The organism is Streptomyces xingningensis, assembly GCF_054957865.1.
This window is the reverse complement of sequence record NZ_JBDJPF010000004.1, coordinates 1-56432: the sequence shown is the minus strand read 5'-3', so window position 1 is coordinate 56432 and position 56432 is coordinate 1. Positions and strand designations below refer to the sequence as shown.

Annotated in this window: 52 protein-coding genes, 1 tRNA gene and 3 pseudogenes (1 of these 56 running past the window's edge); 24 read left to right on the top strand and 32 right to left on the bottom strand. The window is 71.3% G+C overall.

What is annotated here, in order from left to right; all coding sequences use genetic code 11:
* The 3 genes from cydD to ABCR83_RS03395 form a co-directional block, all read left to right on the top strand.
* On the top strand, positions 1-158 hold the 3' portion of the coding sequence (gene cydD / locus ABCR83_RS03405; RefSeq protein WP_462693178.1) for a thiol reductant ABC exporter subunit CydD. The gene continues 3349 nt to the left of window position 1, outside the view; the window shows 158 of its 3507 coding nt (coding positions 3350-3507); its start codon lies off the left edge, out of view; the stop codon is at positions 156-158.
* Between the two features lie 132 nt (positions 159-290).
* Positions 291-1928, top strand: coding sequence for a sensor histidine kinase (locus ABCR83_RS03400; protein ID WP_462693368.1), 1638 nt, complete (start codon positions 291-293; stop codon positions 1926-1928).
* Between the two features lie 159 nt (positions 1929-2087).
* Positions 2088-3146, top strand: coding sequence for a M23 family metallopeptidase (locus ABCR83_RS03395; RefSeq protein WP_462693176.1), 1059 nt, complete (start codon positions 2088-2090; stop codon positions 3144-3146).
* 3 nt (positions 3147-3149) lie between these two features.
* On the opposite strand, the gene ABCR83_RS03390 is transcribed toward ABCR83_RS03395, so the two are convergent.
* Positions 3150-4013: a Cof-type HAD-IIB family hydrolase gene (locus ABCR83_RS03390; RefSeq protein ID WP_462693174.1), complete on the bottom strand. Its 864-nt coding sequence runs from the start codon at positions 4011-4013 to the stop codon at positions 3150-3152.
* A gap of 88 nt (positions 4014-4101) precedes the next feature.
* Positions 4102-5004 carry an LLM class flavin-dependent oxidoreductase gene (locus ABCR83_RS03385; RefSeq protein ID WP_462693172.1) on the bottom strand — a complete coding sequence of 301 codons (903 nt, stop codon included), beginning with the start codon at positions 5002-5004 and terminating at the stop codon, positions 4102-4104.
* Between the two features lie 193 nt (positions 5005-5197).
* Between ABCR83_RS03385 and htpX the strand changes: the two genes are divergently transcribed.
* Both htpX and pspAB (ABCR83_RS03375) read left to right on the top strand, forming a co-directional pair.
* Positions 5198-6100 carry a zinc metalloprotease HtpX gene (htpX, locus tag ABCR83_RS03380; protein WP_462693170.1) on the top strand — a complete coding sequence of 301 codons (903 nt, stop codon included), beginning with the start codon at positions 5198-5200 and terminating at the stop codon, positions 6098-6100.
* 25 nt (positions 6101-6125) lie between these two features.
* Complete coding sequence (pspAB, locus tag ABCR83_RS03375) at positions 6126-6719, top strand: PspA-associated protein PspAB (protein WP_462693168.1); 594 nt, start codon at positions 6126-6128, stop codon at positions 6717-6719.
* Between the two features lie 140 nt (positions 6720-6859).
* On the opposite strand, the gene fxlM is transcribed toward pspAB (ABCR83_RS03375), so the two are convergent.
* The 5 genes from fxlM to ABCR83_RS03350 all read right to left on the bottom strand — a co-directional run bounded on the left by fxlM (position 6860) and on the right by ABCR83_RS03350 (position 12967).
* Positions 6860-8050, bottom strand: coding sequence for a methyltransferase, FxLD system (gene fxlM / locus ABCR83_RS03370; RefSeq protein WP_462693166.1), 1191 nt, complete (start codon positions 8048-8050; stop codon positions 6860-6862).
* 48 nt (positions 8051-8098) lie between these two features.
* The gene (locus tag ABCR83_RS03365) at positions 8099-9271 is read right to left on the bottom strand and encodes a lanthionine synthetase C family protein (protein WP_462693164.1); all 1173 of its coding nucleotides are present in this window, start codon (positions 9269-9271) and stop codon (positions 8099-8101) included.
* Complete coding sequence (locus ABCR83_RS03360) at positions 9268-12315, bottom strand: lantibiotic dehydratase (RefSeq protein WP_462693162.1); 3048 nt, start codon at positions 12313-12315, stop codon at positions 9268-9270. Before ABCR83_RS03360 ends, ABCR83_RS03365 begins: the two co-directional genes overlap by 4 nt.
* Positions 12316-12403: 88 nt before the next feature.
* Positions 12404-12559, bottom strand: a complete 156-nt coding sequence (gene fxlA / locus ABCR83_RS03355; RefSeq protein WP_462693160.1) for an FxLD family lanthipeptide — start codon at positions 12557-12559, stop codon at positions 12404-12406.
* Between the two features lie 210 nt (positions 12560-12769).
* Positions 12770-12967, bottom strand: a complete 198-nt coding sequence (locus ABCR83_RS03350) for a hypothetical protein (RefSeq protein ID WP_462693158.1) — start codon at positions 12965-12967, stop codon at positions 12770-12772.
* A gap of 172 nt (positions 12968-13139) precedes the next feature.
* Between ABCR83_RS03350 and ABCR83_RS03345 the strand changes: the two genes are divergently transcribed.
* From ABCR83_RS03345 to ABCR83_RS03335, 3 genes are all read left to right on the top strand, one after another.
* Positions 13140-14321: a helix-turn-helix domain-containing protein gene (locus ABCR83_RS03345; protein ID WP_462693156.1), complete on the top strand. Its 1182-nt coding sequence runs from the start codon at positions 13140-13142 to the stop codon at positions 14319-14321.
* The gene (locus ABCR83_RS03340; protein ID WP_462693154.1) at positions 14318-14620 is read left to right on the top strand and encodes a hypothetical protein; all 303 of its coding nucleotides are present in this window, start codon (positions 14318-14320) and stop codon (positions 14618-14620) included. The genes ABCR83_RS03345 and ABCR83_RS03340 overlap by 4 nt, the downstream gene beginning before the upstream one ends.
* A 400-nt stretch (positions 14621-15020) precedes the next feature.
* On the top strand, positions 15021-16049 hold the full coding sequence (locus tag ABCR83_RS03335) for an aminoglycoside phosphotransferase family protein (protein ID WP_462693152.1): 1029 nt from the start codon (positions 15021-15023) through the stop codon (positions 16047-16049).
* Positions 16050-16118: 69 nt separating this feature from the next.
* On the opposite strand, the gene ABCR83_RS03330 is transcribed toward ABCR83_RS03335, so the two are convergent.
* Positions 16119-17294, bottom strand: a complete 1176-nt coding sequence (locus ABCR83_RS03330; RefSeq protein ID WP_462693367.1) for a protein-L-isoaspartate O-methyltransferase family protein — start codon at positions 17292-17294, stop codon at positions 16119-16121.
* A gap of 241 nt (positions 17295-17535) precedes the next feature.
* Between ABCR83_RS03330 and pspAB (ABCR83_RS03325) the strand changes: the two are divergent.
* Positions 17536-17622: pseudogene (gene pspAB / locus ABCR83_RS03325) on the top strand (PspA-associated protein PspAB); the annotation flags it as partial.
* A gap of 43 nt (positions 17623-17665) precedes the next feature.
* On the opposite strand, the gene ABCR83_RS03320 reads toward pspAB (ABCR83_RS03325), so the two are convergent.
* Complete coding sequence (locus tag ABCR83_RS03320; RefSeq protein ID WP_462693150.1) at positions 17666-18136, bottom strand: NUDIX domain-containing protein; 471 nt, start codon at positions 18134-18136, stop codon at positions 17666-17668.
* 4 nt (positions 18137-18140) lie between these two features.
* Positions 18141-18880: pseudogene (locus tag ABCR83_RS03315) on the bottom strand (helix-turn-helix domain-containing protein).
* A 662-nt stretch (positions 18881-19542) separates the two neighbouring features.
* On the opposite strand from ABCR83_RS03315, the pseudogene pspAB (ABCR83_RS03310) reads away from it, so the two are divergent.
* Positions 19543-19665 (top strand): annotated as a pseudogene (pspAB, locus tag ABCR83_RS03310) (PspA-associated protein PspAB); the annotation flags it as partial.
* A gap of 60 nt (positions 19666-19725) precedes the next feature.
* On the opposite strand, the gene ABCR83_RS03305 reads toward pspAB (ABCR83_RS03310), so the two are convergent.
* From ABCR83_RS03305 to ABCR83_RS03290, 4 genes are read right to left on the bottom strand one after another with little or no spacing between them, the layout of a single operon-like run.
* Complete coding sequence (locus ABCR83_RS03305) at positions 19726-20748, bottom strand: MerR family transcriptional regulator (protein WP_462693148.1); 1023 nt, start codon at positions 20746-20748, stop codon at positions 19726-19728.
* Positions 20745-21638, bottom strand: a complete 894-nt coding sequence (locus ABCR83_RS03300) for a metal-dependent hydrolase (RefSeq protein ID WP_462693146.1) — start codon at positions 21636-21638, stop codon at positions 20745-20747. The genes ABCR83_RS03305 and ABCR83_RS03300 overlap by 4 nt, the downstream gene beginning before the upstream one ends.
* Before the next feature lie 30 nt (positions 21639-21668).
* Positions 21669-23450 carry an SDR family oxidoreductase gene (locus ABCR83_RS03295; protein ID WP_462693144.1) on the bottom strand — a complete coding sequence of 594 codons (1782 nt, stop codon included), beginning with the start codon at positions 23448-23450 and terminating at the stop codon, positions 21669-21671.
* Positions 23447-24295, bottom strand: a complete 849-nt coding sequence (locus tag ABCR83_RS03290) for a M24 family metallopeptidase (RefSeq protein WP_462693142.1) — start codon at positions 24293-24295, stop codon at positions 23447-23449. Before ABCR83_RS03290 ends, ABCR83_RS03295 begins: the two co-directional genes overlap by 4 nt.
* A gap of 213 nt (positions 24296-24508) precedes the next feature.
* Between ABCR83_RS03290 and ABCR83_RS03285 the strand changes: the two genes are divergently transcribed.
* Genes ABCR83_RS03285 through ABCR83_RS03270 form a run of 4 tightly spaced genes read left to right on the top strand, consistent with a single transcriptional unit; the run spans position 24509 to position 28055 of the window.
* A complete protein-coding gene (locus ABCR83_RS03285; RefSeq protein ID WP_462693140.1) occupies positions 24509-25525 on the top strand; it encodes an ABC transporter ATP-binding protein in 1017 nt (338 codons plus the stop codon).
* Positions 25515-26414, top strand: a complete 900-nt coding sequence (locus ABCR83_RS03280; RefSeq protein ID WP_462693138.1) for an ABC transporter permease subunit — start codon at positions 25515-25517, stop codon at positions 26412-26414. Before ABCR83_RS03285 ends, ABCR83_RS03280 begins: the two co-directional genes overlap by 11 nt.
* Positions 26411-27322 (top strand): ABC transporter ATP-binding protein, encoded by a 912-nt coding sequence (locus ABCR83_RS03275; protein ID WP_462693136.1) that lies wholly within the window; start codon positions 26411-26413, stop codon positions 27320-27322. The genes ABCR83_RS03280 and ABCR83_RS03275 overlap by 4 nt, the downstream gene beginning before the upstream one ends.
* Before the next feature lie 13 nt (positions 27323-27335).
* The gene (locus ABCR83_RS03270) at positions 27336-28055 is read left to right on the top strand and encodes an ABC transporter permease subunit (protein WP_462693134.1); all 720 of its coding nucleotides are present in this window, start codon (positions 27336-27338) and stop codon (positions 28053-28055) included.
* A gap of 7 nt (positions 28056-28062) precedes the next feature.
* On the opposite strand, the gene ABCR83_RS03265 is transcribed toward ABCR83_RS03270, so the two are convergent.
* The 3 genes from ABCR83_RS03265 to ABCR83_RS03255 are packed head-to-tail and all read right to left on the bottom strand — an operon-like array spanning position 28063 to position 31062.
* Positions 28063-29004, bottom strand: a complete 942-nt coding sequence (locus ABCR83_RS03265; RefSeq protein WP_462693132.1) for an aminoglycoside phosphotransferase family protein — start codon at positions 29002-29004, stop codon at positions 28063-28065.
* Positions 29005-29059: 55 nt separating this feature from the next.
* Positions 29060-30319 (bottom strand): CynX/NimT family MFS transporter, encoded by a 1260-nt coding sequence (locus tag ABCR83_RS03260; RefSeq protein ID WP_462693130.1) that lies wholly within the window; start codon positions 30317-30319, stop codon positions 29060-29062.
* Positions 30320-30351: 32 nt separating this feature from the next.
* Positions 30352-31062 (bottom strand): FadR/GntR family transcriptional regulator, encoded by a 711-nt coding sequence (locus ABCR83_RS03255; protein ID WP_462693128.1) that lies wholly within the window; start codon positions 31060-31062, stop codon positions 30352-30354.
* Positions 31063-31203: 141 nt separating this feature from the next.
* Here ABCR83_RS03255 and ABCR83_RS03250 point away from each other — a divergent pair, with 141 nt between their 5' ends.
* Together ABCR83_RS03250 and ABCR83_RS03245 are read left to right on the top strand one after the other, a co-directional pair.
* Entirely contained in the window at positions 31204-31815 is a 612-nt protein-coding gene (locus ABCR83_RS03250; RefSeq protein WP_462693126.1) for a TetR/AcrR family transcriptional regulator, read from the top strand.
* A 26-nt stretch (positions 31816-31841) separates the two neighbouring features.
* Positions 31842-32558, top strand: coding sequence for a rhomboid-like protein (locus tag ABCR83_RS03245; RefSeq protein ID WP_462693124.1), 717 nt, complete (start codon positions 31842-31844; stop codon positions 32556-32558).
* Here the strand turns inward: ABCR83_RS03245 and ABCR83_RS03240 are convergent.
* From ABCR83_RS03240 to ABCR83_RS03200, 9 genes are all read right to left on the bottom strand, one after another.
* Positions 32500-33303, bottom strand: a complete 804-nt coding sequence (locus tag ABCR83_RS03240; protein ID WP_462693122.1) for an HAD family hydrolase — start codon at positions 33301-33303, stop codon at positions 32500-32502. The two genes, ABCR83_RS03245 and ABCR83_RS03240, sit on opposite strands and share 59 nt — an antisense overlap.
* 88 nt (positions 33304-33391) lie before the next feature.
* Positions 33392-34669 (bottom strand): serine--tRNA ligase, encoded by a 1278-nt coding sequence (gene serS / locus ABCR83_RS03235; protein ID WP_462693120.1) that lies wholly within the window; start codon positions 34667-34669, stop codon positions 33392-33394.
* Positions 34670-35344: 675 nt separating this feature from the next.
* Positions 35345-36289 carry a prephenate dehydratase gene (gene pheA, locus ABCR83_RS03230; RefSeq protein WP_462693366.1) on the bottom strand — a complete coding sequence of 315 codons (945 nt, stop codon included), beginning with the start codon at positions 36287-36289 and terminating at the stop codon, positions 35345-35347.
* Between the two features lie 64 nt (positions 36290-36353).
* Positions 36354-37601 (bottom strand): iron uptake transporter deferrochelatase/peroxidase subunit, encoded by a 1248-nt coding sequence (efeB, locus tag ABCR83_RS03225; protein ID WP_462693118.1) that lies wholly within the window; start codon positions 37599-37601, stop codon positions 36354-36356.
* Entirely contained in the window at positions 37601-39457 is a 1857-nt protein-coding gene (locus ABCR83_RS03220) for a copper resistance CopC/CopD family protein (RefSeq protein WP_462693116.1), read from the bottom strand. Before ABCR83_RS03220 ends, efeB begins: the two co-directional genes overlap by 1 nt.
* A gap of 42 nt (positions 39458-39499) precedes the next feature.
* Positions 39500-39970, bottom strand: coding sequence for a copper chaperone PCu(A)C (locus ABCR83_RS03215; RefSeq protein ID WP_462693114.1), 471 nt, complete (start codon positions 39968-39970; stop codon positions 39500-39502).
* A complete protein-coding gene (locus tag ABCR83_RS03210; protein WP_462693112.1) occupies positions 39970-40629 on the bottom strand; it encodes an SCO family protein in 660 nt (219 codons plus the stop codon). Before ABCR83_RS03210 ends, ABCR83_RS03215 begins: the two co-directional genes overlap by 1 nt.
* A gap of 33 nt (positions 40630-40662) precedes the next feature.
* Positions 40663-41421 carry a YcnI family copper-binding membrane protein gene (locus ABCR83_RS03205; protein WP_462693110.1) on the bottom strand — a complete coding sequence of 253 codons (759 nt, stop codon included), beginning with the start codon at positions 41419-41421 and terminating at the stop codon, positions 40663-40665.
* 101 nt (positions 41422-41522) lie between these two features.
* Positions 41523-42326: a hypothetical protein gene (locus ABCR83_RS03200; RefSeq protein ID WP_462693108.1), complete on the bottom strand. Its 804-nt coding sequence runs from the start codon at positions 42324-42326 to the stop codon at positions 41523-41525.
* A 178-nt stretch (positions 42327-42504) separates the two neighbouring features.
* On the opposite strand from ABCR83_RS03200, the gene ABCR83_RS03195 reads away from it, so the two are divergent.
* The gene (locus ABCR83_RS03195) at positions 42505-42975 is read left to right on the top strand and encodes an ATP-binding protein (RefSeq protein ID WP_462693106.1); all 471 of its coding nucleotides are present in this window, start codon (positions 42505-42507) and stop codon (positions 42973-42975) included.
* 101 nt (positions 42976-43076) lie between these two features.
* On the opposite strand, the gene ABCR83_RS03190 is transcribed toward ABCR83_RS03195, so the two are convergent.
* The 3 genes from ABCR83_RS03190 to ABCR83_RS03180 all read right to left on the bottom strand — a co-directional run bounded on the left by ABCR83_RS03190 (position 43077) and on the right by ABCR83_RS03180 (position 47324).
* Complete coding sequence (locus ABCR83_RS03190) at positions 43077-44153, bottom strand: polyprenyl synthetase family protein (RefSeq protein ID WP_462693104.1); 1077 nt, start codon at positions 44151-44153, stop codon at positions 43077-43079.
* A gap of 189 nt (positions 44154-44342) precedes the next feature.
* On the bottom strand, positions 44343-45797 hold the full coding sequence (locus tag ABCR83_RS03185; RefSeq protein WP_462693102.1) for an aminopeptidase P family protein: 1455 nt from the start codon (positions 45795-45797) through the stop codon (positions 44343-44345).
* Between the two features lie 102 nt (positions 45798-45899).
* Positions 45900-47324, bottom strand: a complete 1425-nt coding sequence (locus ABCR83_RS03180) for a PP2C family protein-serine/threonine phosphatase (protein ID WP_462693100.1) — start codon at positions 47322-47324, stop codon at positions 45900-45902.
* Positions 47325-48072: 748 nt separating this feature from the next.
* Between ABCR83_RS03180 and ABCR83_RS03175 the strand changes: the two genes are divergently transcribed.
* Both ABCR83_RS03175 and ABCR83_RS03170 read left to right on the top strand, forming a co-directional pair.
* Positions 48073-48768: a bifunctional DNA primase/polymerase gene (locus ABCR83_RS03175; RefSeq protein ID WP_462693098.1), complete on the top strand. Its 696-nt coding sequence runs from the start codon at positions 48073-48075 to the stop codon at positions 48766-48768.
* A gap of 277 nt (positions 48769-49045) precedes the next feature.
* A complete protein-coding gene (locus ABCR83_RS03170; protein WP_462693096.1) occupies positions 49046-49687 on the top strand; it encodes a hypothetical protein in 642 nt (213 codons plus the stop codon).
* 356 nt (positions 49688-50043) lie between these two features.
* Here the strand turns inward: ABCR83_RS03170 and ABCR83_RS03165 are convergent, their stop codons facing one another.
* The 3 genes from ABCR83_RS03165 to ABCR83_RS03155 form a co-directional block, all read right to left on the bottom strand.
* Positions 50044-51012: a DUF5926 family protein gene (locus ABCR83_RS03165; RefSeq protein WP_462693094.1), complete on the bottom strand. Its 969-nt coding sequence runs from the start codon at positions 51010-51012 to the stop codon at positions 50044-50046.
* A gap of 158 nt (positions 51013-51170) precedes the next feature.
* Entirely contained in the window at positions 51171-51692 is a 522-nt protein-coding gene (locus ABCR83_RS03160; RefSeq protein ID WP_462693092.1) for an ATP-binding protein, read from the bottom strand.
* A gap of 159 nt (positions 51693-51851) precedes the next feature.
* A complete protein-coding gene (locus ABCR83_RS03155) occupies positions 51852-52691 on the bottom strand; it encodes a glycerophosphodiester phosphodiesterase (RefSeq protein WP_462693090.1) in 840 nt (279 codons plus the stop codon).
* 189 nt (positions 52692-52880) lie between these two features.
* Between ABCR83_RS03155 and ABCR83_RS03150 the strand changes: the two genes are divergently transcribed.
* From ABCR83_RS03150 to ABCR83_RS03130, 5 genes are all read left to right on the top strand, one after another.
* Entirely contained in the window at positions 52881-54359 is a 1479-nt protein-coding gene (locus ABCR83_RS03150) for a S1C family serine protease (protein WP_462693088.1), read from the top strand.
* Between the two features lie 64 nt (positions 54360-54423).
* Entirely contained in the window at positions 54424-54882 is a 459-nt protein-coding gene (locus ABCR83_RS03145) for a hypothetical protein (RefSeq protein WP_462693086.1), read from the top strand.
* Positions 54883-54950: 68 nt separating this feature from the next.
* Positions 54951-55592, top strand: a complete 642-nt coding sequence (locus ABCR83_RS03140) for a pentapeptide repeat-containing protein (protein ID WP_462693084.1) — start codon at positions 54951-54953, stop codon at positions 55590-55592.
* Positions 55593-55706: 114 nt separating this feature from the next.
* Positions 55707-55793: transfer RNA gene (locus ABCR83_RS03135), tRNA-Ser, on the top strand.
* Positions 55794-56035: 242 nt separating this feature from the next.
* The gene (locus ABCR83_RS03130; protein WP_462693082.1) at positions 56036-56176 is read left to right on the top strand and encodes a hypothetical protein; all 141 of its coding nucleotides are present in this window, start codon (positions 56036-56038) and stop codon (positions 56174-56176) included.
* Positions 56177-56432: the final 256 nt, after the last annotated feature.

Here is a 56432-nt window from a genome sequence, read left to right as displayed (position 1 = left end):
AGGTGATCGTGCTGGCCGAGGGGCGGGTGGTGCAGCGGGGCGGCCCCGCGGAACTGGCCGGAACGGACGGGCCGTTCCGGCGGATGCTCGAGCGGGAACGGGATGCGGAGCCCGTTGACGGCCATCCGCCGCTTTCCATGGCAAAAGGTACTTATTAGGCTCTGGGTATGGCAGCCATGGCAGAACCCTCCGGCCCCCAGGACCCCACGGCACCCCGGGATCCCTCGGAGCAGCAGGAGTCACAGGATCCGCTGGCGATCGCCACCGAGGCCACCCGCAGCCTGCAGGGCATGTCCACGGAGCTGACCGCGCGCGTTCCCCAGCTGCTGGAGGCCATGCGCTCGGTCGGCACCGGCCCCGAGCTGCACACCACGCTCGACCGGATCGCCAGGACCGCCGCCGAGCTGGCCGACGCGCGCTATGCCGCCATCGGCGTCATCGACTCCACCGGCGAGGGGCTGGCCGACTTCATCACCCATGGTGTCACCGCGGAGGAGCACCGGCGCATCGGGGCCCTGCCGGACGGTCATCAAGGGCTGCTGGGGGCGCTGATCCACCAGCCCGCGCCGGTGTTGCTCGCGGATCTGACGGCCGATCCGCGGTCCTGCGGCTTTCCGCCGGGGCATCCGCCGATGCGCAGCTTCCTGGGGGTGCCCATCCGGGTCGGGGGCGAGATCTTCGGCAACCTCTATCTCACCGAGAAGCGCGGCGGCGGCGAGTTCAGCATTGCGGACCTGCACATGGTGAAGATCATCGCCACCGAGGCGGGCATCGCGATCGGCAATGCGCGGGTGTACGAGGAGGGCCGTCAGCGGATGCGCTGGATCGACGGTTCGGTGGCCGTCACCACCGCCCTGCTGGCCGGCAGCGACGCGGAGGATGCGCTCGCGGTCGTCGCCGAACAGGCGCGCAGGCTCGCGGACTCCGACGCGGGCATTGTGCTGCTGCCGGACGACGAGGGCGGGCTGGAGGCGGTGGCCGTCTCCGCCGACGACCCCGCCGGGCTGCTGGGCGCGGTGATACCGCACCACAGCCCGGTCGTCTCCCAACTCATGTCCGGCCAGCCGGTGTTCACCGATGACTCGGCCACCGATCCCCGGATGCTGGAGGTCGCGCCCCGCTTCGGCCCCAGCATGCTGCTGCCGCTCAAGAGCGGTGACCGGGTGCTCGGCTCCCTGGCGACGCCGCGGCGCCGTGGCGGCCGCAGGTTCAGCTCCGCCGAGCGGACCCTGGCCGAGCGGTTCGCCGCACAGGCCGCGCTGGCGCTGGTCCTGGCCGAGGCGCAGCGCGACCGCGAGCGGCTCGCCGTCTTCGAGGACCGCGACCGGATCGCCCGGGACCTGCACGACCTGGTCATCCAACGGCTCTTCGCCACCGGGCTGTTGCTGGAGAGCGCCCAGCGCAAGACCGTGGTGCCCGATGTGGGGCGGACGGTGAGTCAGGCCGTGGACGAGCTGGACCGGACGATCCAGGAGATCCGGACGGCGATCTTCGCTCTGCAGCAGGAGCCCGCCGAGGCGCCCGCGGGGCTGCGCACCCGGGTGCTGCGGGAGATCGGCACGGCCGCCGTGCCGCTGGGTTTCCGGCCGTGTGCGAGCTTTGTCGGGCCGGTGGACGCGAGGGTCGGCGAGCGTACCGGCAAGAACCTCATCGCGGCGCTCCGCGAGGCGCTCTCCAATGCCTTCCGGCACGCCCGGGCGACCCGGATCGAGGTCCTCGTCGATGCGACGGCCCGGCTGGCGGACGGGCGGGACGCGGTACGGCTCACGGTCGCCGACGACGGGGTCGGCATCCCGGCGGGCGGACGGCGCAGCGGGCTGCGGAACCTCGCCAAACGGGCCGAGTCGCTGGGCGGCTCCAGCTCGTACGGGCCGGGGCTCGGCGAGGACGGGCGCGGCACCCGGGTGGTGTGGGAAGCGCCCCTGTAGGCGCCCCTGTAAGCGCCCCTGTGGGCGTAGCACAGGTATCGCTTGGCGGCATCTTGTGCTCCGAACGGTCCTGTACAGGAGCAGGGTGCCGGAACGCAGGAAACGATCACGGTTATGCGGTCTTCGTATCGTCGGTCTGGTCGTTTTTCCCGGTATGGCGTGGCTCTGTGCGCGCTGGGTGTGCTGGTGGCTCCGCTGCTGGTGTCCGGGCCGTCCGCGGCCGTCCGGGCTCCGGCCCGGGTCGCGCGGATCGGTTCCGAGGTGTACCGGCTGGCCCAGGAGGCGGGGCGGGCCAGGGAGCGGTACGAGCGGGGGCTGCTGGCGGTGCAGGAGCGCCGGGAGCGGGCCGGACGGCTCACCTGGCAGCTGCGCGGGCAGCGGTTCGTCTCGGCGGTGCTGCGCGAGGACGCCGGGGCCGCGGCTCGTGCGCAGTACCGCACCGGTGGGTTCACCGCCGTGGACAGCGAGCGGTTCGCCGATGACCCCTTGGCGCTGCTGGCCGTGCAGGAACATGACGTCGAGCGCCGGGACCAGCTGGCCCGCCGGCTGGCCGAGGCCGACGACCGGGCCGGGGCGCTGGCGGTCGAGGAGCGGTCGGCGGTGGCCGCCTGGCATGCGCTGGAGGAGGACGTGTCCCGGATGCGCGAGGCGAGGGGCGCCCTGGAGAACCGGCTGGCGGCCGCCCGCGGGGAGCTGAACAGCCTGGCCGAGGCGGCCATCGGCCGCGGCCGCTGCGAGCCGGTCGACCGGGAGGCCATCGACGCGGGCGACGCGGCGCACCCGGGGGGCGAGACGCGCCACAGCTGGACCCGCCCGGTGCTGGAGTACCAGCTCTCGGCCGGTTTCGGCGGCTCCGGCGCGAACTGGTCCGGCACGCACACCGGTCAGGACTTCGCGATCCCCATCGGCACCCCGGTGCGCTCGGTCGGGGCCGGGACGGTGGTCTCGGCGGGGTGCGGGGGAGCCTTCGGCGTCAGCCTGGTGATCCGGCACCCGGACGGCTGGTACTCGCAGTACGCGCATCTGTCGGCGCCCTTTGTGGCGCCGGGGCACCGGGTGCGCCCGGGCGAATGGATCGGACTGTCCGGGACCACCGGGAATTCCACCGGCCCGCATCTGCACTTCGAGATCCGCACCAGTGAGGAGTTCGGCTCCGCCGTCGAGCCGGTGGAGTGGCTGCGCGCCCGTGGCGTGTGCCTGACGGCTTCGCGCTGCTGATCCCTAGCGGGCGCCCAGTATCCGCTCGATGACCTCGGCGACGCCGTCGTCGTTGTTGCCCGCCGTCCGGTGGGTGGTGGCGGCCAGGACCTCGGGGTGCGCGTTGGCCATGGCGTAGGAGGTGCCCGCCCAGTCCAGCATCTCCAGGTCGTTGGGCATGTCGCCGAATGCCACCACCTCTTCGGGGGCTATGCCGCGCCGGGCGCAGCACCGGGCGAGGGTGCTGGCCTTGCTGACGCCGAGGCCGCTGACCTCCAGCAGGGCGGTCGGGCTGGACCGGGTGAAGCAGCCGTGGTCGCCGGCCACCGCGCGGGCGATGGCGAGGAAGTCGTCGGGGGGCAGGTCGGGGTGGTGGGCGAGCAGCTTGAGGATGGGGGCGGCGAGGTCGGTTCCGTCGCCCAGCGCCTCCTCGGCCGAGGCGATGAAGGCGAGCGGCTCGAGCTGGAAGGGCGGGTACCGCGGCTCGTACTGGACGCCGGTGGTGCGGTCGATGGCGAAGGAGGTGCCGGGGACGGCGGCGCGCAGCGTATGGACGATGGCCAGGGCGTCGGCGTACGCCAGCGGCCGTACCTCGACGAACCGGCCGCCGTCGTGCAGGTCGACGACGGCGGCCCCGTTGGCGCAGATCGCCAGCCCATGGCCGTGCACATGGGCGCTGACCACGTCCATCCAGCGCACCGGCCGCCCGGTGACGAAGAAGACCTCGATGCCCGCCGCCTCGGCGGCGGCCAGGGCGGCGACGGTGCGGTCGGAGACCGTCTGGTCGTCGCGCAGCAGGGTGCCGTCGAGGTCGGTGGCGATCAGCCGGGGTACCGCGGCTCTCTGGCGGGCCGCCGGGGGCTGGGGCTGCTCGGTGGTTGAGGTCACGGTTCCATTCTCGGCCACGGGGTGGGTCTGGGCGCGTGCGTGTGCGGTGGCTCATACCGCTGTCCGGAAGGCGGCCATCGGACACCCCCTAGCGGAGCTGTGCCAGGCCCTCCGTGGCGATCCGGTCGAAGACCTTGCGGTCGGCCGCGAAGTCCGAGCCGGGTATGGGGGTGTGGATGACGATCTCGTCGATTCCCAGCTCGAGGTGGCTGCCCGCGAAGTCGACAAAGGCGTCGAACGAGTCCAGCGGGCGGTCCGGGGTGAAGCCGGTGACCAGGATCTTGTCCAACTCCCGTGCGTCCCGGCCGATTTCCTCGCAGACCGCGCCGAGCTTGGCGAGCTGCCCGCGGATCGCTTCGCGGGACTGCTCCGGCGTCCCCGTTTCGCTGACCTTCGGGTCGCCGGTGGTCACCCAGGCCTGTCCGTGCCGGGCGGCCAGCCGCAGCCCGCGCGGTCCGGTGGCGGCGATCGCGAAGGGGATGCGGGGGCGCTGGGCGCAGCCGGGTATGTTGCGGGCCTCTTCGGCGGAGTAGAAGCCGCCCCGGTGGGACACGGCGGGCTCGGTCAGCAGCCGGTCGAGCAGCGGTACGAACTCCGCGAACCGGTCGGCGCGCTCGCGCGGTGTCCAGGGCTCCTGGCCGAGCGCGGTCGCGTCGAAGCCATTGGTGCCGGCCCCGATGCCCAGGGTGATCCGGCCGCCGGAGATGTCGTCCAGCGAGATCAGGTCCTTGGCCAGGGTGACCGGGTGCCGGAAGTTCGGGGAGGTGACGAGTGTTCCCAGCCGGATGCGCCGGGTGGCGGTGGCCGCGGCGGTCAGGGTCGGGACGGCGCCGAACCAGGGGCCGTCGCGGAAGGTCCGCCAGGAGAGGTGATCGTAGGTGTATGCGGCGTGGAAGCCGAGCTCCTCGGCGCGCCGCCATTCATCGCCGCCGCCCTGGTGCCAGCGGTGGATGGGAAGGATCACGGTGCTGAGGCGCGGGGAATTCGTCATGGGTTCGAGCCTACGTGCGAGGGCTCGGGACCAGCTGCCGGGTCCTGGACGGGACCGGGTGCCGGGCCCTGGGCGTAACCGCTTGCGGAACCGTTCTTTACCCCGCCCTTTACCGCGCGCAGGGCGGGTGGCGAGGGAGAATCGGGGCAGAGGCATCTACGGGGGTAGGGTGCCCGGACCCTGGAGGTGTCCCATGCACGACACCCGATTCACCCCGGACCGGGGGTTGACCACCCGCATGGTGACCACCATGTTCTTCATCGGACTGCTCTATGTGGTCTTCGTGGGCGTGCTGGTGGTGCTGTTGCGGGGGGCCTGGCCGATCGTCCTGCTGCTCGCGGGCGGCATGTTCATCGCCCAGTTCTGGTTCAGCGACCGCATCGCGGCCTTCGGCATGGGTGCCCGTGAGGTCACCCCGCAGGAGGCGCCGGAGCTGCACGGGGCGGTGGACCGGCTGTGTGCGCTCGCGGACATGCCCAAGCCGCGGGTGGCGGTCGCCGACACCGATGTGCCGAATGCCTTCGCCACCGGGCGCAACCAGCGCAATTCCCTGGTGTGCGCGACGACCGGGCTGTTGCGCAGGCTGGAGCCGGAGGAGCTGGAAGGCGTGCTGGCGCATGAGCTCTCGCATGTGGCGCACCGGGACGTGGCCGTGATGACCATCGCCTCGTTCCTGGGCGTGCTGGCGGGGATCATCACCCGCGTCGGGCTGTGGGGCGGCTTCCGCAGGGTCGGCGGGCGGGACAGCAACACGGCGATCTTGATGGTGCTGATTCCGCTGGTCAGCGCCGTGGTCTATGCCATCAGCTTTCTGCTGACCCGGATGCTGTCGCGGTATCGCGAGCTGTCCGCCGACCGGGCGGCCGCCCTGCTGACCGGGCGGCCTTCGGCGCTGGCGTCCGCGCTCACCAAGGTCACCGGTCAGATGGCGCGCATCCCCACCCGTGATCTGCGGCAGGCCGAGCCGTTCAACGCCTTCTACTTCGCGCCCGCGTTCTCCAAGGACAGCATGGGCAGGCTGCTCTCCTCGCATCCGACGCTGGAGCAGCGCCTGGACCAGCTCGGCCGGATCTCCGTCCAGCTGGGCCGGCCCTGACACCGGGTGTAAGGAGTCTTCGGCCGTGGGTTTCCTGGACATCATCCTGGGGCGGACCAAGCCCGTCCGCCCGGACCTCGATCAGCTCTTCGCCCTGCCGTCCGCCGCCATCACCCTGCAGGCGGGGGCCGGGTTCGGCCCGACCGGGATGGGGTCGGTGTGCTTCGCCAGTGTGGAGGGCGGCGCCTTCGACACCCTGCAGCAGGACGTCAGGGCGCTGCTGGACGCGGATTCGCGGCAGGGCGCCGAGCACGGCGGGGTGCCGGTGGAGTTCAGCCGGGACCCCTATGGCTACACCTGGCTGCTCGCCCGGCGCCCGCCGGAGGACACGGCGGCCCTGGTCAACGATCTGCATGCGGTCAACACCCTGCTCCAGGACGGTGGGTTCGGGCCCCAGCTGCTCTGCTCGCTGATGGGCTTCCGGGATGCCGGACGGCGCTCGCTGGCGCTGGTGTATCTCTACAAGCGCGGCACGTTCTATCCGCTTTGTATGCTGCCTGGCCAGCAGAAACGTGACAATGCGCCAGAGCTACAGGTGGCTGCACTGCTCAAGGACGACCTGAGGATCGAGCCGGATCTGAGCCGCTGGTTCCCGGTCTGGGGGGCGCCCGGGCTGTAGCCGCAGGGAGCCGGGCGACGCTCTACCGCGCCCTTGCCGGTACGGAGTGATGCAGATGCCTAAGCGTGCCTGAGTGGACGGGTGCCGAACCTCGGAGGCGGCCTTGGCGGCCGCCCCCGCTCGGAGCAGGGTGACCACCGTCAGAAGGTCATGTACAGGGCGCAGTCGTGCTTGCGGATCGCGAGGCCAGGCAGTGCTGTGGTGGCAGAGGACGCCTGTACTGCGGTGATCGTCGGTACCGCCGAGCGCTCCTTGTCCCACACCGTGATCTGGGCCGACAGCCGGTCGGCGAATTCGGCCCCGCTCGGTCCGTGGCTGACGGCGCCCAGTTCCCACCGGGGGCCGTCGAGCCGCCGCTGGGTGAAGTACGCGAGGGAGTCGCCCTCTGCCAGGGCCGGGCTCCGGGAGGGGACGGCGGGCGTGCACAGGCCGGTCTCGACGGTGGCCTTGGAAGCGGCGATGCGGCAGGTGCCGGGTTCGGCGGCGGCCAGGCGCAGCCATACCCCGTCGAAGGACTCGCCGACGCCGACCGTGACCCCGGACCACGTGGTCGTCGCGGGCTGGTCGAGGATGCCGATGAGGTTGTCGGCGTGGATGTTCTGGTCGATGTCCGAGTACACGATCACTTCGGGGTGGATGTGGATGGTGCGCTCTCCCTCGTGGCCGATCATGGGCACGAAGCCGCATAGCTCCACCGACTCGGAGACAAGTCGCTCACCGTCCCGTGCGAACGCGATGCTGCGGGTCTGCCCGCGCCAGCGCAGCGGGATCACCATGCGGCCGTCCGGGGCCAGTTGCTCCCACCACGCGGGCGGAAGGTCCCAAGCTCCGACGGTGGCGATGATGCGCTCATACGGGGCGTGCTCGGCGTCGCCGAGCGCTCCGTCCCGCGTCGCCACGTTCACGCGCTCGTAGCCGGTGGCGTCCAGCCCCGTCCGGGCGCCGGTGGTGACCTCGGGGTCGATGTCCACGGTGGTCACCTGTCCGTCGGGGCCGGTGATGTGGGAGATGAGGGCGGCGTTGTAGCCGGTACCGGCGCCGATTTCCAGGATGTTCATGCCCTTGTGGACGTCGAGCTGGTCGAGCATCGTGCCGACGAGCTGGGGGAGGGATGCGCAGCTGAGAGGGGTACCGGTGCTGTCCCGTTTGGTGATGACGGCTTGGTCGGCGTAGGCGGCCTCAAGGGTGGCGTCGGGGAGGAAGCGATGGCGCGGGACCGTCCGCATCGCAGCCTCGGTGCTCTGGGTGCGGGCGCTGCCGGCCTTGATGATGCGATCGACCATGTCGGCGCGCAGGGCCTCGGGCGTCGCGGTGGGGGTGTTCGTGTTCAACGGGCTCCTTGTCGTGGTGATGCATCAGGTGCGGGATCGTGGGTGATGTCATCCGCTGATCAGTAGGCATGCGTCCCATCGGGAGACAGGCGGCTCGTCTCGTGCGATGACGTGCTGGACGAGACCGGTGCCTGCCGTGCCCTCCAACAGTCCGTCCGGCATCCGGTTACGCCCTCGGGCGATGACGCGGTTCATGCGGTCGAGCAGGCCCGGGATGTGGGCGGTGAGGTCGTCGTTGCCGCCGTCGGTGGCCGCCCGCCAGGTTGTCTGGATGAGCCCGGCCAAACCGTGGCACAGCCCGGCGTCCACCAGGAGGGACAACTGCTCGGTGTCGGTGACGCACTCCAAAAGGGAGGCTTCGGCGGCTTCCCGGCGGCGCGGGTCGCCGAGGGCGAGCGCGGCAATCTGTTGGGCCCGCGTGATGCCCGGGACGCCGTAGCACCATGTCGGCCGCTGCGGCCCCTGCTGCCGGCTGGTGTGGGTCTGCCACTCGGGCAGGGTGATGATGCCCGGCCACCATGCTCCTGCTCCGTCGCCGCCGCGCCAAGCGTCGAACACGCCGCAGATGGTGACGATGGCGTCGGCCTGGCCGTGGACGGTGACGCCATGGCGCATGGCCGTCGCGAGGAGAGCGAGGGGGCCAGCGATGCCATGGGCCATGCCGAGGTTGCCGTGCCCGTCCGGCCAGTCCGCCGACGGCCTGCCCCGAGGCCCGTCGCTGGTCCACCACCCCGGGAGCGTCTGCCCCCGCATCCGCACCGGCTCGACCAAGCGGACGAGGTAAGCCAGAACCTCACGGAGCAGGGCGCCGCCGCCGAAGCGGTACAGGAGGTACGCCGCCAGGCCGGTCAGCCCATGGATGAGGTCGTACTCCCGGAGCCGAGGAAGAAGCCCCCGCGCAGCGCGATCGTGCGCCGCGTCGAGGCGGTGACGGACGAGGGCGGTTATGTGGTCGTCCAGGGCTGCCAGCGCGGACGCGTAGGCCGGGTGGTTGGCTGAATGGAGGGCGTAGGCGACGGCGGGTGCGCCTCGGTAGAGGCCGCAGGCGTCTGGGTGCGCCGTCACGGGTGTCCGGGTCATCGCCGCTGCCCACTGGTGCACGGTGTCCCACTGGCCGGTGCCCGCGTGCGCATGGGTGATGTGGAGCAGCACGATCCCGGGGACTCCGGTGGACAGTGACTGCCCCCAGCCCGGCGCGGGATCGTCTCGGGGCGGTGTCAACGCTCGCCCTTCTCGTCGTTCCGCTGGGCGATCCAGGCGTGAGCAGCCTTCCGGGCCAAGTACCGGCAGAGATGTTCGCGGTTCAGGTCGATGCCGAGGGCCCGGTTGTGGTGCATGTGCAGAAGCGACTCCAGGACCGAGTCGGGGTCAGCGCCGTCGGGCAGTTGATCGTGGTAGATGGCGAGGGCTGTGGCCCGGGCCCGCCACGCCTCGCCGACGTTGTCCGGCACGTCTCGCAGGTCGGTTCGGTGGGCCCAGCGGACGGCTTGATCGATGATCTTCCGGTCCGGCGCTGGAACAGGTGACTTCACCAACCGGGCGTCCAGCCACCGCATCGCTCGGTCCTCCCCCAGGAACCCGCGGGCTATGTCCACCATGCCGACCACCGCCAGCGCGAGGGGATCGATCAGGCTCTCCGGGAGGGATCGCAGGGTCGCACCGACGGCTGCCGAGTCGGCTACGAACACGGCCTCGGCACACCGCATGGCCGACGCCGTGGGGCCGTAGCGGCCCACCTCCGGGTGGTACGTGTCGAGCGTCAGTCGGCCGGTGACGCCCTCGGTGCGCAGGTGCTGGGCCCAAGCCCCGAGCGCGATCGCGTAGGTCCCGGAGGAGTGCGGATCGGGGGCGTTGATACGCAGCCGCAGGTGATCGGTCTCGTTGTGGCTGCGGTAGCGGACGAACCAGTACGGCACGTCATCGCCGAGTGGTTCCAGCAACTGGGGCAGGTGCACGGCGATGAGCTCGTCGATCCGCTCGGGGTGCGTGAAGATCTTCGCGTACAGCCATGCGGCGGTCGGCCCGCTCGGCACGTGCCCGTGCGTGCTGTTGACCACGACCGCCTGCGTGCCGGTGCGCGGGGAAGGCGTCGTCGGGCGCGTCGTGACCAGGGGGAGGGCGATTTCGTGGGCGTGTCCGTCCAGCCAGCCGAGGGCGTTGGCGGCGGGCGCCTCGGTGAGAACCGCTTCGGCGTGCCGCTTGAGGTGCGTACGGAGGATCGCCGCGTGCACCGGTACGTCGAGCCGGAGACGGAGCGTACGGTCGGCGTCCCGTAGCTCTGTCACCTCGGGGACCGTCCAGCGGCGCCGCCACTCGTCCAGGGCGCACCGCCACGTGTCGAGGTCGGCACTCCGGTCGGGGAGGTCGTCACGGGTCAGGCGCCACCGTGCGGGCGCCAGGACGCAGCGCTCGTAGCGGACCCGTGGCAGGTAAGGCAGATGACGCGCCTCGGTGCCCCAGTCGAACTCGTGCCACACGGCGGCGAAGCCCCGGGTGAGATGGGCGAGGAACCGCGCCATGAGGGGTTGCCGCTCCGGCGCCAGCGCGTGGAAGAGCTGAGGCTCGACGATCCGGCGTCGGGAAAGGCTGACGAGGTGGAGGCGGTCACGGGTCGCTGTGATCGCCAGGTCGTCGACCGGGATGACGGTCCTGTCGTCCGGGGTGCGGTGTTCCCCCAGAGACAGGACGTGCGGCAGGTACGCCGGGATGCGGCAGACGTTCTCGGCGTGGTGGTTGACGGAGGGGAACGACAACTGCGCGGGGATGGCCTCGGCGGTGGCGACCGGCACCGCCTTGTACACGTCTTCGAGGCCGAAGCCTCCGGCGAGTGGGGTGAACCGGGAGGTGAGCGTCCCGGCGGACCGGGCCGGCGCCAGGGTCAGGGTGTAGTCGCCCCGCTCAAGGGCGTGCTCGTCGGCGGCGTGGAGACGAACGGACACCTCGACGTGCGGCGGGACGTTCCCCGTGGGCACCTCGTCGACCAGAGCCTTGATGGTGTCTTCGGTGATATCGACCTCGCGGCTGCCGTCGGCGAGGGCCTGCCACGCCAGAGCAAGAAGCCGTCCGTCCCGCTCGGCCGTTCCCTCCAACGGTGCGGCCAGCACGCTGCCGGGGTATCCGGCCGGGAACCCGATTCCGGAATCCGGGTCGATGACCTCGGTGACCAGCACCAGCGCGCCGGTGCCGTACCGGTCGATGAAGGCCGCGTGAAAGGCACGCCAGACGGCATGGCCAGAGGGCTGTCGGGTCAGCCGCAGCAGAGCGCCCGCGGCGTGCTCCATCTCGCGCACGACCTGTGTGGGTATCCGCACCTCGCAGTCGAGGCGCAGGTCCACGGCGAGCGGCGTGCGCCCGGCGCTGGAGATCGGCCTCATACGGTGGGAGACCTTGTCGCGAAGACGAACCTGCGCCTCGGGGTCGGCGTTCCGGTTGTGCTCGCGTACGGCGTCGCGGACGGACTCGAGGTCCCGCAGCAGCGGGGCGACGGAGACGAGGTCGTCGGCGGCCACCTCGTCCAGCGTGGCGAGCAGGTGGCCGAGAGGATCGGTGACCGTGAGCGGCGCCCGCAGGGAGGTGATCAGGAAGCCTTGCCGGACAAGTTCCCCGAGCATGCCGCGGATGGTGTCCTCGGATGCGTCGGGGAAGAGGCCGGCCAGCTTGCTGGCCAAGACGTCGAAGCCGACGGGTAACGCGGCGGCGTCGCGGACGGCGCGCACGGCGTCGCTCAACCGGACGCTCACCTTGTCCGTACCGCGTGGGGCCTCAAGGCGTCCACCACGTCGGGCGGCGAGGTTGGTGAACACCACGTCGAGGCGGTCCAGGAGAACGGGGTCGTCCTCCAGCCGGTCGATCACGTCGGCCAGCCACTCGGTATCAGCGCGGACGAGCGCCCGGTGCCGGGTTCCCCAGCGCACCCGGGGCGTCTCGCCGACTGTCACAGGGCACACCCCGGCGAACAGGCCGAAGGGGGTCGGACGGCCGGTGGAGCGCAGGAGGTACCGGGCGGCACTCACCGTGGCCCGGAGCACCTGCCGGGGCCGCAGCGCATCGAGGCGGTCCAGGCTTTCGGCAAGGTCGGGGCTCGCCTGCCGCATGGCCTCGGCGAAGCCGGGCCTGGCCCACGTTCGTGCCAGCCATGTACGGCACCCGGGCACGTCCGTGAGGTCGGGCCAGTGGTCAAGGCAGTCGCTCACGGACGTCGCGGCGGCCCGTAAGAGCGCTGCGCCGCTGCTGGTGTAGAGCGGAGTCCGGTCTGGAGTACCCATCGTCTTCCTCCGGTCGTTCGAACCGCCAGGGACAAGCCGGTGGGACCGGGGGGATGGACCCCCGGTCCCTGTGGTCACCGCCGTTGGCTCAGGCGATGCTGTTGCACGAGGACTGGCAGGTGGGAGGGCACCCGTCGCTGGTGTCGCAGTCGTCGTCGGAGCCGTTGCCACCGCTCATGGTGGTGACGATCTGCACGTCGAGAGCGAACGGGTCGCTCTTCGTCTCGGTGAAGTGGGACGGCATGGTCTGTTGTCCTTCCGAACGTGACGGATAGGGAATTGCCGTGAACGGGCCACGATGGCGCTCATGGCATCCTCGCGGCCGACCTCGACACCTTCTGCGGCTTCCGGTACTCATCCGCGAGAGGGACGAGGAGATCTGGAGCTCCAGCCGTCGGCGTCTGCGGTCCGACGGTCGAAGCGATCACCGGGGTGGCGGCATGCTCGGAGGCCGCTATGTCAGCGCCGCTCTGCGCTGGTCGATCATCCGCTCGAACTGGATGGCGTACACGTGCAGTTCGTCGGGGGTGATGACCAGGATCGTCTCCTCGGCGGTGCCATTGCGGTGGTGCACCCGGATGGGCAGAGCAACCTGCTGTGCCCGGTGGTCGTACGTGGCGTCGCGCTTCTGGGGAGTAGCGTGGGAGATCACGAATCAGGCTCCCTCTCGTCAGGGGTGTCGCGCCGGGGGAAGCGGTGCGTGACCACTGAGCATCGGCCAGAGCCAAGGCTGGGTCCACGGCGTTCTGGTAGCCGTTTCACTAGGCAGTTCACTAGGCTCTTCGCCTCAACTCCCAATCGCCCGGCGCATATTGGGGTAATCCGTGGAGAATCAGGTCATTGCGCGGCTCAGGCAGAACCGGGAATGGACACAAAGCCAGGCAGCGGAACACGTATGCGATGCCGTCGAGGCGGCAACCGGCAGACGGCCAGGCGTTGACGGCAACTGGATCAGCCGCTTAGAACGAGGCGAGGTCACCTGGCCCAACAAGGACTACCGGTACGGCTTGCGCACGGTCTATGGCGTGACCACCGATGCGCAGCTCGGCCTCTACTCGAAGCGGACCAGGCGCGACCGCACGCAGAAGGAGGTGGGGAAGTCGCAGCGACGAACGTTCCTTTCACTACCGCTGGCGGGGATCTTCCCCGAGGCCCCGGCCAGGCTCAGGAAGGGCGACCTGACCGCGCTGGGGGAACGGACCCTCGCCCTTCAGGAATGGGACCGCCGTACCGGCGGGGTCCACACCCGGCACCTGGTGATGTCGGAGCTACGCCACGCCATCGACATGACGGACGCGTCCACGACGCCCACCGTGCGCGCTGGTCTGTGCTCGACCATCGGCAACCTCGGTGACCTCGCGGGGTGGACTCACTTCGACGCCGGCAGCGAGGCGCAGGCGCGTCGAGTGTTCGATCTCGCCCTCCGGGCGGCGACGGAAAGCGGCGACCCGGCGATGGTCTGCCACGTCGCCTCCGGCCTGGCCCGTGTCGAGCTCGCGGCCCACCAGGGGGCGGCCACGCTCGCGCTCCTCGAAATCGGCGAGGACAAGGTGCCGACCTCCGCGCTCTCCATGCTCGCGGCGCTCCGGGCGCAGGCGTACGCCTTGACCGGTGACGAGCGGCAGGTGATGAAGAACATCAGCCTCGCCGAAACGATCTACAGCCGCGTGACTGACCTCCACGACGACCCGCAGCAGTTCTGGTACCTCACCGAACACAAGCTCCATGGTGACATCGGCGACGCGTTGTTCATGCTGTCGCAGGCGACGGGGAAGGTTCCCGTTGAGCTGGTCGCCCGGCTGCGCCGAGCGGTGGACTCGCAGACCTCGAACCGGGCGCGGGCGAAGGCGATCGCGGCCGGGAGGCTGGCCACGGTGTTGTACCGGCAGCGGGCCCGGGACGAAGCAGATCACTACGCGGGCACCGCGCTCGGCCTGGCGCAGGTCGTGAAGTCCGCCCGGCTGGATTCAGTGCTTTCCGACATGAAGAGGAGCAGGGCGCAGTGACCATCGACGAAGTGATCCGGGAAGCGGCTGCCCGCGGGATCAAGGACCTTCCCGAGCCGTCGCGTCTCACGCACGTGCGGGTGTGGCCCGCCCACGCCGACAAGTGGGTGGCCGAGGTGGGCGAGCCGCCGCACAACCTGACCGTCGGCGAGCTGCACGCCACGAAGGATGGGGGGCGCGCGGCCGGCGTCGCGAACCTCGAGGAAGCGCGCGCGGCATTCGTAAGCGTTCTGCCCGACGACCTCGTGGCTCAGGCGGAGGCATGGCCAGAGCCTGTCATCAGCGAGTGGGACCAGTGAGCGCGCCCGCTATGGGGCACAGGGGAAGTCAACGGGCACGGGCGCCAACGAGACGATCCAGCCCGCCGACCCGCCCCAGGACACCAGCAGCGACGAGGACACCAACGGAGATGACAAGTGGCAATCCCCCGGCTGGTGACGGCGTGCGCGCCACGCTGCGGCAGTTCCTCAAGCACGACCTACCGGAGGACTCTGAGCTGTCCTGGCTCTGCCCCGTACACCAGGACCCGCAAGCCATGCGGCTCGTACTCCGCTCCCGGTACGTCTGCACCAAGTGCACCCGCGAGACGGTCCGACCTCGCTGAAGGGGGTGTCCGCTCCCCTGCGGTCACTTCAAGTGCTCACCCGGGCCAACTCGCTTCACAGTCAGCAGTGTCCACACCCATGCAAGGATGAAGCCATGTGGTCAGGACCGCCATTCGGGGAGAAGCTGCGGGCCGAGCTCGGCGCGCCTCGTCGGCGCCGCCGACTGCGCAGCAGCCCGCGGTCACGGGTGTGGCGGGCCGAGCTGCCCGGCGGACCAGTGGTGGTCAAGCAACTGATCGACGGGCCGGGAGCCGCCGAAAGGTATGCGCGCGAGGTGGCCGCGCTGAAGCTCGCGGCCCGGGTCGATCCGCCGGTGGTGCCGATGCTCCTCGGCACCGATCCGGGGGAACGGGTCCTGGTCCTTGAGCACTTGGATCACCAGCAGCCCCGCGAGGACTGGGTGGTCGACTACGCCTCGGCGCTGGCCCGACTCCACGCAGCCACCGGCGCCGACGACGCAGGCATACTCCCCGCCTGGTCCGGCCCGACCCAAGACGATGTCGACTCCTTCCTCGGGCTCGCCAGGACGCTCGGCATCGCGGTGTCGTCCCGCGTACGGACCGAGCTGGACGGCCTTGTGAACCGCCTGCTCGGCGCACCGGGCCATGCCCTGCTGCACGGCGACCCCTGCCCCGGCAACGACATGCACACGAGCAGTGGCGTCCGGTTCATCGACTTCGAACAGGCCGCGCTGGGCAACGGGCCCGTGGAGCTTGCCTACTTGCGCATCGGCTTCCCGACCTGCTGGTGCGTCACCGCCCCGGCTCCGCCCCTGCTGCACGCAGCAGAGACCGCGTACCGCGCGACATGGCGCAACGCGACAGGCGCCGAGATCCAAGGCGATCTCACCGATGCATGCGCCGGCTGGCTGTTGCAAGGCGACGCGCTGGTCCAGCGGGCCTACCGCCGAACCACCGACCATTTTGCCAAGATCCCGAATCGGGACTGGAAGTGGGGCACGGCAACGGCCCGGCAGCGACTCGTTCACCGTCTCGGAATCGTCAGCCGGATGACCGCAGACAGCTATGAGCTCAAGGGCCTGGGCCAACTCGCCGCGGTCATGCGGCACGGCATGCTCACCCGATGGCCCACGCTTCAACCGCTGCCCCTGCAACGGCCGTAGCGGAACCTTTCACCCCCACAACCCGGGTGGTGACGCCCCGAAGCGACGAGGCCACTCAAGGCGCAGAGGTCACACGGCCCAGGATTCCGCCGGATCGTCCAGCCATACCCGTTGCCCCTCCGGGGTGACGGTGAGACCGAACCGGGTGTGGTCCGGCGCGCCACGGCTGACCCACCACCGGAAGGCCGTCTCCACTTCGTTCCACAGCCGACGCGGCCCCGACTGCCAGACGCGCGCGTCCTTCTCGCCCTCGTGGAACATCACGCATGCCCAGGAACGGTCGTTCAGCCCGTAGAACCACACCGGTCGCGCGCCGTCGCGCTTGTCGGCAACGGCCTGGGCGCAGTCCCGTACGCGGAGCCCGAGAGCGAACGGGACAGCGGTGTACCGACCGGTGACGAACTCCGCTTCCGTAACAGCCGTGGTGGACGTATCGGCACTGTCCATCCCTTCCGCCGGGACGTACGCACCGTGCTCAATCGGAGTCAGCCGCTGGGCACGCATCTTCATGAACTCCACGGGACGCGCGAAGTACCCGGACGCTACTCCGTCCCTCACGACCAGGCGCGCCACAGCATCCGCGTTGGAGTAGTGCGTGCCCCACGGCGCGACGATGAGGCCACCGCGACGGGTCTGTTCAATCCACGCGCCGGGGATTTCCCGGAGACCGACGGTGGCCAGGATGCGGTCATATGGCGCGGCATCGGCGTAGCCCTCGAACCCGTCGCCCGCGACCACCTCCGGGTACAGTCCGGCGGCGCAGAGGCGTTCGCGGGCCTGTCGTGAAACGGAGCGGTCTACCTCAACAGTGGTGACGTGCCCGTGTCGGCAACGGTGGAACAGCGCTCCGGCCGTCTCGCCCGTACCCGTCCCGACATCGAGTACGCGCATACTCTCCTCCAGGGCCAGGGTCTGAAGCATCGCGTACACGACCGAAGGCATGGACGAAGAGCTGGTGGCCACCCGTCCGGGCTCGGTACCGGAATGGTGACCGTCGTCCCACTGGGTCACGATGGGGATGTTGCTGTCAGCTGCCGAATACCACGCGTCGGGATCGGCGCTCCGGTTCACCGCGACGCTTGTGCCGGCGTTCATGTCGAACGGCCACATCACATCCGGCAGGAAGGCGGCCCTGTCCACGGCCGTGAACGTAGGAACCCAGTCCGAAGTCATCGAGTGCGTCTCGAGGAGGAACCGCCCCAGCTCCTTCCGGCGGGGGCGGCCCACCTGCGCGGAGTTGAACATCACTTGCGGTGCGTCCCATCGCCGGGCGGAGTGTCACCGTCAGGAGACGGGGGCTCCTGCGGCGGTGTCCAAGGGGTGCCCGGGTGCCCGTCGCCCCCGTCTCCTCCACCTCCGCCGTGCCCGCCGTCAGCAGCAATGACGACCTGCAAGTTACGCATCCGCTGTCTCCTTCCATCGGTCACATGGTGCTCTGAACTTGCCGACCAGGGCGGAATCGGGGGATCAGCGCCCGACGAGGCCGCAGGTGGCTGCGCTGCTCAAGGACGACCTGAGGATTGAGTCCGACCTGAGCCGGTGGTTCCCGGTGTGGGGCGCGCCCGGGTTGTGACCGCACGGGCTGTATACCGAGACAAGCGATCTTTCCGGCACCGTTATCCCAGGTAGGGCACGGGGCGGTGCTCCAGGAAGTGCCGGAGGCGCAGCCGCTGGGTGTGGTGCATGGGGAGTGAGTCGATCTCTCCGGCCGCTACGAAGCGGAGTTCTGTGCTCTCGTCCGAGATGGCCAGCGTGCCGCCGACGACCCGGGCCGTGAAGCATACGTTGAACTGTCGGCGTACCTCTCCGTCGCTGTACGCGATGATGTGCCGGGGATCGGTGTACGTGCCGACGAGCCCCGTGATCTCGACATTGAGCCCCGTCTCTTCCTTAACCTCTCGTATGGCCGTGCCGGGCAGTGAGTCCGCCATGTCCATCGCCCCGCCCGGCAATGCCCATAGGCCGTTGTCCCGCCGCCGTTGAAGCAGGATGCGCCCCTTGTCGTCAGTGACGACGGCCGAGGCTGCCACAACCAAGCTGTTGGGCTTGGGGGCATTCGGATCGTCGTAGTACTCGGTCCGTGCCATGTGCTCACCTCTCCACTGGTCGCGCCGTTTCCCATACGGCATTGAGGCTCTCCGCGTAGGTGTCGAATATGCCGCCGTCGTTGCTGCGTCGTAGGTGCCACACGGGCGCTCGGTAGGCGTTGACGCCCCATACGTGAGCGTTCACCAACATCTGGTCGTCGGCACGGTACAGGCTGTTGTAGAGGTCGTCCCATGCGTGCGCAGCTCGACCTCTGGGACGCCGAGAAGCGACCGGTAGTGCATGAGGGCGAGGTGACAGCGGGACTCAATCCCGTGACCGAACTTCTCTTCCTGACCACGCTGTTGGACATTGACGCTGCCCGCGTCGCCCACCGTGATCCGAACCGTGCACCCTTCGGCGGCACGCTCTCTCAGCAGATCGTTCAGACGGGGGTACGCCTCATGCAGGAAGACGGCCGCATACACCAGCACGTCGATCCGTCGTCGTGCCTGCGCGAGGAGTTGCACGAAGACCGACACGGGGAGATCGGCCCGCTGGTCGTACAGCGCGACGAGTTCAGGGCTTACCGCTCGCGCGGACCGTGCTTGCCGGAGCGCAGGCCAGAGCGCGTGAAGATCTTCCCCCAGCATCTCAGCGGCTTTGAGCGCTGTTGCCCGCCGTGGCGTCCGTCCAAGATTGACCCAACGTTCAACGGACTTGGGGTCAACGTGCGTGGCTTTGGCCAGGTCAGCGTAGGTCCACCCTCCGGAGGCCATAGCGGTCCGTAAGCGCTCGTTCGGCATGATCGCTGCCTTCCCCAATGCCGGGACGTTCCCAGGGACGTTCTACCTGGCGTGGGACGTCCTGAAGTGGGAAACGTACGAAGTTCCCCCGTCCCAATGGTCAGCGTGACGATCAACGCATGAACAACGTGACGAAGATGACGCTGCGTGTGTCTCGGAACAGTGGGCGTACCTGGGCGCCGCCGGTACACGTGTCAGTGACCAAAGAGGCCGCGAGCAGCGAGAGCGGAGCCTTCCCGGCCTGTGGGTGCCCCCGCTGCTCGCAGGTCGGCGCACGGAGCACCGGGCGCCGGGTCGGGCGCTCGCTGCCCTTGTCTGGGGGCTTTAGTGGCCGCTGAGAATGAGCGTTGCGCGGAGTGCGTCCGGATCAAGGTTGAACACACCGCAGCGATCAAGCAGGGTGACCAGAGTAAGGCGAGTGACTGCATCGTACTCATGGGCAGGCACCTTCGGGAGGCTCACGGATGACACCTGCGGACGACCGAGCCGAAGCGTCGAACTTGCCGCCAAACACAGTGCGTTGTCGGTCGTGCACCATGCTGGCTGCCGCGAAGATGGCTGCGGCAATCCGGGGAAACCCGGAGGCGGCTACGAAGGTAGGGCAGTCGCTCGTGGAGCATCAAAGGCATCACCACGGCGCCGAATAAGCCCCGTAGAGGGCGGGCGGGGGAGACAAGCGGGACAACGAGCTGGAGATCCAGGTACGGGCGCTGCTGGGCAACGATCTGCAGATCGAGTCCGATCTGAGCCGCTGGTTCCCGATCTGGGGCGCGCCCGGGCTGTGATCCGTGCCGTGCCGCTCAGCCGGTAGTCTTCCTGCTGTATTGCTCGCCGCAGCGCATGCCCTACGGCTTCCACGGCAATGGGGCAGCCGACTGCTGCCGGCGCGCGGCGAGGGCGTCCATGGTGCGGGCCCGGACCTCCCGCTCGGCGGCCGCGGCGATGAACTCCTCGGCGTGTTCGGGGCCGACCAGCGCGGCGACGGCCCGGACGGTCTCCAGGGGCAGCCGGATGTGCGGCACCGACGCGGAAGCGGCACCGGCATCGGTATCGGGACCTGCGTCGGCGGCGCCTTCGGCCTGGCCGCTCGCCGCCCCCGCCCCCGCGGACACGGACTCCGGGGCGACAAGGGCGCCGCCTCCGCCGAGGTGGTCGCGGAGCTGGCGGGTGGCCAGCATCCGCATGGCGCGGCCGAGTTCGGCGTCCATGGTCCGCTGGGCGAGCGGGCGCAGCTTCCGCACCAGCGAGGCGGCCTCCGCGGCCTCCTCGTCGGTGGGCGGGTGATCGAGATAGGGGCGGAAGACATGCTCGGTGGTGAAGTCCAGGAAGCGGCCGGCGATGTGCTCGACCCGGGCGCGCAGCTCCCGCAGATGGCCGGAGATGGCCGGCAGCGGCACCCCGGCCGTGTGCAGTTCGACGGCGACGGCCAGCAACTGCGGGCTGGGCACCAGGAATTCGTCCGGCGAGCCCGGCAGCCGCTCCAGGACGCCGAGTTCGAGGGCTTCTCCGACGGCCGTCCCGTCCGGGATGCCGCCGAACCGCTCCGTCAGCTCCTCCCGGGTGATCCGGCCGGCCTGCTCATCGGTCCACGGCCCATCCACCTCGGCGACCAGCCCGAGGACCCCGCCGAGCCCGCGGCCCGCGTCCCAGGCCTCCAGCAACTCCTTGATGCTGGCCAGGGTGTAGCCGCGGTCGAGCAGGCCGGCGATCTGCCGGAGCCGTGCCAGATGGGTGTCCTGGTAGACGTTGGCCCGGCCCCGTCGCTCCGGCTTCGGCAGCAGCCCCCGGTCCTGATAGGCGCGGATCGTGCGGACGGTGGCACCGCTGTGGCGGGCGAGGTCCTCGATCCGGTACTCGGCCACCGTCATGAGGCCGCCGCACGGCTTCCGCCCGTGGCGGCCCGGGCGGCGGGCGAGGCCGCCAGATAGGCGACGGCGGCGCGCAGCGACCCCTCCTGCGAAGGGTGGTAGTCGCGGCGCAGGAAGCGGGGGATGGCCGCGCCCAGCTCCTGCCAGGTGGGCAACAGCCCCTTGGCGACGGCCCTGTTGTGGGCGCGCAGCGTATAGCGCAGCCGCCCGGCCAGCCGTGGATCGTGCCGGATCAGATAGGAGGTGCCGTACCGCCACAGATACGCCAGCGCCGGAGCCGTGATCACCATGCTCAGCACCCGGCGGGCATGGCGCCCCGGGTCGTCCCCGCCGCAGTGCTGGTACATGTCGAAGGCCACCGCCCGGTGTTCGACCTCCTCGGCGCCGTGCCAGCGCAGCAGATCCAGCATCACCGGGTCGGGCTCGGCCCGGTCGAGCCCCTCGGCACGCAGCACCCAGTCACCCAGCACCGCGGTGAACTGCTCGGTCGCGGCGATCACTGCCAGCCGGAAGCGCAGCCACTCCCGGGCCGGGACCGGCATCCCGAACGGCGGCTTCTCGCCCAGCAGCACATCGAAGATGAAGTCGACATGCCGGGTGTAGACGGTGGTGTCCAGCTTCTGCTCGGCGAGGTGGTCCAGCACATAGGAGTGCTGCACGCTGTGCGTGGCCTCCTGGCCCATGAAGCCCTTGACGTCCTTGAGCAGTTCGGGGTCCCGCACCAGCGGCAGGGCCTCCTTGAAGACCTTGACGAACCACCGCTCCCCGGCGGGCAGCAGCAGATGCAGGACGTTGATGACATGGGTGGCGGTGGGCTCGTCCGGTATCCAGTGCAGCGGGGTCCGCCGCCAGTCGAACGACACCCGTCTAGGGGCTATCCGGTAGTTCATCGGTTCTCCTCGGTGGATGCAGGGCGTGCCCTACAGCGGGGGCTCGATCCGCGCGATCGCCCGCTGCACCCGGGGGGCGAAGCGGGACAGCAGGCGGGTGGCGTGCGCCTCCGGGGTCACCGGGACCACGGCCCGGTTGTGCAGCACGGCCCGCAGAATGGCGTCGGCTACCTTCTCCGGCGGATAGCCGCGCAGCCCGTACGCCCGGGCGGCCTTGGCCCGGCGGCGCTGCTGCTCCTCCGCCGAGACGCCGGCGAACCGCGCCGTGCCCGTGATGTTGGTGTTCACCAGGCCGGGGCAGATCACCGAGACCCCGATTCCCCGGCCCGCCAGTTCGGCGCGCAGGCACTCGCCCAGCATCAGCACCGCCGCCTTCGACGTGGCGTAGGCGGCGAGGGTCCGCATGGGTGAATAGGCCGCCGCGGAGGCGACATTGACGATGTGGCCGCCCTGCCCGCGCTCCGCCATCTGCCCGCCGAACACCCGGCAGCCATGGATGACGCCCCACAGATTGACGTCCAGCACCCGCCGCCAGTCCTCCGTCGAGGTGTCCAGGAAGTCACCGGCCAGCCCGATCCCGGCGTTGTTCACCAGCACGTCCGGCACGCCGTACTCGGCGGCGACCTTGGCGGCCAGCTTCTCCATCGCCTGCTCGTCCGAGACGTCGGCACACTCCGCCCAGGCCTCGGCCGCCCCGGTCAGCCTCGCCAGCTCGGCCGTCCGGGCCGCCCCTTCGGCATCCCGGTCGACCGCCACCACCCGCGCCCCGGCCTCCGCGAAGGCGAATGCGGTGGCCCGCCCGATGCCGCTCGCCGCCCCGGTGACCAGCACCAGCCGTCCGCCGAACCGCTGCGCGCAGGGCCCCGCCGCCACCGGCTCCCGGGCCGGCCCGCCCGCGTGCCGTGCCGTGACGAACTCGTCGATCCACCGGGCCAGTTGGTCGGGCCGGTGCCGTGGCACCCAGTGCTTGGCGCGCAGCGTGTGCCGCACCAGGCCGGCCGGGGTCCAGCGCGCCAGGTCGTCGTAGAGCCGCTCGGAGAGAAAGGCGTCGTCGACCGGAGTGATCAGCTGGACCGGCACCTGGGCGTAGGCGTCGGGGCGCGGACGGCGCAGCCTGGCCCGGACGTTGTCGCGGTACAGCCAGGCGCCGTGCGCCGCGTCGGAGGGCAGCGAGGAGGTCGGATAGGAGTCCGCCGGAACGTGCTCCAGCCGCTCCAGCCGCTTCAGCAGGGCCGGCCAGCGCTTGCCCAGCGGCCCGCGCCAGGCGGCCTCCGGCAGTACCGGCAGGTGCAGCGCACCGACGTACCAGGACCTGCCGCCCTGGCCCAGCAGTTGGGCCACCCGGCGCGGGGTGGGGCGGGCGGCACGCTCCCTGAACCAGTGCGCCAGATGGTCCAGGGACGGCCCCGAGATGGTGGTGAAGGAGGCGATGCGCCCCTCGGTGCGGGGCACGGTGACGAACTCCCAGCCCTGCACCGATCCCCAGTCATGGCCGACGAGATGGACCGGTGCGTCCGGGCTCACCGCGTCCGCCACGGCCAGGAAGTCGTCCGTCAGCTTCTCCAGGGTGAATCCGCCGCGCAGCGGCCGGGGAGCGGTGGACCGGCCGCAGCCGCGCACGTCGTACGCCACCACATGGAAGCGGTCCCGCAGCCGCCGGGCGACCTCGGACCACACCTCCTTGCTGTCCGGATAGCCGTGCACCAGCACCACCGTCGGCCGCGAGGCGTCGCCCACCTCCGCGACGCACAGCTCGATCCCGCCCGACCGCACCCGGCGCTCGCGCGCCCCCTCGATCCCCGCCCCGGTCATCCGGCCAACCTCTCCTGTCGGCGCCGCACATGCGGCAGATCGTCGTCCAGCCAGAACGCGCTCTCCTCGGGATCCCGGGAGTCGGTGACCACCAGCAGTTCCTCGAACTTGGCGCCGGTGCCGCGGAATCCGAGGTGCGGTTCCACCGCCCACAGCCCGGCCCTGGGCGGATGGTCGGAAATGCGGTACGGGCTCCACAGCGGCGACCAGCCCTCCCGGTGCCCGTGCAGGGCGTCGGCGGCCAGCCCCTTGAGCGACTGGACGCCGAACCCGAACAGCTGGGGCGACCAGCGGCGCTCCGGCACCCGGCCGACCTTGTGCGCGATCACCCCGAACGGGTAGGCGCGGTGCCGGTTGGCGTACCCCTGGCGGACCATCAGCCGGTCGACGTCCTGGTAGATCTCGCGCAGCGGATGCCGCTCCCGCACCTCGCGCAGGATCAGCTCCCGATGCTCCTGCAGGTCGGCGAGCAGCCGGGCGTGCAGCGGGTTGGGGCCCAGGCAGCCGGAGTAGCCGATGTCGGCGGTGAACCCCCGGTGCACCGGCGCCAGATCGAGAATGAAGGGCATCCCCGGCTCCAGCGGGCGGCCGGTCGGGAAGAACTGGTGCGGCAGCCGGAAGCCGGTAAAGGCGGTGCGGTCGCCGAACCAGGCGAAGGGCAGATGGAACCAGTCCCGTACGCCGCGGTCGCGCAGCCACTCCCGCAGCATGCGGGCCGCCTCCCGCTCGGTCACGCCCGGCTTCAGCCGGGCGGCGACCGCCTCCGCGCAGTCGTATGCCAGACGCTGCACTTCGCGGAATCCCCGCAGGTCATCGGTGATTCGCCGGGCCGTGTCGGCCGTCATGTCCACCCGCCCGTCCCGCGCCCGCGGGGGTGAACCCCGCGGCCGCATCGGTAAGTTGGCATCGCCATAAGTTGACACTGATGAATGTGACAATGTGCGGAGGCTGAGTCAAGGGGATGGGAGCGGCGAAATGCCCCTTCTTTTGGCGGACCCCCTACGGGTAGGTCAGACCGGAGGACTACCCGCATTCCACGCTTTGGGCTGACGACCGCCGTGACCCGCGCCACTACCGTCGAAGACGTGACTGTGATCGCCACCGAAAGCCTCAGCAAGCGGTACCCCCGGGTGACCGCGCTGGACGGGCTCTCCCTCGACATCACCCCGGGCGTGACCGGTCTGGTGGGTGCCAACGGCGCCGGCAAGTCCACGCTGATCAAGATCCTGCTCGGGCTCTCCCCGGCCACCGAGGGCCGGGCACAGGTGCTCGGCCTCGATGTCGCGTCCCGGGGGGAGACCATCCGCGAGCGGGTCGGCTATATGCCGGAGCACGACTGCCTGCCGCCCGATGTGTCGGCGACCGAATTCGTCGTCCATATGGCGCGGATGTCCGGTCTGCCGCCGTCCGCCGCGCGCGAGCGCACCGCGGACACCCTGCGCCACGTCGGGCTGCACGAGGAGCGCTACCGCGCCGTCGGTGGCTATTCGACGGGCATGAAGCAGCGGGTCAAGCTGGCCCAGGCGCTGGTCCACGACCCCCAGTTGGTGCTCCTGGACGAGCCCACCAACGGCCTCGACCCCGTCGGCCGGGACGAGATGCTGGGCCTGATCCGGCGGGTGCACACCGACTTCGGGATCTCGGTGCTGGTCACCTCGCACCTGCTCGGCGAGCTCGAGCGCACCTGTGACCATGTGGTGGTCATCGACGGCGGCAAGCTGCTGCGCTCCTCCGCCACCAGCGAGTTCACCCAGGCCACGGGTTCGCTCGCGGTGGAGGTGACGGACAGCGACACCCACCCGGACGGCACCGCCGCGCTGGGCGCGGCCCTGGCCGCCGCCGGTCTCACCGCCCGGCCCGCCGGGGAGTCCGGGGCCGCGGGCTCCGGCCCCGTCCTGCTGGTCGATGTCACCGGCGAGGAGACCTATGACGCGGTGCGTGACGCGGTCGCCGGGCTCGGCCTGGGGCTGGTCCGGATGGAACAGCGCCGGCACCGCATCGCGGAGCTCTTCCGGGCCGACGCCGGACCGCACCACGACCCCGCACAGAAATGGGGCAGCTCCGATGCCGCCTGAGACCGTGACCGCGCCCGCCCCGGATGTCATCCACAACATCGGCTACCGCAACTACGCCGGGCCGCGCCTCGGCCGTGCGTACATCCGCCGCTCGCTCTACACCCAGGGCCTGCGCGGTGCGTACGGTCTGGGCCGCTCGGCGAAGTCCAAGGTCCTGCCGATGGTGCTGTTCGCCGCGATGTGCCTGCCGGCCGCGATCACCGTGGCCGTGGCGGTGGCCACCAAGATGACCAAGTTGCCGATCGAATACACCCATTACGCGATCTGGCTGCAGCCCGTCATCGGTCTCTACCTGGCCGCCCAGGCGCCCCAGTCGGTCTCCCGGGACCTGCGGTTCAAGACCGTGCCGCTGTATTTCTCCCGCCCCATCGAGCGCGTCGACTATGTGGTGGCCAAGTTCGCCGCCCTGGCCTCCGCCCTGTTCATCCTCACCGCCACGCCCCTGCTGATCCTCTACGCCGGTGCCCTGCTCGCCAAGCTGGGCTTCGCGGATCAGACCCGGGGCCTCGCCGAAGGGCTGCTCTCCGTGGCACTGCTCTCCCTCCTGTTCGCGGGCATCGGCCTGGTGGTCGCCGCGCTCACCCCGCGCCGCGGCTTCGGGGTGGCCGCCGTCATCGCCGTGCTGACCATCTCCTATGGGGCCGTCAGCACCATCCAGGGCATCGCCGAGGTCCGCGGCACCACCCAAGTCATCAGCTGGCTGGGCCTGTTCTCCCCGGTCACCCTCATCGACGGCATCCAGACGGCGTTCCTGTCGGCCGGCTCCGGCTTCCCCGGCGGCCACGGTCCGGGCACGGGCCTGGGGCTGGTCTATCTCCTTGTCGTCCTCGGCGCGATCGTCTGCTGCTACGCACTGCTGATGGGCCGCTACCGGAGGGCCGGGCTGTGACCACGCTGCGCATCGACAAGGTCTCCCGCTGGTTCGGGAATGTGGTGGCCGTGAATGACGTCTCGATGGTCGTCGGCCCCGGCGTCACCGGCCTGCTCGGCCCCAATGGCGCCGGAAAGTCCACCCTGATCAACATGATGGGCGGCTTCCTCGCCCCCTCCAGCGGCACGGTCACCCTCGACGGGGCGACGATCTGGGGCAATGAGCAGATCTACCGCCATATCGGGATCGTCCCCGAGCGGGAGGCGATGTATGACTTCCTCACCGGCCTGGAGTTCGTCCGGGCCAATGCGGAGCTGCACGGCCTGCCCGCCTCCACCGCCCGGCAGGCGCTCGCCACGGTCGAGATGGAGTATGCACAGGACCGCCGGATCGCCACCTACAGCAAGGGCATGCGGCAGCGCGTGAAGATGGCCTCCGCGCTGGTCCATGAGCCCTCCGTGCTGCTGCTCGACGAGCCCTTCAACGGCATGGACCCCCGCCAGCGCATGCAACTGATGGATCTGCTGCGGCAGATGGGGACCGAGGGCCGTACCGTGCTGTTCTCCTCCCATATCCTCGAGGAGGTCGAACAGCTCGCCGCCCATATCGAGGTCGTCGTCGCCGGACGGCATGCGGCATCGGGCGACTTCCGCAAGATCCGCCGGCTGATGACCAACCGCCCGCACCGCTACCTCGTGCGCTCCAGCGACGACCGCGCCCTCGCCGCGGCCCTGATCGCCGACCCGTCGACCTCGGGCATCGAAGTGGACGTCCAGGAGGGCGCGTTGCGGGTACAGGCCGTCGACTTCGGCCGTTTCACCACCCTGCTGCCCAGCGTCGCCCGCGCGCAGGGCATCCGGCTCCTGATGGTCTCGCCGTCCGACGAGTCCCTGGAATCGGTCTTCTCCTACCTCGTCGCGGCCTGAAGGGAGCCCCGCCATGTTCAACACCACCGTCGCACGGCTCACCTACCGGGGGCTCCTCGGCCGCCGCCGGGCCGCGATCCTCTTCGCCCTGCCCGCCCTGCTGTTGCTGATCGCGGCCGCCGTCCGCGCCCTGACCGGTGCCGACGACGAAACCGCGACCCGTGTCCTGGGCGGCTTCGCGCTGGCCACCATGGTCCCGCTCATCGGGGTCATCGCGGGTACCGGCGCGATCGGCCCGGAGATCGACGACGGCTCGGTGGTCTATCTCCTGGCCAAACCCATCAAACGACCGGTCATCATCCTCACCAAGCTGGTGGTCGCGGTCGGCGTCACCGTCGCCTTCTCGGCGATACCCACCCTGATCGCGGGCCTGGTGCTCAATGGCAACAGCCAGCAGATCGCCGTGGCCTACGCCATTGCCGCGGCGGTCGCCTCCATCGCCTATAGCGCGATCTTCCTGCTGCTGGGCACGGTCACCCGCCATGCGGTGGTCGCCGGGCTGGTCTACGCCCTGATCTGGGAGACGCTCTTCGGCAGCCTCATTCCGGGCGCCCGCACGCTCAGCGTCCAGCAGTGGGCGCTGGCGCTGGCGCAGCGGATCGGTGCGGAGGGGGCGATCACTTCGGATGTGGGGCTGCCGGTGGCGCTGGCCCTGCTGGCCGGTGTGACGGTGGGTGCGACCTGGTTCGCGGGCGAGAAGCTGCGCAAGCTGACGCTGGCGGGAGAGGAGTAGGAGCTCCTCAGCCGGCCGGCAACAGCGCTTCCGCGATGGTCACTTGATCCGGCTGGAGAGCCCTTTCCCCGTCCTCGATGTCCCACAGCGAGTTCTGCAGCACCCGCGCCAGCGTCCAGCGCGCCGCTCGCGGCCGCTCCAGCCCCAGCACCTCGGTCATCAGGTCGAACCGGCGGCGCACCGCCCGTGCCGGGTCGCCGGTGGCGGTCACGTCCTCCCACCGGTTGTCGAGGGCGGGCATCAGGTCGAAGCCCGGGTCGCCGACCAGCGGTTTGGGGTCGATCGCCAGCCAGGGCTCGCGCGGTGAACCGGGCAGCGGGGCAAGGACGTTCTCATAGTGCAGGTCCCAGTGCAGCAGCCGGTCGCCGGGCTCGTCCGCCACTTCCCGTACCGCCGCCGCGTAGGACATCAGCAGCCGGCGCTCGGCCGGGTCGGCCAGGGACGCTGCGGCCCGGGGTGCGTCGTCCAGCATCTTGCCCGCCACATCGGCGAGTTGGCGCAGCCCGGTGGGGACGGGGGTCCGGTGCAGCCGGGCCATCAGCTCCACGAGGGATTGAAGCGCGGCCTCGCCGTCCGGTACCGACGCCAGCGAGCGCTCGCCGTCGAGGCGTTCCAGCAGCATGATCTCGGACTCCGGCTCCTGCTCGAGGAGTCGTACGGCGCCCGCGCCGTTCCAGGCCCGCAGGGCGATCGGCTCGCCCCTGCTCTCCTCGTCCAGTGGCTGGAGCTTCAGTGCGGCCGCAGTGCCGTCCTGCCGGAGGACCGGCAGGACGAGCGCCACCATGCCGTGTGCCGGCGGGCCGTCGAGCCGCAGCCCCCAGCGGTCGAGGAACTCCGCCGCCAGCTCGGGCAGTGCGGCGATCCACTCCTTCCCCGACTCGGGGTTGAACCGCTCGTGGAATGCGGCCAGTTCGGCGGGGACGGTGATCCGTGCGGCGGTGGCGGACAAGGTGGGCTCTCCTCGTGTACCAGGGGCATCGTGGGGCATCGTCCGTTACAACGTTTCAGATCTTGCGATTTCTCCCCGCGCCCAGGCCCAGGAACAGCAGTGCCGCACAGGCGACCAGCAGCAGCCCGATCGGAAGCGTCCAGCCGTCCGTCACCTGGTGCACCGCGCCGATCGCGAACGGGCCGACGGAGGCGAGCAGATAGCCCCAGGTCTGGGCCATGCCGGAGAGCCGGGCGGCGGTATGGGCGTCACGGGTGCGCAGCACCATCAGGGTCAGTGCCAGTCCGAGCATGCCGCCCTGGGCCACGCCCATCAGGGTCGCCCAGATCCATGCGCCCGCGACGGGCGCGGTGAGCAGGCCGGTGATGCCCGCCGCCATGAGGACCACCACGCCGGCCGCGGGCAGCCGCTGGTCGCGCAGCCGCCCGGCGAGCAGCGGCACCACAAAGGAGCCGGCCATCTGCACCAGGGTGTAGAAGGCGTAGACGAGGCCGGCCTCGCTCTTGCTCATGCCGTGGTCGGTGAAGATCGTCGGCAGCCAGGCGATGCAGACATAGGCGATCAGCGACTGGGTGCCCATCAGCAGGGTCACCTGCCAGGCGAGGGACGAGCGCAGCAGGTTCGGTCCCTGGCCGGCCGGGGCCTGCCGGTGGGCCGGTGCGGCGCCGTGCCGGACGCCGCGCCGGGCGAGGACCGCCTGCGGGATCCACACCAGCACGCCGACCAGGGCGAGCAGTGCCCAGGAGGCGAGCGAGCCCCGCCAGCCGCCGAGGGCGTTCTCCAGCGGTACCGAGGAGGCGGCGGCGCCCGTGGCGCCGAGGATCAGGGTGGTCGAGTAGAGGGCGGTCATGCTTGCCGCCCGCTCCGGGAAGTCCCGCTTGACCAGGCCCGGCATCAGCACATTGAGCAGGGCTATCGCGGTGCCGACGAGCGCACAGCCGAGGAACAGGGCCGCCACCGGGGGTGCTGTGCGCAGCAGGATGCCGGCGCCCAGCAGTACCAGTGCGCCGCACAGCACGGTTTCGGTGCCCCAGCGCCGGGCGAGCCGGGGGGCGATGATCGAGCCCAGGCCCATGAAGACCAGCGGAATGGTGGTCACCAGGCTGCCGGCGGCGGCCGCCAGGTGGAAGTGGTCGCCGATCTCGTCCATCAGCGGCGATACCCCGGCCAGCGCGGCGCGCATATTGAGCGAGGCGAGGACGATGCCGAGCATCAGGAGGGCGGGGCGGGCGCGCGGGGGCTGTGCGGAGGGTGCTGCCGTGGCAGGTGGTTCCTCGGCGGTCAGGAGGGGAGGCTGGGGCCTCGGTTGTGGCATGGGGGTGCCTTTCGGGGGAGCGGTGGGGCCGGTCAGTGCTCGCCGAGCAGGGATTCGACCGCCTGCTTGGGGCGTTCGAGCAGCACCCGGGCTGCGTGGGCCGCCATCTCCGGATCGCCGGAGGCGATGGCGGTCAGCAGGTCGTGGTGGTCGCCGTGCAGGATGCGCGGCATGTCGTGGTCGCCGAGGGCGGTGATCAGCGCTTCCCGCACGGAGCTGCTGAACCAGGCGTAGGTGGCGGTCAGTGCGGTGTTGTGCGCGGCTGCCACGACGGCCTGGTGGAATTCGATGTCGTGGTGTGCGTACAGCTCGAGGCTGCCGGAGTCGGGCTGGCCCTCGTTGTCCTCGAACGCCGTCTGGGCGTCCAGGGCGGCTCGCATCCGTTCGAGGTCGGCCGGGTCATGGCGCAGGGCGGCCAGGCGGGCGGCCTCCACTTCGAGGGCGATGCGGAGTTCCAGTACATCGCGTACTCCGGCGCGGCGCACCCCGCGCATGATCTCGGCGGGGTCGGCGGTGGAGACCACAAAGGTGCCTTCGCCCTGCCGTGAGCGCAGCATCCCGGCGTGCACCAGGACGCGTACGGCCTCGCGGACCGTGTTGCGTCCGACGCCCAGCTGTTCGGCGAGGGCGTGCTCGGTGGGGATGCGCTCGCCGACCCGCCAGTCGCCGGCGGTGACCTGGGCGCGGAGCTGTTCCACGACGGTGTCCACCAGGGACTGCCGTCCCGCCGCTTGCAGTGCCATGGGTCCTCCGAGGTTACGGGGTCAGCCGATTGCCCGGTCATCCTACAACCTCTTTCGAGGGTTAATGGTCTCCTGGTTTCCTTAGGATGGGGCGACCGCAGTGCGACCGAGAGCTGCGACCGAGGGGACTGGAGAACCGTTGTGGCCGAGGAAGTTCCGGAGCCCGGCACGGTCCGGCCCGGCGGGCGGACGGCCCGGGTGCGGGCCGCCGTGCTGCGGGCGGTGGGAGACCTGCTGGTCGAGAAGGGCTTTGCCGACTTCGACCTCGCCGAGGTGGCGCAGCGCGCCGAGGTCGGCAAGACGACGGTGTACCGCCGCTGGGGCAGCGTGGCCGGCCTTGTCGCGGACATGCTGGTGGAGATGGCCGAGCAGTCCCTGCCGCGTACCGACACCGGCAGCCTGCTCGGCGACCTCAAGGCCAACGCCCGGCTGGTCCGGCGGACCCTGTCCGACCCACGGCAGGGCCGGCTGTTCGCGGCGGTCATCGCGGCGGCCACCACCGACCCCAGGACGGCCGAGGCCCTGCACCGCTTCTATGAGGTGCGCATCCTGGAGTGGTCGGTGTGCGTGGAGGAGGCGGTGCGGCGTGGAGAACTGCCTGCGGGCACCGATGCCTGTGAGGTCATCCGGGCCGTCTCGGCCCCGCTCTACTACCGGCTGCTGGCCAGTGGCGATCCCCTCGACGAGGCCACCGCCGAGCGGGCGGCCGAGGCCGCCGCGGCGGCCGCCCGGGCCGGGGTCTATATGCGCTGAGCTGCGGCGCGGGCTACCGTCGAAGGGTGGCTGAGCGAGACTCCGACCTGGCGGCAGTCGGCTCCCGGCTGGGCTCCGCCGTCCGTTCCTGGGTCCGTACCTCCCCCGGTACGCATATCTGGCTGCTCATCATCGGCGTCACCAGCCTGGTCATCGCCGCGGCCAGCGAGGGGCTGGAGCTCTTCCTCCTGCACCGCACCAGCAGCAATATCCACGAGCTCAACCAGCATCCGCTCCAGTCGCTGCTGATCAGCGGCTTCTGGATCGAGAGCCCCTCCTCGTTCCTGCTCTACGCGGTGCTGTTCGAGCTGATCAATGCCAATGTGGAGCGCTGGGTCGGCACCCTGCGCTGGCTGGTCACGGTCGCCGTCGCCCATATCGCGGCCACGCTGATCAGCCAGCGGATGCTGCAGCTGGCGATCGAGCACCATGCGGCGCCGCGGGCCATGAAGCATGTCGTCGACATCGGCGTCTCCTATGGACTGGCCGCGGCCGCCGCCCTGCTCACCTACCGGGTGCCGCGCCCCTGGCGCTGGCTCTACCTCACCGGCCTGGTGCTCTTCTTCGCGCTGCCGCTGCTGACCGGCGGCACCTATACCGACTTCGGCCATGCGATCGCGGTGGCGATCGGCCTGGCCTGCTGGCCGCTCACCCGGGGGCGGCCGCCCTGGGACTTCGCGGCGATCAGCCGAAGAGCCGCTCGAGTACGGTCGCGATCCCGTCCTCCTCATGGGAACCGGTGACCTCATCGGCCACGGCCTTCAACTCCGGGTGGGCATTGGCCATGGCGACGCCGTATGCCGCCCAGCCGAACATCGGGACGTCATTGGGCATGTCGCCGAAGGCGATGGTGTCGGCGGCCCGCAGGCCCAGGCGGCGGGCGGCCAGCGAGAGGCCGGTCGCCTTGCTCAGGCCGAGCGGGAGCAGCTCGACGATGCCGGGGCCCGCCATGGTCACGCCCACCAGGGCACCCGCGGTCGAGCGCGCCACCTCGGCCAGGGCGTCGTCGTCGAGCCCCGGGTGCTGGAGGTAGAGCTTGTTGAGGGGGGCCGTCCACAGCTCGGCCGGGTCGGTGACGCGGATGACCGGGAGCGGACCCTCCTGGACGCGGTAGCCCGGCCCGGTCAGCACCGCGCCGTCCAGTCCGTCCCGGCCGGCGGCGAGGGCCAGCGGGCCGACCTCCGCCTCGATCTTGGCGACGGCCAGCCCGGCCAGCTGCCGGTCCAGCGTCACCGACGTCAACAGCCGGTGCTCACCGGCGTGGTAGACCTGCGCGCCCTGCCCGCACACCGCGAGGCCGCGGTAGTCCAGCGCCTGAAGGATGTGCTTCGTCCAGGCCACCGACCGCCCGGTGACGACGATGTGCGCGGCACCCGCCGCGGTGGCCAGGCCGAGGGCGGCGCGGGTGCGCTCCGAGACGGTCTCGTCGGAGCGCAGCAGGGTGCCGTCGAGATCGGTGGCGACCAGACGGAAGGGCGGCTCGCTCACTGTGCCCCCTGGTTCGCTTCTCCGCCTGCGTGGCGCAGGGGTGCGGGCATCGTGTTTTTCTGCGGTCCGGTGGCCACGCAGGCGACGCTCACTTGGCGACCGGCTCCAGGACCTCGCGCCCGCCCAGGTACGGGCGGAGCACCTCGGGCACCCGCACCGTGCCGTCGGCCTGCTGGTGGTTTTCCAGCAGCGCCACGATGGTGCGCGGCACCGCGCACAGCGTGCCGTTGAGGGTGGCCAGCGGACGGACGTTCTTGCCGTCGCGCATCCGGATGGACAGCCGTCGCGACTGGAACTCGTCGCAGTTGGAGGTGGAGGTCAGCTCGCGGTACTTGCCCTGGGTGGGGATCCACGCCTCGCAGTCGAACTTGCGGGAGGCGGAGGCGCCCAGATCACCGGTGGCCACATCGATCACCTGGTAGGGCAGCTCCAGGCCGGTCAGCCACTGCTTCTCCCACTCCAGCAGCCGCGCGTGCTCGGCCTCGGCGTCCTCCGGGGCGACATAGGAGAACATCTCCACCTTGTCGAACTGGTGGACCCGGAAGATGCCCCGGGTGTCCTTGCCGTAGGTGCCGGCCTCGCGGCGGAAGCACGGCGAGAAGCCCGCGTAGCGCAGCGGCAGTTGCGCGGCCTCGAGGATCTCGTCCATGTGGTAGCCGGCCAGCGCCACCTCGGACGTGCCGACCAGGTAGAGGTCGTCCTTCTCCAGGTGGTAGACGTCCTGCGCGGCCTGGCCCAGGAAGCCGGTGCCCTCCATGGCGCGCGGTTTGACCAGCGCGGGGGTGAGGACGGGGGTGAAACCGGCGGCCGTGGCCTGGGCGATGGCGGCGTTGACCAGGGCGAGCTCCAGCAGTGCGCCGACGCCCGTCAGGTAGTAGAAGCGCGAGCCGGAGACCTTGGCGCCGCGCTCGACATCGATGGCGCCGAGAGCCTGGCCCAGCTCGAGGTGGTCCTTGGGGGCGAAGCCCTCGCTCGCGAAGTCGCGCGGGGTGCCGACCGTCTCCAGGACGGTGAAGTCGTCCTCGCCGCCGCGCGGGACGTCGGGGTGGACGATGTTGCCGATCTGCAGCAGCAGGCGCTGGGCCTCGGCCGCGGCCTCGTCCTGCTCGGCGTCGGCGGCCTTCACCGCGGCGGACAGCTCACCGGCCCGCTTCAGCAGCTCGGCCTTCTCGTCACCGGAGGCCTTGGGGATGAGCTTGCCGAGCGCCTTCTGCTCGGAGCGGAGTTCATCGAAGCGGACACCGGACGACCTGCGCCGCTCGTCGGCGGAGAGCAGCGCGTCGACGAGCTCGACGTCCTCTCCACGGGCGCGCTGGGAGGCGCGCACACGGTCGGGGTCCTCACGAAGCAGGCGAAGGTCAATCACCCCTCAAGGCTACCGTTGTGTGCTGCGATCACTCGACGTGATATTCCTCTTCATTGCTATTTGTCCTGATTTGGGGGCTTGAGGAAAAGGGCCGATGGGGAATCGAGGCGTGTGCCCGGCGGGAAATTCCGGCGTGATCGCCGGAAAGTGTCGGAGGGGTTGCGGGGGAACTATCGGGGCGTTACCGGAAAATGGCGAACAGGCGGGCAAAGGGTGCATGTCTGCCGAGGTCGCTCCCGAGTGGCCTTGTGCGGAACGGGAGTTGAGGACGATCGTTGTCCACAGGAGCCTGATCCTCCGCTTCTTTGTCCACAGGCTGTGCGTGAAATCTGTGGATTCCGGAAGCGGACCTTCCACCCGCTTTCGTTCTCGTCTCTCCTTCGACGGGGTTCTGTCGGGTAAACCTTTCCCGGGCACTCTTTCGGGTGGTGATTACTCGCTCTAAGGGGTTGTTCGAGGCTTTTCGGCTGACGAATACCCCTGGGGTGATGGCTGTTGACGGTGGATTGGGCTGTGGATGACCCGGGGGATGGCTAGAGAGATTTGTCGACGTTGACCGATTTGTGACCCACCTTCATCGTCTCGTTCTATCGACTTATCCCCAGATCGAGAACGCCCTGTGGATAACTCTGCAACTTATCCACAGGCGCGCTGATGGGCGCCCTCGGACCCGCCTCAGGCCCGGCCGTCCTGGCACCGCGCCAGCCACTCCGCCGCCACGACAAAGTCGCCGTCCGACGTTCCCGGCCGTCCGGCCGGGCCGTCCGGCCGGTTGCCCGGGTTCTCACCCGCACGCGGATACGAGCCCAGGAACCGCACCTTCGGGCAGATCCGCTTCAGCCCCATCAGCGCCTCGCCCACCCGGCGATCGGTGATGTGCCCCTCGCAGTCGATGGAGAAGCAGTAGCGGCCCATCCCCTCACCCGTCGGCCGCGACTCGATCCAGGTCAGGTTCACCCCGCGCACGGTGAACTCCTGCAGCAGCTCCATCAGTGCGCCCGGGTGGTCGTCCCGGAGCCAGACGACCATGGACGTCCGGTCCGCTCCCGTCCGGGCCGCGGGCCGCGCGGGCAGTCCGGCCAGCACAAAGCGGGTCTGTGCGTTGCGCACATCGTGGATGTCGGTGACCAGCGGCTCCAGGCCGTAGGTCGCCGCCGCGAACTCCCCGGCGAACGCCGCGTCATAGCGGCCCTCCTGCACCAGCCGGGCGCCGTCCGCATTGGAGGCCGCCGACTCCCACTGGGCCCCGGGCAAGTTGGCCGCCAGCCACTTGCGCACCTGCGGCTGGGCGACGGGGTGACCGGTCACCGTCTTGATGTCGGCCAGCCCGGTGCCGGGCCGCACCAGCAGCGCGAAGGTGATCCGCAACAGCACCTCGCGGTGGATCGTCAGCGGCGCCCCGGTGGCGAGCTCGTCCAGGGTCGCGCTGACGCCGCCCTCCACGGAGTTCTCGATGGGCACCAGCGCCGCCGCGGCCTCCCCGTTCCGCACCGCGTCCAGCGCCGCCGGAACGGAGACCATGGGCACCAGCTCCCGGGTCGCCGCCTCCGGCAGCGTGCGCAACGCGGCCTCGGTGAAGGTGCCTTCCGGGCCGAGATAGGTGTAGCGGCTCGCTGACATCACGCTGGCTCCTCGGGGTCGGGTGGCTGATCCGCCAGCCTACCCAGGGCCGCCCTGGGGCAGGTCACCCCTCCAGCAGCCGCTGCCCCACGTACTCGCCGGGCGCACAGCCGCCCGGAACCGCGAACAGGGCGCTCGCCTCGTGGCGCAGGAAGCGCGACAGCCCGTCGCCCCGGTCCAGCTTCCGCTGCACCGGTACAAAACCCTTCAGCGGGTCCGCCTGCCAGGCGATGAACAGCAGCCCCGCGTCGGGAGCGCCGTCCTCCCGGAAGCCGTCGTGGTAGGAGAAGGTCCGCCGCAGCATCGCCGCCCCCCGGTTGGACGCGGGCGCCGCGACCCGGATGTGCGCATCACCCGCGATCGCCAGCGAACCGTCCGTGTTCACCTTGTCGAGGTCGACCGGGGTGGTCTCGGCGCCGCCGGACAGCGGTGCGCCATCGGACTTGCGGCGGCCTATCACCTTCTCCTGGCGCTCCAGCGACAGGTTGTCCCAGCTGTCCAGCAGCATCCGGATGCGCCGGACGACCGCATACGAGCCGCCGGCCATCCAGCCGTCGGCACCCTGCCGGCCCTCCGGCACGAACACCCGGGTGGCGAAGGTGTCGTCGGCCGGCTTGGGGTTGTTGGTGCCGTCGATCTGGCCCATCAGATTGCGGGCGGTCATCGGCCGCTCGGTGGCGCCCGGGGTGCGGTTGAACCCGGTCATCTGCCAGCGCAGCCGGGCCGCGTCCCCGGCCTGTCTCTGCAGCAGCCGCAGTGCGTGGAAGGCGACCAGCGCGTCGTCGGAACCGATCTGCACCCAGAGATCGCCGTCGCTGCGCTTGGCGTCCAGGGCGTCCTGGGTGAAGGCGGGCAGCGGCTCCAGTGCGGCGGGCCGGCGGGCCGTCAGCCCCGTACGGTCGAAGAAGCTCCGCCCGAAGCCGAAGGTGACGGTCAGTGAGGAGGGTCCCGCGTCCAGCGCGATGCCGGTGTCGTCGCCCTTGGGCACCCGGCCCGCCGTCAGCTCCGCCGCCGTCGCCGACCAGCGGCGCAGCAGCGCGGCCGCGGCCTTGCGGTCGGCGCCCGGGGCGAGGTCGAAGGCGAGCAGCCGCCCATGCGCCTGCGCGGGGTCGGCGATGCCCGCCTGGCGGGTGCCGTGGAAGGGAACCGAGGCGGAGCCGACGCCGGACAGCCGGGCCGGCTCGTCCTGCGCCGCCCGGGCCCCGAACGCGCCCGCCGTGCCGCCCGCGACCAGCCCGGCCGCGCCGGTGGCGCCCGCCGTGCCGAGCAGGCGGCGCCGGGAGAGGTGTGGTTTCTCTGGTGTGTCAGCCATCAGTTGATTTTCACGTTCTCGATCTCGGTGACCGCGTCGGTCTCTGAGGTGCGTATGTACAGGGTGAGCTGCCACTGCCCGCCCATGGGCAGCTGGAAGCCGGTGGCCTGCCACTTTCCGGCGGACAGGCGCTTGAGCGGGGCGCGCACCGGGCCGATCCGCTGCTCCTTCTCGGTGAACGACACTTCCAGTCCGGGTACGTCCATGGGCCGCCCGGCGGGGTCCGTCAGCCGGACGCCCAGCGTGTTGGCGCCGGAGCGCGCCGGGTCGACGGCGATCCGGGCCGTGCCGCGCCCGTTCGTCCCGCCGGTGTCATAGCCGATCGTCACCTCGGCCGGGCCGCTCCTGGCGGCCGCGCCGGCTCCGGCCGCCGCCTGCCGCTGCTCGGTCTCGGCCCGGCCGGGCTGAGTGCCCGTCAGCAGTGTGGTGACCGACAGCAGCACCACGGCGACCGCCGTCTCGGCGAGCACCGAGCGGCGCAGACCGGTGCGGTCGGCATCCGCGTCGCGCTGCCGCTGCCCGGTGGCCCTGGCGACGGCGGCCCGCTGCCGGGCGAGCTGGGCGGTGCGCTCCGGGGACCGCCGCGCCGAGCTGCCGGCCGGCCCCTTGGCGGGCACCGGCTTCGGCCGGGCCCGGTCGGTGAGCCGGTCCGTCCAGCGCCGGGAGCCGAAGGCGAGGCCGGTCATGACCGTCACCAGGCCCACCTTGACCAGCAGCAGCCGGCCGTACTCCGTGCCGGTCAGCGCGGACCAGGAACCGACCTGGCGCCAGGCCTGGTACAGCCCGGTGGCCACCAGGACGCACACCGCCGTGAACGCCAGCCGGGAGAACCGCCGCACCGCCGCGCGCGGCATCGGCTCGCCGGACCACAGGACGGCCAGCAGCGCGGCCAGCCCGCCCAGCCATATGGCGACGCCCAGCAGATGGATGATGTCGACCGGCATCGCCAGCCACGGCTGGAGGCCGGCCGACGCGTGTTCGGCCATCGCCCAGGTCGCCGCCAGCCCGCCGGCGACCAGCGCACCGCCGGCCCCCAGGCCGTAGGCGATGGCGCGGCGTGCCCCGGGCACCGGCTCGTCGTCCCGGGCGTACGAGCCGAAGAGCACGGCCAGGAACACCGCCGCCGCGCTCAGCAGCACCAGCCGCGACAGCATGGCCGCGCCCGGCTTGGTGGACAGCGCGTCGCCGAGCAGCGCGAGATCCAGGACGGACCCCATCCCCTTGCCGCCGGTGTACGCGCCCCGCAGCAGCAACAGCGCGCCGGTGGAGACGAACAGCGTGACCCAGCCGCCGACCGCGACCTTCTGCACGGGCCGCGAGGAGCGGCAGACGCCCGCGAAGACAGCGCCGCCGACCAGCAGGGCGAAACCGGCGTACGCGGCATAGCGGCCGATGCCATAGAAGGTGTCGACCACCGGGTCCAGCTCGGTGGCGGTGGCCTTCACGGTGGTCTTCGACGGTGCGCCGATCGAGAAGGTGAAGGCCCCGGCCACCGGGTGACTGTCCGCCGAAACCGCCTGCCAGGCCACGGTGTAGGTGCCCTGGGCGATTCCGGTGCGCAGCGCGACCGCCGCGGTGTCGGACTTGCCGTCCACATGCGCGGGCCTGCCGTCGTCCACCCGCTTGCCCTGCGGGTCCAGGACGCGCAGTGAACCGGCGTTCAGCAGCACCCCCTCGGAGAAGGTGAGCTTGACCTGCCGGGGCGCGCTCGGCACCACCGACCCGCTCGCCGGGTCGGTGGCGGTGAGCGCCGCGTGCGCCGAGGCGGTGCCCGCGCCGAGGGTCAGTGTGCACAGCAGCGCGGCGAGCAGGGTGCCGAGCAGGGACAGCACCCTCCCCCATGGCCTGAACGGCATGGGCGGCGCCCCCGGGTCGGCGGCCCTGGTCCTCATCCGGCGTCAGCCCTTGGGCCGGAAGGTGGTGCTCTCGACCGGCACCTGGACCTTCACCGGCCCGGAGGCCGCGAAGTGCAGCGTGAACTCGACCTTCTCACCGGTTTTGGGCCGGTGGGCGAGCTTGCCCAGCATGACGTGGGTGCCGCCGCGGGCGAGCGTCAGCTCGCCCCTCGCCGGGACCTCCAGCTGCTCGGCGTGCTTCATCTGCGAGCTCTCGGTGGTGTGCATGGTGATGTCGCGCGAGAGGGGGCTGGTGACCTTGGTGAGCCGGTCCGCCTTGCCGCCGTCGTTCTTGACGGTGAAATAGGCCGCGGCCATGTCGGCCATCGCGGGCTGGGGCATATAGGCCCCGCTGACGGACAGTTCCGCGGTGTCCTTGCCCTTCGTACCGGAACCGCAGCCGGTGACGAGCAGCAGCGAACCGGCGAGCAGCAGCGGCAGGGCCGCGGCGGCGGCGACGGTGGTCTTGCGCATCACGGGTTCTCCCCCTTGACGATCTTCGGGAGATCCTTGGTGTACTGCTCGGCGGGGGTCTCGGCGGTGTAGATCCAGTGGCCCTCGTCGTCCTTCGGCGAGAACCCGACGACCTGGGCGCCATGGCTGACGGTGATGGAGCCGTCCTTCTCCTTCTTGGGCTTCTCCACCAGGATCCCCAGCGACCTGGCCGCGGCCTGGATGGTGCTGAAGTCACCGGTCAGGCCGGCGATGTCCTGCCCGCCCTGGGCGTCCAGCCACTTGCGCATCCGCTGCGGGGTATCCCGCTCGGGGTCCGTGGTGACAAAGACGACCCGGAGCTTCTCCCGCTCGGCCGCGGGCAGCTTCTTCTCGGCGGTGGCCAGGTCGGAGACCACGGTCGAGCAGACATCGGGGCAGTAGGTGTAGCCGAAGTACAACAGGACGGGACGGCCCTTGGTCTCCTTGACCAGCTCGTACTTCTTGCTCGAGGTGTCGGTCAGGACCAGGTCCGGCTTGGCCTTCGGGGTGTCCAGGGCGATCGCGCCCTTCTTCTGGGACCCGCCCGAGACCTCGGCCACCGGCTTGTCACCGTCGGCCTTGTCGTCGGAGCCGCCGCAGGCCGTCAGGGCGAGTGCGGCGGCCATGGCCAGCGCCGCTCCCAGGAACTTGGTGCGCATGGAGCTTTTCTCCAGAGGGTTCGGTGGTGAGGGTCAGGCGTTGGTGCGGCGGCGCCCGGCGAGGACGCCGAAGGCGACGCCGGCCGCGCCGACGACGATGCCCACGATGCCGAGGATCCGGGCGGTGTCGTCGGAGCCCTTGCCCCCGGAGTCCCCGGAGGCCTCGCTCTTGCCGCCCTTGTCATCCGGCTTGTCGGCGGCCTTGCCGTCCGCTTTGCCGTCCGCCTTTGCGACGAGCTTCAGGGTGGGCGCCGGGTGGTCGGGCTCCTCGCCGCCCGGCTTGGACGGGTCGATCCAGCGGACCACATCCTTGTCCGAGTACGTCTGCAGGGCCTTGAACACCAGTTCGTCCGCGTCGGTGGGCAGCTGGCCGACCGACAGCGGGAACTGCTGGAACTGGCCCGGCTTGATCTCGCCGCCGGTCCAGGTGACCTTGGTGACGGCCTCGTTGACCATCCCGTCGTCCGTCTTCACCGGCTTGTCGAGCTTGGTCTTCTCGACCTTCACCTCCCAGCCCGGCACCGCCTGCGGCATCACCGAGGCGAGCGGGTGTTTGGGGTCGAGCGAGAGCTCCAGCTTCACGGTGGAGGCGTTGTCCTTCTCGTTCGGCACCTTGAGGGCGATGGTGCTGTAGCCGCCCTTCTCGGCGGTGCCCGGCTGCACGCTCACATGCGCGAAGGCGGGACCGGCCAGCAGCAGCACCCCGGCGGTGGCGGCGGCGCCGGCCACGGGCAGACGACGGAGCAGGGACCTACGGGTACGCGATGGATTCATGGCGGTCATGGCGGTCATGCGAAAACACTCCATGGGACAGGAGGGGACGAAAGGGGTGGCGCGCGTGCGGCCACGCCACGACCGCCCTCCCGCCGTAGTGCGAGGAACACGTCGCGTCGTCAGGCCGCGAGGTCGAAGCGCGGCGGACCCCGCCTGATCACGGAGTGCTGGAGCTCCGGCTCCCGGGCCGGCCGCTCCCGATGCCCCGGGGCGCACCACACGGCCCGGACCGGCCCCTCGGCCGGGCTGCCGATGAAGGCCCGCACCCAGGCCAGCGCGGTGCGCAGGGCCCCTGCCAGTGCGGCCGCCACGACCCCGCGCGCCGACTGCGCCGAGAGCCCCACCGCCCGCCACAGCGCCACCTCGCCGCGCCGCAGCAGCCAGCCCACGGCCAGCGCCGCGAGCAGATGGCCGAGCAGCATCGGCGGCGAGAGCGGCAGGAAGTGCGACAGGGAGCCCGGGGTGCCCTCCATGGGCATGGCCATCCCCGCCGGATGCCCGGCGGGGTCCAGCCCGGCGTCGGCGATCACCCGGCGGGCGTCGGCCGCCGACATCGGGGGCCGCTGATTGCAGAGCAGCCTGCCCGCGAAGGCGATCAGCGGACTGTCGGCCCCCGCCCGCGGCGGGGCCGCCGCCGCGCCGGGCCCGCCGGGGCCCTGCTGCCCCAGCCCGAACAGCGCATGCAGGCCCAGCTGTCCCACGGCCAGACAGGCCGCGATCCCCGGCAGCGAGCGCTCTCGCCCGGCCAGCGGCGCGGCCACCGCGAACACGGCCAGGAACCCGGCGCCCAGTGTCCACAGCGGCACACTCGCGCAGGAGGCCAGCGCATGCCCGCCCGCGGACAGCAGAACACAGACCGCGGTGAACACCGCGGCCCGGAGCAGTCGCAGATCCGCGCCGGCGCGGACGACGGGGTGAGGCATGGCTGCGACATCATCCCACCGGACCTGCTCCCTTCCTACGGCAGGGTCGGCCCCAATACCCCAATACGCCTGCTTCCCGCATCCGCCGAATGAGCGGTCTCACACACCCGGCAGGCTTACCGGTCATCCCCCGTGGCTATAGGTATCGATATGTCGAGCCGCAGCCAGGAGGCCGAGCATGAGCATTTGGTGGTCACTCCACTTGCGGCGCGAGGCCGCGAGCGTTCCGCTCGCCAGGCGGCTCCTGGTCGGTGCGATGGAGACGGCCGGGGTCGACCCCGAGACCGCCTATGACCTGGCCGTGGCCCTCAGCGAAGCCTGTGCGAACGCCGTGGAGCACGGCGGTGACTCCTCCGTCGGCTACCGCGTCACCGCCTGCATCGACGGCGACACCTGCCGGATCGAGGTCATCGACTCCGGCCCCGGCTTCGACGAACGCCCCCGCCCCCGCGAGCGCCGCCCCGAGTGCCGCCCGCGGACCCAGACCCCGGCCCCCGTCCATGACGAACACGGCCGGGGTCTCTTCCTGATCGAATCCCTGACGGACAACGTCCGCGTCCACAACCGCCCGGGCAGACGGGGCGCGGTGGTCAGCTTCGACAAGATCCTCAAGTGGCGGGAAGGCGCCGCCCTCCCCATGGCTTCGTAGGGGGAGCAAGGCAAGGGGGCGCGCCGGGCTTTGACACCGCCGTGCTTCGACGCCTGGGGGTGGGGGCGCTTGTCAACCCGCAGTGGTGCGCGCTCCGGCCGTCATCGCCGTAAGTCCGGCGGCGGTGCCGTCGGCGGCGTGGTGGCCGCGGAGGCGCCACCGAGCCCCTCCGTGGCGGCGGTCAGCACATGGGTGAGCTGCCGCAGTTGCTCCCGGTGTGCGGTGGCGGGCAGCGCGGCCAGCTGGGCCCGGGCGGCCGCGGCGTACTCATGGAGCATCGCCGTCGCGGCATCGAGAGCCCGCAGTTCGCGCAGCAGGGCGGTCAGTTGGCCGAATGTGCGCGGCCCCCGGCCCGCGCGCCGGAACAGGCGTCGTAGCCGTCGCCCCTGGCGAGGGGTGGCCCGCTCCATGGCCAGCAGCAGCGGCAGGGTGGGGCGGCGGTTGCGCAGGTCGCTCCGGACGGGCTTGCCGGCCGCCCGCCGCGCGCCTTCGTCCAGGTAGGGCAGCAGGTCGTCGCGCAGCTGGAAGACGATGCCCAGCGCCTCGCCATAGCTGCTCAAGGCCTCGGTGACCTCGGGCCCGACGCCGGTGAGCAGGGCGGCGGACCGGCAGGTGGTGCGCAGCAGGGCGGCGGTCTTCATGGTCACCATGGCGAGATAGGCGTCCGTACCGCAGGACAGGTCGTTGCGCAGCCGGTCCTCCAGCAGTTGCCCACGGCAGATCTCGACCCCGGTGGTGCCCGCCAGGGCGATGAAGTCGAGCAGCCGCCCCGGCGGAACGCCCTGCGCCCGGTGCCCGGCCATGTCCGCGAAGCCGCGGCACAGCAGGGCGTCGCCGACCAGCAGCGCCCGGTCGGTGCCGAACCCGGCGTGCACGGAGGGACGGCCGCGGCGCTCGGTGTCACCGTCGATCAGGTCGTCGTGGACCAGGCTGGCGGTGTGCTGGGTCTCCAGCGCGACCGCCAGGGCATCGGCCTGGGCGCGGTCGCCGCCGAGCGCCGACACGCACAGCAGGAAGAGCCCGGGGCGCAGCAACTTCCCCTGCGGCAGCAGGGCGTAGCGGGCGATGGTGTCCAGCGCGTCGTCGTCCGCGGGCCACAGCTCATGGGTGCGACGGGCGTAGTAGTGGGCGAACTCCTCTTCGGGGGACTGCTGGTGGGGTGGCGTGCGGAGGTCCAATGCTCCTCGCGGGGGTGCGTCCGGGAACGGGTGTACGTCGTTGGACGGTATCGGAGCAGGGGTCCGCGCGGCCGGTTTTCCACCGATCGTTGCCTGCCCGGGGGGTGCCGGAAACCGGGCCGGGATGACGAAGAGCCGCGTCCGGCCGGGCGCCGGACGCGGCTCCCGGGGCGTTCCCCGGGAAGGGCTTCAGCCCTTCAGTCTCGCCATCCACGCTTCGACATCGGAGGACGTACGGGGCAGGGCGGCGGAGAGATTGCGGTTGCCGTCCGCCGTGACGAGGATGTCGTCCTCGATGCGGACGCCGATGCCGCGGTACTCCTCGGGTACGGACAGGTCGTCGGCCTGGAAGTAGAGGCCGGGCTCGACGGTCAGCACCATGCCGGGCTCCAGGACGCCGTCGACATAGGTCTCGGTGCGGGCGACCGCGCAGTCGTGGACGTCCAGGCCGAGCATGTGGCCGGTGCCGTGCAGGGTCCAGCGGCGTTGGAGGCCGAGCTCCAGGACGCGCTCGGCGGGGCCCGTTATCAGGCCCCACTCGACGAGCTTGGTGGCGAGCACCCGCTGGGCGGCGTCGTGGAAGTCGCGGTACTTGGCGCCCGGCCCGACCGCCGCGATGCCCGCCTCCTGGGCCTCGTACACCGCGTCGTAGATCTTGCGCTGGAGGTCGGTGTAGGTGCCGTTGACGGGCAGCGTGCGGGTGACGTCCGCGGTGTAGAGGGTGTGCGTCTCCACGCCCGCGTCCAGGAGCAGCAGTTCGCCGGAGCGGACCGGGCCGTCGTTGCGCACCCAGTGCAGGGTGGTGGCGTGCGGGCCGGCGGCGCAGATGGAGCCGTAGCCGATGTCATTGCCCTCGACGCGGGCGCGCAGGAAGAACGTGCCTTCGATGTAGCGCTCCGAGGTGGCCTCGGCCTTGTCGAGGACCTTCACCACGTCCTCGAAGCCGCGGACCGTGGAGTCGACGGCCTTCTGCAGCTCGGCGATCTCGAAGTCGTCCTTCACCAGGCGCTGTTCGCTGATGAAGACCCGCAGCTCCTCGTCGCGCTCGGCGGTGACCTTGTCGGTGAGGGCGGCCTCGGTCTCCGCGTCGTGGCCGCGGACGGCGCGGACCGGGCCGGTGGCCCGCGCGAGGGTGTCGGTGAGCTTGCGCACGTCCCGGCAGGGCAGGCCCAGCAACTGCTCGGCCTCGGCGAGGCCGGCCCGGCGGCCGACCCACAGCTCGCCCATGCCGTCGAGCCAGAACTCGCCGTTCTCGCGGCTGGAGCGCGGCAGCAGATGCAGTGTCGCCTGATGGCCGTCGGCCACCGGCTCCAGGACGAGGACGCCGTCCTGGGTCTGGTCGCCGGTGAGGTAGACATACTCGGTCGAGGCGCGGAAGGCGTACTCGGTGTCGTTGGAGCGGGTCTTGAGCCGGCCCGCGGGGATCACCAGGCGCTCGCCGGGGAACCGGGCGGAGAGCTCCGCGCGACGCCGCGCGGTCTCCTGCGCCTGGGCGATGGGCCGCAGGGCGCGCTGCTCGGTGTCGGCCCAGCCGCTCTGCATGTTCTCGGCAAGCTCATCGGAGACGGCCGGGTAGAGGCCGTTCTTCCGCTGCTTTATCGGCTCGTCGCCTTCGGGGTTCTCGGGCGCGGGCTGTTCGGTCACTGCTCTCCTCCTCGAACGGGGCCGCCTTCCATCGTAGGTGTGGCCGAAAGTTATGGAGAAGGCTGCAGAGAGGGTGACGAAATATGGAGTGAAAGCAATAAATCAGTCGAAGTGCGCCACAAGGAGGACGACATCGTCCTCGAGGTCCTCCAGGGTCTCCACGCCGGTGTCCTCCGGCAGCACCGCCCGCAGCACATGGTCGGCGATCGCGTCCGGGTCGCGCCGGGCGCCCTTGGGCACGCTGGCCGCCGCGGTGTGCAGCCGGGCGAAGGCCCGGTCCATCGCATGCCCGGTGCGCTGCAGCAGCCCGTCGCTGTAGAAGAGGAGCGTTTCTCCCGGCTCCGGTTCGATCTCCACGCTGGGCGCCTCCCAGCAGGCGAGCATGCCGAGCGGCGCCGACAGCGAGGTCTCCACATACTCGGTGCGGTGCTCGCCGATGATCAGCGGCGAGCAGTGCCCGGCCCCCGCGACCACGACCTTTCTGACGGCGGGCTCGCAGTAGGCGAAGAGCGCCGTGGCGGCCCGGGCGGGTTCGGTCAGCCGCAGCAGCAGTTCCAGATCGGAGAGGACGGCGACCGGATCCTCGCCCTCCATCACCGCGTACGCCCGCAGCGAGGCGCGCAGCCGGCCCATCGCGGCGATGGCACCGGGGCCGGAACCAGTGGTTCCGCCCACCGCCAGGCCGAGCGCGCCCTCGGGCAGCGGCAGCGCGTCGTACCAGCTGCCGCCGCCGTGCGGCCCGGTGTGGTGCCGGACCGCCAGCCGGACGCCGGGGATGCGGGGCAGCCGGCTGGGGAGCAGCTCCTCGCGGAGGGTGGCCAGGGCGTCCCGGGTGTGGGTGAGCTCGAGCAGCCGGGCGAGGTGCTCGGCGGCGAGGCCGCAGTAGAGGCCGGCCAGGTGGCGGCGGCGTTCGGTGGGCTCGGCCGGTTCCTCGTACAGCCAGACGGCCGCACCGAGCCGGCGCGGTCCGCCGGGCGTCGCCGCGTCCAGCGGCACGGCGTAGCTGGCGGCATAGCCGAGCCGGGCGGCGACCTCGCGGTGGCGGGGGTCGAGGCCGTCCTCGCCCGCGATGTCGGGGCGGCTGGTGCCGGAACGGCTGCCGACCGGGGGAAGGTCGTCGAGGAGCCGTACATACGGGTGGGACGACGGAGGGGCGGTGCGGTCGTGCGGGATGGTCTCGAGATGGCCGAGATCCGCCCGGCCCAGCCCGAGGCCGACGGTCACCGGATGGCCGAAGCCGTCGGCGGGTCGCAGGGTGACCAGGCCGCGGACGGCGCCGACGAGTGCGGCTCCGGCGCGCAGCAGTTCCTGGAGGGCGTCGTCGAGGTTGGTGGTGCGGGCGAGCCGCTCGATCAGTTCCTGGAGCGTGGTGAGGTCGGAGATCCAGCGCGCGAGGTGGTCCTGGACCAGGGCGCCGGCCGAGGGGGCGGCGGCGGGGGAGAGGTGCGGATCGGAGGCAGAAGACGGGGCTGGGGCGGGCACCGGAGGGTCGATTCCGGCCACTTTCGGGAGGTGGGGGGCGTTCATGGTCGGCTGCCCCGGCCGGCCCGTGCGCAACCGGCCGCGCCAGAGGTTCCGGGGAGTGCCTGCGGCATTCCGCCGGACCTTTTCGATCGGCCCGCTGGCCTGCGTTTTCCATGGAATAGCACCGCAAACCCCCTGTCGTGGTGCGCGCTATCGGAGACTCCACATGTACACGCCCCGGTGAGCGGATGTCCAGCATTGGACCAGTGGGAATGATGGTGTCTGAGGGGTTTTGAAGTTGGCCGGAAAATAGTGCCGTCGTTGTCGAATTGCGGTCGACTGGCGTTGTTCGGCAGCGCGTCACCATCACTGCGGTGGGTACGTACTGGAGGACGGGCAAGGGGAGTTGGCGCGGTCCGGAACCCGGCGGCGGGCCCCGGCGTCTTACCCGGCAACGGCCACGCCCGTCCCGAGCGGTGTGGGGCAACCCATGCCGTGGGCGAGGGGCGCACCGGCCCAGCACAAAGCGCCAGGCGCGCGCCACCCTCCGCCAGGTTTCACGCCCGGCCCCCGGCGTGATGCGCTGCGTTGTATGCGCAGTGGCTTGTGATCCATGTGGTGCGTCGGTCCCGGAGGACCACGGCGCGTTGAGTGCCGCGCCAGGCAATGCCCGTAGTGCCATGTAGTCCATGCAGTCCACGCAACGCGTCACGCGGTGCGACACGCGGTGCGAGCTCGACCCGCAGTGCTAGACGGCCCTCGTCTCCGACCAGGGCACACCTTCGGCGTTCACGGAAGGGAACGAGCGCTCATGCGCGAGATCCTCGGCAGGCGACGCAGGCTGTCGCTTCGGCGAACCGGCCGTTCCGCGGTGCTCACCGCGGCCTTGACCTACGCCACCGAATGGCAGTGGCCCGTACTCCCGGGGGCGGGCCTGCGGCCCGGCATCGGCCGGGTGCGCGAGTGCGGCTGTGCCCACCCGGACTGCGCGACCCCCGGTGCCCACCCCTTCGACCCCGGGCTGCTGGCGGCCACCACGGACGCCCGGATGGTCCGCTGGTGGTGGACCAACCGGCCCGAGGCGCCCATCGTGCTCGCCACCGGGGCGCGCGCGGCGTGCGCGGTGAGCCTGCCGGCGGTTGCCGGGGTGCGCGCGCTGACGGCCCTCGAGCGCGCGGGCGTACGCCTCGGCCCGGTGGTCGCGACCCCCACCCGCTGGGCGCTGCTGGTGGCCCCGTACTCGCTGGAGGTCCTCGGGGAGCTGCTGCACCGTCAGGAGTGGGTGCCCGGCTCGCTGCGCTTCCACGGGGAGGGCGGCTATGTGGTGCTGCCGCCGTCGGTGACGGGCTCCGGACGGGCGCGCTGGGAGCGCGCGCCGCAGCCGCGGGCGGGCGCCGTGCCCGGCACGCGGCCCTGGCTGCCCGATGTGGCCACCGTGGTCGACGTCCTGGTCGAGCAGAGCGCGGCCTCGGGCACGCCGGACGGCGGCAGCAGGCTCGCGTACTGACCCCGCCGCACGGCCTCCGCGCGGCCGCCCGAACGAGGGAAGCTGAGAGCGCGTACGGACGGGAGACGCACGCGCTCTCACTCGTACGGGTGTAAGTCGCGCCGAGAACTACGGGAATCGGGCGTACAACGGCCGGATGGGAGCCGTCGCGCCCGTATCTTTCCGGCGAGGGCCCGTGTCGGGTGCCGTGTCCGAGGCACCGGCGGTCCGGTGGGGCGCGCCCTGGAGCCGCCCCGCGATCCCGTGTCCTTCGGCGAACTTGCAGCAGGTGGTCCCCATGGAGCGTGTGCCCGGCGTGTGCCAGCAGCGTGCGGCGAATCTCCGCATGGTCGCCCTCGCGAGCGCGGTGGCGCTCGCCATCGTGCTGCCGCTGGCGGCGGCGACCGCCGGCCCGGCGGGCCTGTCCGGCCGCGCCAAGACCGGGCCGGACAAACGGCAGGGCAAGCAGGACCCGGCGCGCGGCAGGCAACGGGCCCGGGCGGCGGGCGCCGCCTCCCCCGCCGCCGAAGGGGAGTCCGACGCCCGGCCCGACGGCGGCCCGGGCAGTCCGCTCGCCGCCCCGGCGGACGGCTCCCGCGGCTCCGCCGCCCAGTGCGGCCCCGAACTCGACTCCCCCGAGGGCCTGGAGGCCCAGACCTGCGTCCTGGCGGACGGGGACGGGACCTGGGCGCGCACCTACTACCGCAATGGCACCGGCGGCCGGCCGACGGGCGTGCTGACCCTGATGGCCCCGGACGGGCGGACGCTGGAGGTGCGCTGTCCGATGTCCGCCACCGGGACCTCGGAGGTGTGCGAGACACCGCACCGGGCGTCCCTGCGCGGACATGGCGCGTATACGGCGGTTGCGGAGATCGTTTCGGAGCAGGGGAAGCTGTTGCTCCGCTCCGGGAGCAACTCGCCGGTGCCCACGGCGGATTAGCGAACCGCCGCCGGGCGGTCGTCCCGGGCGGGGGCGTACGCGGGGGGCGTGCAGGCCGCGCAGCTGGGCGGCGACGGGGAAGCACCGGGTGGGACCGCGGTTGGCGGGCGGGGCCCGGCAGCGTCCGGACATGGAAGTGCCCGATCGCTGGCGACGGGGGATGCACCAGCGACCGGGCTCCTAGAACGGTAACAAGAGATCGGCGGTTCGCAAATTCGATCGTGGATTTCCGGACGCGGATTTCCGGTCTGACAGCGGGAGTTGTGACCCGAGTCACGGGAAGGGACGGGTCCGGGGCCCCGGAAGAGCGGCCTCCGCGGCCTCCGCGTCTTCCGGGTCTTCCGGGGCGAAGGCCGTCAGTTCAATGTGATCTGACGGCTTGTGAGCCCGTTGCGCGCCCGCCGCTCGTCCGCCGTCAGCGGCATCCCGTCGGCGAGCGCCGCGGCGAACCGCTCCGCGAAGGCCGCGGCGGGCTTCTCCACCTCCGCCGCGCCCATCGCCCCCGGCAGGTCCCACACCGGCACGGTCAGGCCGTGCGCGCGGAACGAGCCGACCAGGCGGGTGCCTTCGCCGAGCGAGGACGCGCCGGCCGCGTGCAGGCGGGCGAGCGCGTCCAGCAGCTGCTCCTCGGGGTGGGTCATCACCCAGCGCAGGTGGTTCTTCTCGGGCGTCCGGCACCAGTACGCGGCCTCGGCGGCGGCCAGCCGGACGGTCGGGATCGCGGCGGCGTTGGCGCGCTCCAGGGAGGCGGTGACCTCGCTGGAGGCGTTCTCGGCGTTCTCGATCCAGAACTCGAACCCGGTGTGCACCACCGGCTCGAAGGGGCCCGCCGGGTCCAGCAGGTCCTGCAGCCGCGGCCCGTCGGCCCCGGTGCGGGCGGCGGCCACCGGGGTGCCCGGCTCGGCGACCAGCGCGCGCTGGAGGGTGTCGGCGAGGTCGCGGCTGAGGTCGCCGGAGGGCGTGTCGTTCTGCAGGCCCAGCAGCACGGCGCCGTTGTCGCGGCGCAGGGCGGGCCAGGCCATCGGCAGCACGGTGGCGAGGGTCACCGAGGGCACGCCCTCGGGGAGCCCGCCCTTGAGGCCGAGCTCGACGGTGGCCGCGGGCACCAGCTCGCGCAGCGCGACCCAGTCGGCCTCGCCGGGCAGCCCCTCGAAGGGCCTCTGCACCAGCTCGGTCACGGCGTGTGAGGCCTGCTGCCCGTGGCAGGCCTTGTAGCGCCGTCCCGAGCCACAGGGGCAGGGTTCGCGGGCGCCGACGACGGGGATCGGACCGTTGCCGGGCGGCGGTGTGGCGGCCTTGGTCTGGGGGCGGCGCTTCTTGGCCATGGCGTGCGTGTCTCCCGATCGTGCGTTCGGCTCGTGTGCCCCTGGCACATGTTGACGGGCGCGAGCCTAGCGCTCGGTCGGGTCCGGTCCGCGGCACGCTCGGACATCGTTGTCGGTGCTGACTCCTCGGTACTCCCTGCGCGGATCTACGCGCGTTGTCACGACAGCTCGTCCAGATCGGCGAATTCCAGTTCGGGGTCCAGCCCGGGGGTGAGTTCAACGCGCGTAGCGAAACCGGCGCGCGCCGACAGCGCGGCCCATACGGTCACCTCGCCGGAGGCGTCCCGCACCCCCCAGTCCTGGGAGAGCGCGCTGATGATGTTGAGGCCGCGACCGCCGCGGGCGGTGACCGAGGGGGTGGCCGGAAACGGCCTGGTCGGTCCGCCGCCGTCGGTGACCTCGACGGTGAGCCGGCCGCGCTCGTCCACCCGCCAGGCGGCGAGCACTCCGCCGCCGCCCGCTCTCGCACCGTTCTCCCGGCTCAGCGGGCGTCCGTGGCGGTACGCGTTGCTGAGCAACTCCGAAAGGATCAGTACGGCATCGTCGATGACCGGATCCGGAACCCCGCTGGTACGCAACTCCTCGCGCATCCGGTGTCTTGCCTCGCCCACACCGGCGGGACCATGGGGTACGGCCATGATCGACGACGTGGGCACCTCCTGTGCCACCACCAACGCCACCCCCGAGACCTCCTTTGCCCCACGTCACGGGATGGATGCCCCAATGGCCTGGACCGGAAACCGGCCACCCCGGGCCCGGTGGGGCACTCACCCCGGCCGAACACGCACCGAACGCGCCGGTGCACTCCAGGTCACGGAAACGGGAGCGCACGAACACCGCTAGCGGCGCCCGAGTTGAGTGAGAACCGCCTTGGGGCGGTTGGTGATGACCGCGTCCACGCCGAGGCGCAGACAGAGCTCGATGTCCTCCGGCTCGTTCACGGTCCAGACGTGCACCCGGTGTCCCGAGCGGTGCAGCCGGGCCACATAACCCGGGTGGTTGCGGACGATCCGGATGCTCGGCCCCGCGATGCGCACGCCCGGCGGCAGCCGCCCGTCGCGCAGCCGCGGCGAGACGAACTGCATCAGATAGACAGTCGGGATGGCGGGCGCGGCCGCCTGCACCCGGTGCAGTGAACGGGCGGAGAAGCTCATCACCCTTACGGGCGAGGGCTCGCCCCGGGGCGGCCGGGCGAGGCCGAAGCGGCCGAGCTGGGCGAGGAGTTTCTCCTCGACCTGTCCGGCCCAGCGGGTGGGGTGCTTGGTCTCGATGGCCAGCTCCACCCGGCGGTCCGCGTCGGCGACGAGTTCGAGCAGCCGCTCCAGGGTGAGGACGGCGGTGCTGTCCGGGTCGGGAGTCTCCTGGTCGGGGGCCTCCTTGTCGCCGGCCTGGCCCTTCCAGGATCCGAAGTCCAGCGTCGCGAGGTCGGCCAGCTCCAGGGTGGAGACCGCGCCCCGGCCGTTGGACGTGCGGTTCACCCGGCGGTCGTGGACGCAGACCAGATGCCCGTCGGCTGTCAGCCGCACATCGCATTCCAGGGCGTCGGCGCCGTCCTCGATCGCCTTGCGGTACGCGGCCAGTGTGTGCTCGGGCGCGTCCTCGGACGCTCCGCGGTGGGCGACGACGGCGAGGGGATGGCGCTCGGGTCGGATGTCCCGGGCCGGGTGCGCATAGGTCACCGCGTTATGGTGCCACCGCCTGGCACAATCGCGCATGGACCCTTTGTCCGGTTGTACGGGCGGGGAGCCGGCGAGGGAGGGGCGCACAGCCTCCGCTTATGGCGGTCTGATGCGCCATGGGAAAAGCTGTCCGGCAGGCGTGGCCCGAAGTCATTGAACTACTGACGTGTACCTGATGAGGAGACAACTGTGAGCACCGAGAACGAGGGCGCCGCCGTTCCGTCCACGGCCGGGCCGCAGCCGGCGTCTTCCGCCTCCTCTTCCGCCTCTTCCGCCTCCTCCGCTCCGGAGCCCGGGCCCGCACCCGCGGAACACCCCGCTCCGCCGGCCGCCCCGCCCGCCCCGCCCGCTCCGCCGTCGCCCGAGCAGACCGCCGCGCCCGCGGACGCCGCCGGGCCGGCGCCGGGCGCTCCCCCCGCCCCGCCCACCGGCACCTGGTACAACGCGGCCGGCGCGGCCTCGCAGCCGTATGGCGCCCCCTTCGGCGGCGGCCCCGTGGGCCCGCCCGGGCCCTGGGGCGCTCCGGCCCCGCAGCCGCGCAGGCGGGCCGGCGGGCTGGTGGCCGCGGTGCTGGCGGCGGCGCTGGTCGCGGGCGCGATCGGCGGCGGCGTCGGCTACTGGGCGGCGGACCGCAACGACAGCGGCTCGACGACCGTCTCCTCCGCCGGCGATCCCAAGCTGCAGAGCCGCACCCCGGGCTCCGTCGCGGACATCGCGAGCAAGGCCCTGCCGAGCGTGGTCACCATCGAGGCGCAGAGCAGCAGCGGCGACGGCGGCACCGGCACCGGCTTCGTCTACGACCGGCAGGGCCACATCCTCACCAACAACCATGTGGTCGCCTCGGCCGCCGACGGCGGCAAGCTCTCGGTGACGTTCTCCAACGGCAAGCAGTACGACGCCGAGGTCATCGGCCGTGCCCAGGGCTATGACGTCGCGGTCATCAAGCTGAAGAACCCTTCCGGCGCCACCCTCAACCCGCTGCCGCTCGGCGACTCCGAGAAGACCGCGGTCGGCGATGCGACGGTCGCGATCGGCGCGCCCTTCGGCCTGTCCGGCACCGTCACCACGGGCATCGTGAGCGCCAAGAAGCGCCCGGTCGCCTCCAGCGACGGCGGCGGCCGGGGCAATGCCTCGTATATGAGCGCCCTGCAGACGGACGCGTCGATCAACCCCGGCAACTCCGGCGGTCCGCTGCTCAACGCCCAGGGCGCGGTCATCGGCATCAACTCCGCCATCCAGTCCGCGGGCAGCGGCGGTGGTTTCGGCGGCGGTCAGGGTCAGTCCGGCAGCATCGGCCTGGGCTTCGCGATCCCGATCAACCAGGCGAAGAACGTCGCCGACCAGCTGATCAAGACCGGCAAGCCGGTCTACCCGGTCATCTCGGCCACGGTGAACATGAAGGACTCCGGAGGCGGGGCCAAGATCGCCGCCAATGACACCAACGGCGACCCGGCCGTCACCCCCGGCGGCCCGGCCGACAAGGCCGGTCTCAAGCCGGGCGATGTGATCACCAAGCTCGACGACACCAAGATCGACAGCGGCCCCACCCTGATCAGCGAGATCTGGACCCATCAGCCGGGCACCAAGGTCACGGTGACCTATGTCCGCGGCGGCAAGCAGTCGACCACGGAGATCACCCTGGGCGAGCGCACGGGCGACAACAAGTAGTACGGATCGGGCGCGAACTCTCCCCCGTCCGGCGAGAGTTCGCGCCCGCCGACCGGACCGGCACATGAAGAGCAAGCCCCGCCCCATGGCGAAGCGCACCCCCATGGCGAAGCGCACCCCGCCGAAGAAGCGCCGCCCTCCGGCGAAGCGCAGGCCCGCGAAGAATCGCCGCCCCCCGCGCTTCGCCTGGGTGGCGACGCTCACCGTGAACACCCTGCTCGGCTATTTCGGCGCACTGCCGCTCAGCTACATTTGGATCTTCCTCGTCAACTACCCGCTCGCCGCACTGGGTCTGACCGAGCGCGAACCCCTCCGGAGCGACGGCCTGCCGCTCTGGCTCGTTCTCCTCGTCGGCGTGGTCGGCATGTTCGCCCTCGGCTGGGTGGGCATCAATCTGATCGTCCGCAAGCTCGTCCGGCTCCCCGCCCGCCGCTACTGGCAGGTCAGCGTGGCCACCGTGCTCCTGCCGTCCGCCGTCCTCACCGCCGTCCCGGACGCCTGGCAGACGCCGAGCCTGCTGTGATCCAACAGCCCGGGCTGCGGAGACCGGGCGAGCGGGACGTCCCCCGGCTGCGGTGTTGAATGAGCGGCATGACGATCCGACCGGCCCGCGCGAACATCGACCCCGTCTCCGCCGAGCCCCCGATTCCCGACACCGAGCGTGTGGTCCGGGACGAGGACTGGTACGGACAGGACCTGTCGGGCCGGGTCTACACGCGTTACTCCTTCCTCGACACCGACTGGACCGAGGTCGTGAACGAGGGCGCGGTCTTCGACACCTGCACCTTCTCCGGGGTGCGTTTCAACGCCTCCCGGCACATGGGCGCGGCGTTCACCAACTGCACCTTTCGCCGCTGCACCTTCTTCGACACCTCCTTCACCGACTGCAAGTTCGTCGGAAGCCTCTTCCAGCAGTCGGACTTCACTCTCTTCCAGGTGACCGGAGGTGACTGGTCCTTCGTCGGCCTGCCCGGCGCGGACCTGCGCAAAGCCACTTTCGACGGAGTGCGGATGAGGGAGGCCGACCTCACCGCCGCGCGGCTGGAACAAGCGACCCTGACGGCCACGGACCTGTCCGGGGCGATGCTCCACAGCGCCCGGCTCACGGCCGCCGACTTGCGGGGCAGCGACCTGTCCGCCCTGGACCCGCTGACCGTGCAGTTGTCGGGGGCCACCATCAGCCTGGAACAGGCCGCGGTCATTGCCACGGCCCTCGGCCTGAACGTCGTGTAGGCCCCCGTCGGCAAGGCCGGGTGCGGCGCTGTGGCCAACCTGTGGCCGGCCCGCTCGCCCCGAACGGCGCACCCGGTAGGCTGTACCCGCTCCGCAGCAGGTAGGGCGGGGTGAGGAGGCTTGCCCGAGCGGCCTAAGGGAACGGTCTTGAAAACCGTCGTGGCAGCGATGTCACCGTGGGTTCAAATCCCACAGCCTCCGCAGAGGCCAGCGTAGGCGCTGGTCAGAAGGGGTGCCCCTGGTTGGGGGCGCCCCTTTCGCATGGGGCCTGTCTCACTTTGGATCACCGGTATCCCGGTGTTGACCAGTGCGTGTGGCCCATTTGTGGCCCGGGCCAGAGCGGCCCAGGGCACCTTTGGATGGGCATAGTTGGCGACTGGTTCCTGACAGCGCGGGCGACGGCCGTTACGGTTCCACGCAGGGCGGCGTATGGAGGGGGACTGATGCGGATAGGGACGAAGATCGGGCCGGTCGGCGTGGGAGTGAGCACCCGCCGGAGACGCAGGCTGAAGATGACCGGAGGCCAGATCCTGTTTGTCATCGTCGCCGTGCTGGTGCTCCGCGCTTTCGGCGTGCTGCCCTGAACGCTTCTCGTCCTGAGCGCCAGGCGATCTCGATTGAAGGTCTGTGAAGGTGCAGGTCAGGCGGAACGTACTGGCACCTTAGGGCTGGCCTAAGCCCGTGCCCTCCACCGTGGCGGAACGCGAAGAGGAGTGGGGGGGGGGGCGGGGGGGGGGGGGGGGGCCGGCCGGCGGGGGGGGGGGCGGGAGGGGGGGGGCGGGGGGGGGGGGGGCGGCGGCGCGGGGGGGGGGGGGCTGGTGTTGTGGGTCGGGGGGGGGG

Bases quoted from the DNA above. Each gene is read 5' to 3' on its own strand.
- ABCR83_RS03400 (WP_462693368.1), top strand. From the start codon at position 291: ATGTCCACGGAGCTGACCGCGCGCGTTCCCCAGCTGCTGGAGGCCATG.
- ABCR83_RS03385 (WP_462693172.1), bottom strand. From the start codon at position 5,004: ATGACGAATTCCCCGCGCCTCAGCACCGTGATCCTTCCCATCCACCGC.
- htpX (WP_462693170.1), top strand. From the start codon at position 5,198: ATGCACGACACCCGATTCACCCCGGACCGGGGGTTGACCACCCGCATG.
- ABCR83_RS03360 (WP_462693162.1), bottom strand. From the start codon at position 12,315: ATGGGTACTCCAGACCGGACTCCGCTCTACACCAGCAGCGGCGCAGCG.
- fxlA (WP_462693160.1), bottom strand. From the start codon at position 12,559: ATGCCGTCCCACTTCACCGAGACGAAGAGCGACCCGTTCGCTCTCGAC.
- ABCR83_RS03335 (WP_462693152.1), top strand. From the start codon at position 15,021: ATGTGGTCAGGACCGCCATTCGGGGAGAAGCTGCGGGCCGAGCTCGGC.
- ABCR83_RS03330 (WP_462693367.1), bottom strand. From the start codon at position 17,294: ATGTTCAACTCCGCGCAGGTGGGCCGCCCCCGCCGGAAGGAGCTGGGG.
- ABCR83_RS03320 (WP_462693150.1), bottom strand. From the start codon at position 18,136: ATGGCACGGACCGAGTACTACGACGATCCGAATGCCCCCAAGCCCAAC.
- ABCR83_RS03305 (WP_462693148.1), bottom strand. From the start codon at position 20,748: ATGACGGTGGCCGAGTACCGGATCGAGGACCTCGCCCGCCACAGCGGT.
- ABCR83_RS03300 (WP_462693146.1), bottom strand. From the start codon at position 21,638: ATGAACTACCGGATAGCCCCTAGACGGGTGTCGTTCGACTGGCGGCGG.
- ABCR83_RS03295 (WP_462693144.1), bottom strand. From the start codon at position 23,450: ATGACCGGGGCGGGGATCGAGGGGGCGCGCGAGCGCCGGGTGCGGTCG.
- ABCR83_RS03290 (WP_462693142.1), bottom strand. From the start codon at position 24,295: ATGACGGCCGACACGGCCCGGCGAATCACCGATGACCTGCGGGGATTC.
- ABCR83_RS03280 (WP_462693138.1), top strand. From the start codon at position 25,515: ATGCCGCCTGAGACCGTGACCGCGCCCGCCCCGGATGTCATCCACAAC.
- ABCR83_RS03270 (WP_462693134.1), top strand. From the start codon at position 27,336: ATGTTCAACACCACCGTCGCACGGCTCACCTACCGGGGGCTCCTCGGC.
- ABCR83_RS03260 (WP_462693130.1), bottom strand. From the start codon at position 30,319: ATGCCACAACCGAGGCCCCAGCCTCCCCTCCTGACCGCCGAGGAACCA.
- ABCR83_RS03255 (WP_462693128.1), bottom strand. From the start codon at position 31,062: ATGGCACTGCAAGCGGCGGGACGGCAGTCCCTGGTGGACACCGTCGTG.
- pheA (WP_462693366.1), bottom strand. From the start codon at position 36,289: ATGTCAGCGAGCCGCTACACCTATCTCGGCCCGGAAGGCACCTTCACC.
- efeB (WP_462693118.1), bottom strand. From the start codon at position 37,601: ATGGCTGACACACCAGAGAAACCACACCTCTCCCGGCGCCGCCTGCTC.
- ABCR83_RS03220 (WP_462693116.1), bottom strand. From the start codon at position 39,457: ATGCCGTTCAGGCCATGGGGGAGGGTGCTGTCCCTGCTCGGCACCCTG.
- ABCR83_RS03215 (WP_462693114.1), bottom strand. From the start codon at position 39,970: ATGCGCAAGACCACCGTCGCCGCCGCCGCGGCCCTGCCGCTGCTGCTC.
- ABCR83_RS03210 (WP_462693112.1), bottom strand. From the start codon at position 40,629: ATGCGCACCAAGTTCCTGGGAGCGGCGCTGGCCATGGCCGCCGCACTC.
- ABCR83_RS03205 (WP_462693110.1), bottom strand. From the start codon at position 41,421: ATGACCGCCATGACCGCCATGAATCCATCGCGTACCCGTAGGTCCCTG.
- ABCR83_RS03200 (WP_462693108.1), bottom strand. From the start codon at position 42,326: ATGCCTCACCCCGTCGTCCGCGCCGGCGCGGATCTGCGACTGCTCCGG.
- ABCR83_RS03195 (WP_462693106.1), top strand. From the start codon at position 42,505: ATGAGCATTTGGTGGTCACTCCACTTGCGGCGCGAGGCCGCGAGCGTT.
- ABCR83_RS03180 (WP_462693100.1), bottom strand. From the start codon at position 47,324: ATGAACGCCCCCCACCTCCCGAAAGTGGCCGGAATCGACCCTCCGGTG.
- ABCR83_RS03175 (WP_462693098.1), top strand. From the start codon at position 48,073: ATGCGCGAGATCCTCGGCAGGCGACGCAGGCTGTCGCTTCGGCGAACC.
- ABCR83_RS03170 (WP_462693096.1), top strand. From the start codon at position 49,046: ATGGAGCGTGTGCCCGGCGTGTGCCAGCAGCGTGCGGCGAATCTCCGC.
- ABCR83_RS03165 (WP_462693094.1), bottom strand. From the start codon at position 51,012: ATGGCCAAGAAGCGCCGCCCCCAGACCAAGGCCGCCACACCGCCGCCC.
- ABCR83_RS03145 (WP_462693086.1), top strand. From the start codon at position 54,424: ATGAAGAGCAAGCCCCGCCCCATGGCGAAGCGCACCCCCATGGCGAAG.
- ABCR83_RS03140 (WP_462693084.1), top strand. From the start codon at position 54,951: ATGACGATCCGACCGGCCCGCGCGAACATCGACCCCGTCTCCGCCGAG.
- ABCR83_RS03130 (WP_462693082.1), top strand. From the start codon at position 56,036: ATGCGGATAGGGACGAAGATCGGGCCGGTCGGCGTGGGAGTGAGCACC.